At 48.4% G+C, this 57671-nt stretch carries 53 protein-coding genes and 3 pseudogenes (1 of these 56 cut by a window edge); 41 read left to right on the top strand and 15 right to left on the bottom strand.

All coding sequences use genetic code 11. The annotated features are described in order from the left end of the window. Positions 1-158 precede the first annotated feature (158 nt). Positions 159-1682, bottom strand: coding sequence for an amidophosphoribosyltransferase (locus DWY84_RS17670; RefSeq protein ID WP_243024725.1), 1524 nt, complete (start codon positions 1680-1682; stop codon positions 159-161). A gap of 283 nt (positions 1683-1965) precedes the next feature. Here DWY84_RS17670 and hisZ point away from each other — a divergent pair, with 283 nt between their 5' ends. The 17 genes from hisZ to DWY84_RS18025 all read left to right on the top strand — a co-directional run bounded on the left by hisZ (position 1966) and on the right by DWY84_RS18025 (position 23045). After that, positions 1966-3246 carry an ATP phosphoribosyltransferase regulatory subunit gene (hisZ, locus tag DWY84_RS03030; RefSeq protein WP_178716683.1) on the top strand — a complete coding sequence of 427 codons (1281 nt, stop codon included), beginning with the start codon at positions 1966-1968 and terminating at the stop codon, positions 3244-3246. Positions 3247-3260: 14 nt separating this feature from the next. Beyond that, entirely contained in the window at positions 3261-3905 is a 645-nt protein-coding gene (gene hisG, locus DWY84_RS03035) for an ATP phosphoribosyltransferase (protein WP_118530733.1), read from the top strand. Between the two features lie 6 nt (positions 3906-3911). Next, complete coding sequence (gene hisD / locus DWY84_RS03040) at positions 3912-5201, top strand: histidinol dehydrogenase (protein ID WP_118530735.1); 1290 nt, start codon at positions 3912-3914, stop codon at positions 5199-5201. A 60-nt stretch (positions 5202-5261) separates the two neighbouring features. Beyond that, positions 5262-5849: an imidazoleglycerol-phosphate dehydratase HisB gene (gene hisB, locus DWY84_RS03045; RefSeq protein WP_118530737.1), complete on the top strand. Its 588-nt coding sequence runs from the start codon at positions 5262-5264 to the stop codon at positions 5847-5849. A gap of 79 nt (positions 5850-5928) precedes the next feature. Further along, positions 5929-6654, top strand: a complete 726-nt coding sequence (gene hisA / locus DWY84_RS03050) for a 1-(5-phosphoribosyl)-5-[(5-phosphoribosylamino)methylideneamino]imidazole-4-carboxamide isomerase (protein ID WP_118530739.1) — start codon at positions 5929-5931, stop codon at positions 6652-6654. A gap of 2 nt (positions 6655-6656) precedes the next feature. Continuing rightward, entirely contained in the window at positions 6657-7922 is a 1266-nt protein-coding gene (gene hisIE, locus DWY84_RS03055) for a bifunctional phosphoribosyl-AMP cyclohydrolase/phosphoribosyl-ATP diphosphatase HisIE (RefSeq protein ID WP_243024726.1), read from the top strand. A 324-nt stretch (positions 7923-8246) separates the two neighbouring features. Further along, a complete protein-coding gene (locus tag DWY84_RS03060; protein ID WP_118530743.1) occupies positions 8247-9482 on the top strand; it encodes a DUF3798 domain-containing protein in 1236 nt (411 codons plus the stop codon). Positions 9483-9559: 77 nt separating this feature from the next. Continuing rightward, positions 9560-11170, top strand: coding sequence for a sugar ABC transporter ATP-binding protein (locus DWY84_RS03065; protein WP_118530753.1), 1611 nt, complete (start codon positions 9560-9562; stop codon positions 11168-11170). After that, entirely contained in the window at positions 11167-13032 is a 1866-nt protein-coding gene (locus DWY84_RS17675) for an ABC transporter permease (RefSeq protein WP_243024727.1), read from the top strand. The genes DWY84_RS03065 and DWY84_RS17675 overlap by 4 nt, the downstream gene beginning before the upstream one ends. Further along, on the top strand, positions 13025-14257 hold the full coding sequence (locus DWY84_RS03075; protein WP_243024728.1) for an ABC transporter permease: 1233 nt from the start codon (positions 13025-13027) through the stop codon (positions 14255-14257). The genes DWY84_RS17675 and DWY84_RS03075 overlap by 8 nt, the downstream gene beginning before the upstream one ends. Positions 14258-14345: 88 nt before the next feature. Then, positions 14346-15716: an MATE family efflux transporter gene (locus DWY84_RS03080; protein ID WP_118530757.1), complete on the top strand. Its 1371-nt coding sequence runs from the start codon at positions 14346-14348 to the stop codon at positions 15714-15716. Between the two features lie 208 nt (positions 15717-15924). Further along, entirely contained in the window at positions 15925-16587 is a 663-nt protein-coding gene (locus DWY84_RS03085; RefSeq protein ID WP_118530759.1) for an HD domain-containing protein, read from the top strand. A 119-nt stretch (positions 16588-16706) separates the two neighbouring features. Then, positions 16707-18428: a Na/Pi cotransporter family protein gene (locus DWY84_RS03090; RefSeq protein ID WP_118530761.1), complete on the top strand. Its 1722-nt coding sequence runs from the start codon at positions 16707-16709 to the stop codon at positions 18426-18428. An 18-nt stretch (positions 18429-18446) separates the two neighbouring features. Next, a complete protein-coding gene (locus tag DWY84_RS03095; RefSeq protein WP_118530763.1) occupies positions 18447-19520 on the top strand; it encodes an ATP-dependent 6-phosphofructokinase in 1074 nt (357 codons plus the stop codon). 65 nt (positions 19521-19585) lie between these two features. Beyond that, positions 19586-21664: a polyphosphate kinase 1 gene (gene ppk1, locus DWY84_RS03100; RefSeq protein ID WP_118530765.1), complete on the top strand. Its 2079-nt coding sequence runs from the start codon at positions 19586-19588 to the stop codon at positions 21662-21664. Between the two features lie 193 nt (positions 21665-21857). Then, complete coding sequence (locus DWY84_RS03105) at positions 21858-22631, top strand: peptidase dimerization domain-containing protein (protein ID WP_347560749.1); 774 nt, start codon at positions 21858-21860, stop codon at positions 22629-22631. 15 nt (positions 22632-22646) lie between these two features. Beyond that, positions 22647-23045 (top strand): hypothetical protein, encoded by a 399-nt coding sequence (locus DWY84_RS18025; RefSeq protein ID WP_347560750.1) that lies wholly within the window; start codon positions 22647-22649, stop codon positions 23043-23045. 41 nt (positions 23046-23086) lie between these two features. Here the strand turns inward: DWY84_RS18025 and DWY84_RS03110 are convergent, their stop codons facing one another. Then, positions 23087-24085 (bottom strand): SH3 domain-containing protein, encoded by a 999-nt coding sequence (locus DWY84_RS03110; RefSeq protein WP_118530767.1) that lies wholly within the window; start codon positions 24083-24085, stop codon positions 23087-23089. Positions 24086-24606: 521 nt separating this feature from the next. Between DWY84_RS03110 and DWY84_RS03115 the strand changes: the two genes are divergently transcribed. The 3 genes from DWY84_RS03115 to glp all read left to right on the top strand — a co-directional run bounded on the left by DWY84_RS03115 (position 24607) and on the right by glp (position 27591). Beyond that, positions 24607-25428 (top strand): formate/nitrite transporter family protein, encoded by an 822-nt coding sequence (locus tag DWY84_RS03115; protein WP_243024729.1) that lies wholly within the window; start codon positions 24607-24609, stop codon positions 25426-25428. Between the two features lie 288 nt (positions 25429-25716). Continuing rightward, positions 25717-26310 carry a formate dehydrogenase accessory sulfurtransferase FdhD gene (locus tag DWY84_RS03120; RefSeq protein ID WP_243024730.1) on the top strand — a complete coding sequence of 198 codons (594 nt, stop codon included), beginning with the start codon at positions 25717-25719 and terminating at the stop codon, positions 26308-26310. 72 nt (positions 26311-26382) lie between these two features. After that, entirely contained in the window at positions 26383-27591 is a 1209-nt protein-coding gene (glp, locus tag DWY84_RS03125; RefSeq protein WP_243024731.1) for a gephyrin-like molybdotransferase Glp, read from the top strand. A gap of 18 nt (positions 27592-27609) precedes the next feature. On the opposite strand, the gene DWY84_RS03130 is transcribed toward glp, so the two are convergent. Beyond that, the gene (locus tag DWY84_RS03130) at positions 27610-28710 is read right to left on the bottom strand and encodes a tyrosine-type recombinase/integrase (protein ID WP_118530773.1); all 1101 of its coding nucleotides are present in this window, start codon (positions 28708-28710) and stop codon (positions 27610-27612) included. A gap of 6 nt (positions 28711-28716) precedes the next feature. Then, on the bottom strand, positions 28717-29739 hold the full coding sequence (locus tag DWY84_RS03135; protein WP_118530774.1) for a hypothetical protein: 1023 nt from the start codon (positions 29737-29739) through the stop codon (positions 28717-28719). 548 nt (positions 29740-30287) lie between these two features. Between DWY84_RS03135 and DWY84_RS03140 the strand changes: the two genes are divergently transcribed. The 7 genes and pseudogenes from DWY84_RS03140 (at position 30288) to DWY84_RS03170 (ending at position 35605) form a co-directional block, all read left to right on the top strand. Next, positions 30288-30506, top strand: coding sequence for a hypothetical protein (locus DWY84_RS03140; RefSeq protein ID WP_118530775.1), 219 nt, complete (start codon positions 30288-30290; stop codon positions 30504-30506). Between the two features lie 137 nt (positions 30507-30643). Beyond that, positions 30644-30859: a hypothetical protein gene (locus DWY84_RS03145; RefSeq protein WP_182434903.1), complete on the top strand. Its 216-nt coding sequence runs from the start codon at positions 30644-30646 to the stop codon at positions 30857-30859. After that, a pseudogene (locus DWY84_RS03150) lies at positions 30832-31719 on the top strand (TraG/TraD/VirD4 family protein); the annotation flags it as partial. The gene DWY84_RS03145 and the pseudogene DWY84_RS03150, both read left to right, overlap by 28 nt. A 95-nt stretch (positions 31720-31814) precedes the next feature. Beyond that, positions 31815-31948 (top strand): annotated as a pseudogene (locus tag DWY84_RS03155) (Maff2 family protein); the annotation flags it as partial. A 188-nt stretch (positions 31949-32136) separates the two neighbouring features. Next, entirely contained in the window at positions 32137-33063 is a 927-nt protein-coding gene (locus tag DWY84_RS03160; protein WP_118530777.1) for a lysozyme inhibitor LprI family protein, read from the top strand. Positions 33064-33618: 555 nt separating this feature from the next. Then, a complete protein-coding gene (locus DWY84_RS03165) occupies positions 33619-34017 on the top strand; it encodes a plasmid mobilization relaxosome protein MobC (protein WP_118530819.1) in 399 nt (132 codons plus the stop codon). After that, on the top strand, positions 33989-35605 hold the full coding sequence (locus DWY84_RS03170; RefSeq protein ID WP_118530778.1) for a relaxase/mobilization nuclease domain-containing protein: 1617 nt from the start codon (positions 33989-33991) through the stop codon (positions 35603-35605). Before DWY84_RS03165 ends, DWY84_RS03170 begins: the two co-directional genes overlap by 29 nt. 461 nt (positions 35606-36066) lie before the next feature. Here the strand turns inward: DWY84_RS03170 and DWY84_RS03175 are convergent, their stop codons facing one another. Beyond that, the gene (locus DWY84_RS03175) at positions 36067-36990 is read right to left on the bottom strand and encodes a LysR family transcriptional regulator (RefSeq protein ID WP_118530779.1); all 924 of its coding nucleotides are present in this window, start codon (positions 36988-36990) and stop codon (positions 36067-36069) included. 175 nt (positions 36991-37165) lie between these two features. Between DWY84_RS03175 and DWY84_RS03180 the strand changes: the two genes are divergently transcribed. The 7 genes from DWY84_RS03180 to DWY84_RS03210 all read left to right on the top strand — a co-directional run bounded on the left by DWY84_RS03180 (position 37166) and on the right by DWY84_RS03210 (position 45756). Further along, a complete protein-coding gene (locus tag DWY84_RS03180) occupies positions 37166-37999 on the top strand; it encodes an ABC transporter permease (RefSeq protein WP_118530781.1) in 834 nt (277 codons plus the stop codon). After that, on the top strand, positions 37992-38774 hold the full coding sequence (locus DWY84_RS03185) for an ABC transporter permease (RefSeq protein ID WP_118297651.1): 783 nt from the start codon (positions 37992-37994) through the stop codon (positions 38772-38774). The genes DWY84_RS03180 and DWY84_RS03185 overlap by 8 nt, the downstream gene beginning before the upstream one ends. 13 nt (positions 38775-38787) lie before the next feature. After that, positions 38788-39828, top strand: coding sequence for an ABC transporter ATP-binding protein (locus DWY84_RS03190; RefSeq protein WP_118530782.1), 1041 nt, complete (start codon positions 38788-38790; stop codon positions 39826-39828). Positions 39829-40078: 250 nt separating this feature from the next. Beyond that, positions 40079-41191: an ABC transporter substrate-binding protein gene (locus DWY84_RS03195; RefSeq protein WP_118530783.1), complete on the top strand. Its 1113-nt coding sequence runs from the start codon at positions 40079-40081 to the stop codon at positions 41189-41191. A 16-nt stretch (positions 41192-41207) separates the two neighbouring features. Next, positions 41208-42926 carry an adenine deaminase C-terminal domain-containing protein gene (locus tag DWY84_RS03200; protein ID WP_118530785.1) on the top strand — a complete coding sequence of 573 codons (1719 nt, stop codon included), beginning with the start codon at positions 41208-41210 and terminating at the stop codon, positions 42924-42926. A gap of 83 nt (positions 42927-43009) precedes the next feature. After that, positions 43010-44365, top strand: coding sequence for an amidohydrolase (locus tag DWY84_RS03205; RefSeq protein WP_118530786.1), 1356 nt, complete (start codon positions 43010-43012; stop codon positions 44363-44365). Between the two features lie 107 nt (positions 44366-44472). Further along, positions 44473-45756, top strand: coding sequence for an IS1182 family transposase (locus DWY84_RS03210; RefSeq protein WP_347560751.1), 1284 nt, complete (start codon positions 44473-44475; stop codon positions 45754-45756). A 131-nt stretch (positions 45757-45887) separates the two neighbouring features. Here DWY84_RS03210 and DWY84_RS03215 read toward each other — a convergent pair whose 3' ends face one another. The 4 genes and pseudogenes from DWY84_RS03215 to DWY84_RS03225 form a co-directional block, all read right to left on the bottom strand. Beyond that, positions 45888-47210, bottom strand: coding sequence for an IS1380 family transposase (locus DWY84_RS03215; protein WP_118530821.1), 1323 nt, complete (start codon positions 47208-47210; stop codon positions 45888-45890). Between the two features lie 159 nt (positions 47211-47369). Next, positions 47370-47519, bottom strand: a complete 150-nt coding sequence (locus tag DWY84_RS17330; RefSeq protein WP_182434904.1) for a hypothetical protein — start codon at positions 47517-47519, stop codon at positions 47370-47372. A gap of 147 nt (positions 47520-47666) precedes the next feature. Then, positions 47667-48194, bottom strand: a pseudogene (locus DWY84_RS03220) (tyrosine-type recombinase/integrase); the annotation flags it as partial. Then, on the bottom strand, positions 48194-49240 hold the full coding sequence (locus tag DWY84_RS03225; protein WP_147354263.1) for a hypothetical protein: 1047 nt from the start codon (positions 49238-49240) through the stop codon (positions 48194-48196). The pseudogene DWY84_RS03220 and the gene DWY84_RS03225, both read right to left, overlap by 1 nt. A gap of 504 nt (positions 49241-49744) precedes the next feature. On the opposite strand from DWY84_RS03225, the gene DWY84_RS03230 reads away from it, so the two are divergent. Together DWY84_RS03230 and DWY84_RS17335 are read left to right on the top strand one after the other, a co-directional pair. Beyond that, the gene (locus DWY84_RS03230) at positions 49745-49975 is read left to right on the top strand and encodes a DUF6329 domain-containing protein (RefSeq protein WP_118530789.1); all 231 of its coding nucleotides are present in this window, start codon (positions 49745-49747) and stop codon (positions 49973-49975) included. Then, entirely contained in the window at positions 49959-50114 is a 156-nt protein-coding gene (locus DWY84_RS17335; protein ID WP_015552627.1) for a hypothetical protein, read from the top strand. Before DWY84_RS03230 ends, DWY84_RS17335 begins: the two co-directional genes overlap by 17 nt. A 64-nt stretch (positions 50115-50178) precedes the next feature. Here the strand turns inward: DWY84_RS17335 and DWY84_RS03235 are convergent, their stop codons facing one another. The 3 genes from DWY84_RS03235 to DWY84_RS17340 all read right to left on the bottom strand — a co-directional run bounded on the left by DWY84_RS03235 (position 50179) and on the right by DWY84_RS17340 (position 51320). Beyond that, entirely contained in the window at positions 50179-50781 is a 603-nt protein-coding gene (locus tag DWY84_RS03235) for a Type 1 glutamine amidotransferase-like domain-containing protein (protein ID WP_118530790.1), read from the bottom strand. Positions 50782-50857: 76 nt separating this feature from the next. Continuing rightward, positions 50858-50974, bottom strand: a complete 117-nt coding sequence (locus DWY84_RS03240) for a hypothetical protein (protein ID WP_117469316.1) — start codon at positions 50972-50974, stop codon at positions 50858-50860. A gap of 178 nt (positions 50975-51152) precedes the next feature. Next, positions 51153-51320, bottom strand: coding sequence for a hypothetical protein (locus DWY84_RS17340; protein WP_182434905.1), 168 nt, complete (start codon positions 51318-51320; stop codon positions 51153-51155). Between the two features lie 344 nt (positions 51321-51664). Between DWY84_RS17340 and DWY84_RS03245 the strand changes: the two genes are divergently transcribed. Then, positions 51665-52036 (top strand): hypothetical protein, encoded by a 372-nt coding sequence (locus tag DWY84_RS03245; RefSeq protein ID WP_182434906.1) that lies wholly within the window; start codon positions 51665-51667, stop codon positions 52034-52036. Between the two features lie 828 nt (positions 52037-52864). Then, the gene (locus DWY84_RS18030) at positions 52865-53104 is read left to right on the top strand and encodes a hypothetical protein (RefSeq protein ID WP_347560752.1); all 240 of its coding nucleotides are present in this window, start codon (positions 52865-52867) and stop codon (positions 53102-53104) included. A 467-nt stretch (positions 53105-53571) separates the two neighbouring features. Here the strand turns inward: DWY84_RS18030 and DWY84_RS03265 are convergent, their stop codons facing one another. From DWY84_RS03265 to DWY84_RS03275, 3 genes are read right to left on the bottom strand one after another with little or no spacing between them, the layout of a single operon-like run. After that, the gene (locus DWY84_RS03265) at positions 53572-54315 is read right to left on the bottom strand and encodes a DUF6882 domain-containing protein (protein ID WP_118299181.1); all 744 of its coding nucleotides are present in this window, start codon (positions 54313-54315) and stop codon (positions 53572-53574) included. A gap of 27 nt (positions 54316-54342) precedes the next feature. Further along, positions 54343-55143 carry a helix-turn-helix transcriptional regulator gene (locus DWY84_RS03270; RefSeq protein ID WP_118299180.1) on the bottom strand — a complete coding sequence of 267 codons (801 nt, stop codon included), beginning with the start codon at positions 55141-55143 and terminating at the stop codon, positions 54343-54345. A gap of 34 nt (positions 55144-55177) precedes the next feature. Further along, complete coding sequence (locus tag DWY84_RS03275) at positions 55178-55657, bottom strand: imm68 putative immunity domain-containing protein (protein ID WP_020225661.1); 480 nt, start codon at positions 55655-55657, stop codon at positions 55178-55180. Between the two features lie 375 nt (positions 55658-56032). Between DWY84_RS03275 and DWY84_RS03280 the strand changes: the two genes are divergently transcribed. The 3 genes from DWY84_RS03280 to mobV all read left to right on the top strand — a co-directional run. Next, positions 56033-56446, top strand: a complete 414-nt coding sequence (locus DWY84_RS03280) for a cysteine-rich VLP domain-containing protein (RefSeq protein WP_118530793.1) — start codon at positions 56033-56035, stop codon at positions 56444-56446. 111 nt (positions 56447-56557) lie between these two features. Further along, the gene (locus DWY84_RS03285) at positions 56558-56953 is read left to right on the top strand and encodes a replication initiator protein A (protein WP_025494568.1); all 396 of its coding nucleotides are present in this window, start codon (positions 56558-56560) and stop codon (positions 56951-56953) included. Positions 56954-57137: 184 nt separating this feature from the next. After that, on the top strand, positions 57138-57671 hold the 5' portion of the coding sequence (mobV, locus tag DWY84_RS03295) for a MobV family relaxase (RefSeq protein WP_118530823.1). Its footprint extends 408 nt past the window's final position; 534 of the gene's 942 nt are visible here — the first part of the coding sequence; its start codon is at positions 57138-57140; its stop codon lies beyond the right edge, outside the window.

Here is a 57671-nt window from a genome sequence, read left to right on the forward strand (position 1 = left end):
AATTTCCAGCTTTTACCAGTAGCATTCTGGCTGTGTTTTTTATTACCGCAGAATAGCCAGGAAAGCAGAAGCAGGCCGGGGTGGTATCCTGCGTAGCATAAATATAAGTGCAACGTGTCCGGCTTCGGACCTTTCGTGACTATTCTTAAATTGTTATTTTACTCTTGCCCATCCCAACAGTATGTGCACAGGCATTCTTTTGGAAGTCCGATGGATTTTACCAGATCGTCCAGGCGGTGGAACTTGAGGGTGGTGAAGTTTAAGCGTTTGCGGATTTCTTCGACCATTTCCTGGTAATTCTGGCTGTCCGGGTTGGCGTAGTCGGCGAGAATCTCTTCGGATACGTTGTCTCCTTCGCGGTCGCGGATGATGCGGCGGGTGATTAAGTCCAGCTCGGAGTTGGAACGGGAGAAGTTTAAGTAATTGCAGCCGAAGAGCAATGGCGGGCAGGCCGGGCGGATGTGTACTTCTTTGGCTCCGCTCTGGTAGAGAAATTCGGTGGTTTCGCCCAGCTGGGTTCCGCGGACGATGGAATCGTCGATCAGGAGCAGGCTCTTGTCTTTGATGAGGGCCCCCACCGGGATCAGCTTCATCTTCGCGATCAGGTTTCTCTGACTCTGATTCTGTGGCATGAAAGAGCGCGGCCAGGTCGGAGTATATTTAATGAAGGGTCTCGCGAACGGAATGCCGGATTCGTTGGCGTAGCCGATGGCATGGGCAATGCCGGAGTCCGGAACACCGGCTACGATATCTGGATGGATTGTGTCGGTTCCTGTGCTGGCAGCGTTTTGCTCAGCAGAAATGGCAGTCTCAGGAGTCTGGCTGCCGGATACGGCCGCATTTGCATGTCCCGGGCAGTGGCTGCACCCATGACAGCCCAGATCCCGGTCTGCCAGAATCTGTCCGCAGCGGTAGCGCATTTCTTCTACATTGATTCCTTCATAGCTGGAAGTCGGGTAGCCGTAGTATACCCATAAGAAGGAACAAATCTTCATTTCTTTTCTCGGTGCGGAAAGCTGGGTTACGCCGTCGGCGGTCACCCGCACAATTTCACCAGGACCTAATTCGTAGCAGTCGTGATAACCGAGATTGATGTAAGCAAAACTCTCAAAGGAAACACAGCAGGCATCGTCCTTCTGCCCCACAGTCAGCGGAGTGCGGCCATAGCGGTCTCTGGAAGCGTAGATGCCTTCCGGCGTCAGCAGGAGAATGGTCATGGAACCCTGAATCATTTCCTGAGCGTATAAAAGGCCATCTGTCAGAGTCTGTTTCTGGTTGATGATGGCAGCAGTCAGTTCGGTGGCGTTGATGCGGCCACCGCTCATTTCCATGAAATGGATGTGCCCATTATTGAAGGCGTGTTGGATCAGTTCCTCTTCATTGTTAATCTTACCAACGGTGACAATGGCGTAGCTTCCCAGATGTGAGTGAATCAGGAGCGGCTGCGGTTCGTTATCGGAAATGGAGCCGATACCAGCATTTCCTGCAAGTTCTTCCACATCCCGTTCAAATTTTGTCCGGAACGGGGAATTCTCTATATTATGAATACTTCTCTGAAATCCATGTTCTCCATAGACAGCCATGCCGCCGCGGCGGGTTCCAAGATGGGAATGATAGTCTGTACCGAAAAACAGATCCATCACACAGTCGTGTTTTGATACTACTCCGAAAAAGCCTCCCATAATTGCTAAACTCCTTCCAATCTGTATGTAATAGTATAGAAAACGCAAAATCCAGAATCAGTGTATCATATATCACTATATTTATACAACTGGCATTATATATAAAAAATACTAATATATATTGAGGAAATTTATTTGACGGTCCCAGATCAGAGATTTACAATAAAGGAAAAGCACAAAACAAAATCAAGATATTGATTGACAATTCAGATGCTTTCTCCTATAATTAAAACCACGTTAACGAATTAGCACTTTACCACAAGAAAGCATTGGAGACGGAATTATGAACATGAACAACCAGTTACTGCATACCCCGGAGGGTGTGCGTGATATTTATGCGGAGGAATGTGCCAGAAAGCTTGCTGTAGAGCAGAAGATTCAGCATGTGTTCAGCCTTTACGGATATCAGAGCATTGAGACTCCGGTATTTGAGTTTTTTGATATTTTCAAGAAAGAGCGAGGAAGCGTGGGAAGCCAGGGCATGTACAAGTTTTTTGACCGGGATAACAATACGCTGGTTCTGCGGCCGGATATGACGCCGCCCATTGCCCGCTGTGTGGCAAAGTATTATATGGATGAAACCAAACCCTTACGTCTCTGCTATCTTGGACCAACCTTCATTAACGGTACCAGCTATCAGGGGCGCTTAAAGGAGTCCACCCAGACCGGTGCCGAGCTCATTGGAGATGATACCGCGGATGCTGACGCAGAGATGATTGCCATGGTCATTGACGCGTTAAAGGAAACGGGCCTGAAAGAGTTTCAGGTTGAGCTGGGGCAGGTGGAGTTTTACCGTGGCCTTGTGGAAGAGTCCGGTATGAATGAAGAAACCCAGGAGCAGCTGCGAATCCTGATTGAAAATAAGAATTATTTCGGTGTGGAAGAACTTTTGTCAGAGCAGACCATGGGCGAAGATTTGAAAAAACTGTTTTTGAAGCTTCCTGAGCTGTTCGGAGACATTGATCAGATCCGCCTGGCAAAGTCCATGACTACCAATGAGCGGGCTCTGGGCGCAATTCACCGCCTGGAAGAGGTACAGGAGATTTTAGATAGCTATGGACTTGGTGATTATGTTTCTTATGATCTTGGCATGCTGAGCAAATATTCCTATTACACCGGCATTATTTTCAAGGCCTACACCTATGGAACTGGTGAGTACATTGTAGCAGGCGGACGCTATGACAAACTGCTGGAGCAGTTTGGAAAGAAAGCAGCCGCGGTCGGCTTTGCCATTATGGCAGACCAGCTTCTTCTGGCTCTTTCCAGACAGAAGATACGTATTGATGTAAAAATGAACGACACCATCATCCTGTATGATCCGGCAGCGAGAGACAGGGCTATCCGCCTGGTATGCCAGTTCCGCAATGCAGGAATCCCGGCGCAGCTGACGCCGAGGGCCGAATCGGAGAGCATGGATGCTTACCTGGATTACGCGAGACGCTTCCAGCTGCACCGGCTGATCAGTCTTCCGGAAGATGGCAGCATTGCTGTTGTTTATGATACAGAGACGGGCGTTTCTGTCCGTCAGGCATATACCGAAACGGTTCGGGATTATATTCACTAAGGAGGTCGGCCATTATGAGATATCTTACATTTGCGCTGGCCAAGGGACGGCTGGCAAATAAATCCCTGGATCTGTTTGAGAAGATTGGGATTACCTGCGAGGAAATGAAAGACAAAGACACCAGAAAACTCATCTTTACCAATGAGGAGCTTGGTTACCGCTTCTTTCTGGCGAAGGCCAATGATGTGCCAACTTACGTGGAATATGGTGCAGCTGATATTGGCATCGTGGGAAAAGATACGATTCTGGAGGAAGGAAGAAAGCTTTATGAGGTGCTGGATCTGAAACTTGGCAAGTGCCGCATGTGCGTGTGCGGACCGGAATCAGCAAAAGAACTCTTACAGCATCATGAACTGATCCGTGTTGCTACCAAGTATCCGTCCATTGCGAAGGATTACTTCTACAATAAGAAACATCAGACCGTGGAGATCATCAAGCTGAACGGCTCCATCGAGCTGGCTCCCATCGTAGGACTTTCCGAGGTGATTGTAGATATTGTGGAGACCGGTTCCACGCTGCGGGAAAACGGCCTGACAGTTCTGGAAGAGGTCTGTGCGCTTTCCGCCCGTATGGTGGTCAACCAGGTCAGCATGAAGATGGAGCATGAGCGTATTACCAAGATCATACAGCAGTTAAAAAATCTGATTCAGGAGGCATAAAGAACCATGAGAATCATCAAATTAAATGAACAGAGCAGAGCAAATATCCTTGCGGATTTATTAAAACGGGATCCGAATAACTACAGCGCCTATGAAGGCACTGTTCAGGAAATTGTGGACGATGTCCGCGCAAGAGGGGATGAAGCCCTTTTTGAGTATACGAAAAAATTTGACGGTGCAGAACTGTCTGCAGACAATATTCGCGTGACGCAGGCTGAGATTCAGGAAGCACTCTCCCAGGTGGATCCGAATCTTCTGGCAGTCATGAAAAAATCCATGAAAAATATCCGCGAGTACCATGAGAAACAGAAACAATACAGCTGGTTCGACAGCAAGCCAAACGGCACCATCCTGGGCCAGAAGGTGACCGCGCTCTCAAGCGTCGGCGTTTATGTGCCGGGAGGCAAGGCAGCTTACCCGTCCTCCGTGCTGATGAATATTATCCCGGCTGAGGTAGCCGGAGTGGAGAAGATTGTCATGGTGACACCACCTGGAAAGGATGGCAGGGTAAATCCGGTAACCCTGATCGCGGCACATCTGGCAGGCGCTACGGAGGTTTACAAAGTGGGCGGTGCCCAGGCCATTGCGGCACTGGCATTTGGCACAAAATCGATCCCGAGAGTCAACAAGATCGTAGGACCGGGCAATATTTTTGTAGCTCTGGCCAAAAAAGCGGTTTATGGTCATGTCAGCATCGACAGCATTGCCGGACCGAGCGAGATTTTAGTGCTGGCAGATGAGAATGCAAATCCGCGTTATGTGGCAGCCGATCTGCTATCCCAGGCTGAGCATGATGAACTGGCTTCCGCAATTTTAGTTACTACCAGCATGGAATTGGCCGAGAAGGTATCCGCAGAGGCAGACGCATTCGTGCAGAACCTTTCCAGAAAGGCAATCCTGGAGAAATCCCTGGAAAATTATGGTTACATTCTGGTGGCAGATTCCATGGAGGATGCCATTGAGACGGCCAATGCCATTGCTTCCGAACATCTTGAAATCGTGACAAAGAATCCGTTTGAAGTCATGACCAAGATTCAGAATGCCGGAGCCATCTTCATGGGTGAATACAGTTCTGAACCGCTTGGTGACTATTTCGCAGGTCCGAACCATGTGCTTCCGACCAACGGAACCGCAAAGTTCTTCTCTCCGCTGGGTGTAGATGATTTCATCAAGAAATCCAGCATCATCTACTATTCCAGAGAGGCGCTGGAGGCAGTGCACACGGACATTGAGAGCTTCGCGGAGGCAGAGCATCTGACAGCACATGCAAACTCCATCCGTGTCCGCTTTGAATAATCAGGCGGCGAACGGCACATGACAGCATGAAGAAGAACACAATGACAGGAGGAATGCAGGATGGCACGCTGCGCAACGATTGAACGAAATACAAAAGAAACAAAAATCCGCCTGACTCTGGAACTGGACGGAACCGGAAAGGCTGATATCCATACTGGCATTGGCTTTTTTGACCATATGTTAAACGGCTTTGCGCGACATGGTTTGTTTGACTTAAAGCTCTATGTGGATGGAGATCTGGAGGTCGATACCCATCACACCATTGAGGACGTCGGCATTGTACTGGGAAAGGCCATCAAGGAGGCGGTTGGAGATAAGAAGGGCATTGTCCGTTACGGCACCATGATTCTTCCCATGGATGAGGCTCTGCTCTTGTGCTCTCTGGATCTTTGCGGACGTCCGTATCTGGTATATGATTTAAATCTGGACCGGGAAAAAGTCGGGGATCTGGAGACTGAGATGATCCGGGAGTTTTTCTACGCGGTATCCTACGGCGCGGAGATGAACCTTCATGTAAAGCAGTTAAGCGGCATCAACAATCATCATATTATCGAGGGCGCTTTTAAGGCTTTTGCCAAGGCATTGGACAATGCCACCCGCTTCGATGCCCGCATCACCGATGTACTGTCCACCAAGGGCGTACTGTAAAGCAGGAGCCACTGAAACGTGTGCAGTACGTGCCGCATGAAAACCGTTATGAAAACAGGATAAAAGGAGAACAATCGCAATGCAGTTATATCCGGCAATCGACATGAAGGGCGGTAAATGTGTCCGCCTGACACAGGGATTATTTGACAACGTAAAAGTTTATTCCGATACTCCGGCTGACATGGCAAAGCTCTGGGTCAGCCAGGGGGCGTCGTTCCTCCATATCGTGGACCTGGACGGTGCGCTGGCCGGGCATTCCGTGAATGAGGATGCCATCCGTGCCATTGTATCCAGCGTTTCCGTACCCATTGAGCTGGGCGGCGGCATTCGCAGCGCAGAGGCTGTAAAGAATATGCTGGATCTCGGCATTACCCGCTGTATCATCGGCACCCGGGCAGTAGAACGTCCGGAATTTATGAAAGAACTGGTGGAGACGTTCGGACCAGACCGTATTGTAGCTGGTGTGGACGCTAAAAACGGTATGGTGGCCGTGGAGGGCTGGGAGAAGGTCAGCAGTCTTTCCGCACTGGATCTCTGCCAGCAGATGAAGAAATTTGGTGTGAAACATATTGTATATACGGACATTTCCAAGGATGGTACCTTAACCGGGCCGAATGTGGAGTACACAAAGCTTCTGACGGAAAAGACCGGTCTGGATGTGATCGCCTCCGGCGGAGTTTCCTGCATGGATGATCTTACCCGCCTGCATGAGAGCGGCATCAGGGGAGCCATCATCGGAAAAGCATTGTATGAGAAAAAAATCAGCCTGCCGGATGCGGTAGCGCGGTTTGAACAGGGAGAATGATTATGGCAGAATGGAAACGGTTACTGGCGCAGCTTTGCTGCGATGGAAAACAGGAAGAGGAGATTCTTTCCTATGCGTCAGCCTGCGGCAATGACGGAGCGGATGGCCTGGTATTTGTGGACGGCTCCAGGACCGATGAGGAGCATGAATATAATATCGGCCTGATCCGGAAAATGGCAAGAGCCATTGACATTCCGATCTTCGCGGGCGGCCGGGTAAAACGCCTGGAGGACGTGAAAAAATACCTTTACGCGGGTGCAAAGGGTGTCTTTCTGGATGCTTCCGCTGAGGAAAATGTGGACATGATCAAAGAGGCCGCAGACCGGTTTGGAAGCGAGAAAATCTTTATCCTCCTGCATGACGCGGCGCAGACAAAACGGATTCCGGAATACGCCCAGCTTGGGGCTTCTATGGCTTTTCTTGAAGAAGAAGTGCTTCCGGAGGCAGCAGAAATGATCCGGACCATGGATGAGCAGATGCATTACTATATCATGAGTACGTCCTGTGATGCCGGAAAACTTGCCGGAGAACTGAAAGCAGAGCCTGCGGCTGGTGTGGTTTTTGTAAATGAGAAGCCGGATCATGGCATTTATATGGAGTTTAAACAGGAGCTTGGCGCGCTTGGCCTTCCTGTGGATATTTTAAAGAGCAGCATTTCCTGGAGAGATTTTAAGACAAACGCGGACGGACTTGTTCCGGTGATCATTCAGGATTATAAGACCTCTGAAGTTCTGATGCTGGCTTATATGAACGAGCAGGCATTTGCGGATACCTTGCGTACCGGAAAGATGCATTATTACAGCCGCAGCCGCAAGAGCCAGTGGTTAAAGGGAGAAACCTCCGGACATTTCCAGTATGTCAAGTCCCTGCAGCTGGACTGTGACAATGACACCATTCTTGCAAAGGTGCATCAGATCGGGGCAGCCTGCCATACTGGTTCCCGCAGCTGTTTCTTTCAGACTCTGGCTGAAAAAGAGACGAAAGAGACCAATCCGTTAAAGGTATTTGAAGATGTCTTTGCAGTCATTCAGGACCGTAAAATTCACCCGAAGGAAGGTTCCTACACCAACTATCTGTTCGATAAGGGCATTGACAAGATCTTAAAGAAGGTGGGCGAGGAAGCTACTGAGATCGTCATTGCGGCCAAGAACCCAGATCCAGAAGAAATCAAATACGAGATCTCCGATTTTCTGTATCATGTCATGGTCCTGATGGCAGAGCGTGGCGTAACCTGGGAGGATATTACCGAGGAACTGGCGAATCGTTAGTGTATAGACAAATACACAATATTTGCACATAAAAATTGAAACAAAAATGAGAAAAATATGTCAGATTTTCAATGTTATTGAGAGTCTGACATATTTTTTTATCTCAAATATACAAAAACAGGCATATTTTTAACGTAGCGAAATAACATTTTTAATAAAATGTACTTGCGCAAATGAACTTGCTGTGTTACACTAACAGACAAGTGTAAGCCGCAAACGTACAAACAAGAAGCGGTTCTGCACCCGGTGCGCATGGGGGAACAGATATTAGCAGCGCAGCCGGAAACAGGACAGCACAGGCTGTTAAAAAGAAGGAGGAGAAATATGAAAAAGAGAAGAATTATGGCACTGATTACCGCAGCAGCCATGGCAATGGGACTGGCCGGATGCGGCGGCGGAAGCGCAGCAACCGCAACAACTGCAGCACCGGCGGAAACTGAGAAAACCACAGAGGCCGCTGTGACCGAGGCAGCAGAAGCTGCAAAATCCGAGGGCTCTGACAACTGGAAGGTAGCCATCTTAACCGGTACCGTATCCCAGGGTGAGGAGGAGTTCCGTGCGGCAGAGCGTGCGCTGGAGACCTACGGACCGGAGCACATTGTGACCGCAACTTATCCGGACAACTTCATGTCTGAGATGGAGACCACTGTATCCCAGATCGTATCCTTCGCATCTGATCCGGATGTAAAAGCCATCGTGATGTGTCAGGCAGTTCCTGGCGCAAAGGCAGGTTTTGACAAGGTTCGTGAGATGGGCCGTGACGACATTCTTCTGATTGCGGGTACTCCGCAGGAGGATCCGGCAGTTATCTCCGCGGCATCTGATCTCGTACTGTACGCAGATGAGGCTGCACAGGGCGATACCATCATGGAGAAATGCGCAGAGTGGGGCATCGATGTATTCGTACATTATTCTTTCCCGCGTCACATGGCTATGGAGCTGATCGTGGCGCGTCATGAGCTTCTTAAGAAGAACGCAGAAGCACTTGGCATCGAGATGGTAGACGTTACCGCTCCGGACCCGACCGCAGAGGCAGGTCTTTCCGCTTCCCAGCAGTTCATTCTGGAAGATGTTCCGCAGCAGCTGAAGAAATACGAAGGCAAGAAAGTAGCATTCTTTACCACCAACTGTGGTATGCAGCCGTCTCTTCAGACCGCATGCCTGGATGAGCCGAACGCTTACTATCCGCAGCCGTGCTGCCCGAGCCCGTATCACGCATTCCCGGCTACCCTGGGTTTGGAGCTTGCCATCGGCGGCGATGACACTGAGGCACTGGAGCAGATCGCAGCAAAGCTGAAAGAGCATGACGCAGTAGACCGATTCTCCACCTGGGCATCCCCGGTAGCTATGACCATCATTGAGGTTGGCGTAGATTACGCAAAGGGCTACATTACCGGTGAGATCGCAGACCGGAACGATGCAGAAACTCTGAAGGAGATGTTCAACTCCAAGGTTGAAGGTGCCAAAATCAATAACTACAAGAACGCGGATGGCGAGGAATTTGATAACTATTACACAATCCTCCTTGCTCCGGTTGATTTTAACGACTACTTAAAGTAAAAGACTGAAATCTGCAGACAGGCACACCCTATTGATTTCGGGTGTGCCTGTTTCTATCTTAGAGAAAGGGGCTTTTCATGAACACAGACTATGTTCTTGAGATGAAAAACATTAGTAAGCAGTACGGGGAAAACGCGGTACTTCAGGGCGTTTCCCTTTCTGTGAAAAAAGGTGAGATCCATGCGCTCCTTGGAGAGAACGGTGCGGGTAAATCGACGCTGATGAACGTACTGTTCGGCATGCCGGTCATCCACAACACTGGCGGATTTGAGGGAAGCGTATATTTAAATGGAGAGGAGACGCGCATTCTTTCCCCCCATGATGCCATGGAAAAGGGCATCGGCATGGTGCATCAGGAGTTCATGCTGCTCCCGGGCTTTACCATCACGGAGAATATCAAGCTGAACCGTGAGATCTGCCGTCCCAACCCGGTCAGCCGTGTGCTGGGCAAAAATCTGGAAAGTCTGGATATGAAAGCTATGCAGACAGACGCGCGCACTGCGCTGGACCATGTGGGTATGTCCATCGACGAAAATACTCTGGTACAGGGACTTCCGGTTGGCTATATGCAGTTTGTGGAGATTGCAAGAGAAATTGATAAGACCGGCGTAAAGCTTCTGGTATTTGATGAGCCGACCGCCGTTTTAACGGAGAGTGAGGCAGCACAGCTTATTTCCGTTATGAAAAAAATCGCGGAGAGCGGCATTGCCATTATCTTCATTACCCATCGTCTGGATGAGGTTATGGCTGCTTCCAACAACATTACCATTCTGCGTGACGGAAAGCTGGTGGCAACCCGCGAGACAAAGAACACCAGTATCCGTGAGATCGCGGAGCTGATGGTGGGCCGCAAGGGCGAGTCTATGGCTGAGGTAGAGCCGCGTCCGGTACCGCAGGGCAAGGTTGCCATGAGCATCAGGGACCTGTATGTCAATATGCCGGGCGAGCGTGTGAACGGTCTGTCCCTGGATGTCATTGAGGGTGAGATCCTGGGTATCGGTGGACTGGCCGGTCAGGGAAAACTTGGCATTTCTAACGGCATTATGGGCCTTTATGAGGCAGAGGGTGAGGTTACCCTGTTTGGAGAAAAACTGAATATCATGGATACCCGGGAAGTGCTGAAGGCCGGAGTGGCTATGGTATCCGAGGACCGGAAGGGCGTCGGCCTGCTTCTGGACCGCTCCATTGAGGACAACATCGTTTTCAATTCCATGCAGGTCAAGAATGAATACCTGAAGAAGATCGGCCCCTTTACCCTGGTAGACAGCAAGAAGGTCCGTCAGACTGCGGAGGAGTATATTAAGAGCCTGGATATCCGGTGCTTTGGACCAACCCAGCATTCCGGTACCTTATCCGGTGGTAATCAGCAGAAGGTCTGCATCGCGAAAGCGCTTTGCACCTCTCCGAAATTTCTCTTTGTATCCGAGCCGACCCGAGGTATCGATATCGGCGCGAAAAAGCTGGTACTGGAAACCCTGGTGCGCTTAAACAGGGAGCTTGGCATGACGGTTGTTATCATTTCTTCTGAGCTTCAGGAGCTTAAGAGCGTGTCAGACCGTATTGCCATTGTGTCAGAAGGAAAGCTGGTTGATGTTCTGTCACCGCAGGCATCGGATGCTGACTACGGTCTGGCCATGTCCGGCATCCGGCCGTCTGAACATCTGGAAAAGGAGGGAACGAACGCATGACGAAACAGAAGATTCAGAAAATGATTGCGGTTCTCTGCATCGCGGCGGCTGCCGTCTGTCTGGTACTTGGCCTGCTCAACGTACCAAAGCAGAATGGGGCAGCGGGCCAGGAAATTCTGCAGCAGCTCCGCATCCAGACACTTTTAAGCGCCACCGGAGACAGTGTGGTGGAGAGTTACGTGGCCATTGCCAAGCAGGAGGCGCAGAAGCAGGCCAAGGAAGCCGGCGGCGGCATGGCAGCCATCCGTGAGGCGGTAGAGAAAGCTGAGGCTGAAACCCGCGCGAAGTACGAGGGCGGCGCAGCGGCAGATACCCTGTCCGTGGATACGGCAGACCTTTCCGCAGCTGTTGCCGTTTACACCGATGCCGTTAAAGCATACGCAGAAGTTGAGACTGCAGCCCGCAGTGCTTATGAGGAAGCGCACTATGCAGAGGCGGAAGCGGCTCTGGAACAGAAACATGAGGAAATGCTGGCAGCCGGAGAGGAAGTTCCGGAGGATGACGAAGTCATTGTGGATATGTCCGGTTTTGAGCCAACAGAAGAAATGCTGGCAAAGCAGGAAGAAGCAAAGGCAACCTATGCGAAGGTAGGAGCGGAGTTAAAGAAAATTTACCCGGTCCTGACCGATGAGGCACTGGAAACCCTCGAAGAGACAGTAGAGGGAATCCTTTACCAGTCCGGTGACAGCTTCTCCACCCAGTATGACCGTTATGTGGAGCAGTGCAGCGCAAAAGAAACCACTGCGCAGCGTCTGATCCGCCATGCGGATGACATGATCTACCTGGCATGCGCCCTGATAGTCGTAGCGCTTTTGTTATTATTCCATCAGGTTCTGGTGGCAAAGCTTGGTATCCCGAGAGTCATCATTGGCGTGTTCTTTATTCTGCTGTGCTTTATGACTCTGTGGTATGACCTGTCCTTATCCACTCTGTTAAGCAACACCGTAGTCCGTATGGGCATGAACGCCATCATGGTTCTGGCTATGGTGCCGGGCATCCAGTGCGGTATCAGCTTGAACCTGGGCCTTCCGATCGGCCTGGTAGCCGGTCTGATTGGCGGACTGTTAACGATTGAGCTTGGAATCCCAGGCTGGGGCGGATTATTCTTTGCCATTGTGGCAGGCTCTGTGCTTGCGGCAGTCTGCGGATACTTATACGCTCTGATGTTAAACCGGCTGAAGGGTTCCGAAATGTCCGTTACTACATACGTTGGATTTTCCATCGTCTCCCTGATGTGTATCGCATGGCTTGTGCTTCCGTTCCAGTCTCTGAAGCTGCGCTGGCCGCTGGGAACCGGACTTCGTAATACCATTGGTCTGGATTCCACGAATTTCCGTCACATCTTAAATGATTTCCTGGCATTCCAGATCGGTGAGTTCACCATCCCGACCGGCCTGCTGCTCTTCATGGCAGTCTGCTGCGCGCTGGTATGGCTGTTCTCCAGAAGCAAGACCGGACAGGCGATGCAGGCTGTGGGCAACAACCCGCGCTTTGCGGAATCTGTCGGCATCAACGTAGACCGCATGCGTATTGTAGGAACTGTGCTTTCCACCGTGCTGGGCGCTGTGGGAATTCTGGTATACTCCCAGAGCTACGGTTTCATGCAGCTTTACACCGCACCGCGCCAGATGGGATTTATCGCCGCATCCGCAATCCTGATCGGCGGCGCATCCACTACCCGTTGTAAGATCAGTCATGTTCTGATCGGTACGTTCTTATTCCAGGGCGTTCTGACACTGGGTATGCCGGTAGCCAATGTACTGGTTCCGGGCTCCACCATTTCAGAGACCCTTCGTATCCTGATTTCCAACGGAATCATTTTATATGCGCTTACAAAGTCAGGAGGTGAGTCTCGTGCGTAATAAATGGGATTTTCGTGAAATTCTGCAGAAAAATGCAGTTACCGTGATGTTCGTCGTACTGTGTCTCATCGGCCTGGTTTGCTCCGGACAGACGGTTTCTTATGTAATGTATGAGCTCTTTGGCCGTTTGAGCCGAAACTCCTTCATTGTCCTGGCCCTGATCATTCCGATCATTGCCGGAATGGGAATCAACTTTGCCATCACCATTGGTGCTATGGCAGCCCAGATTGCGGCACTGTGGGTCATTGAGTGGGGCATCAGCGGCCTTGCCGGATTCCTCACAGCCATGGTCATCACCATGCCGATCGCGGCTTTCTTCGGTTTCCTGATCGGTAAACTGATGAACAAGATGAAAGGACAGGAGATGATCGGCGGACTGATCCTCGGATATTTCGCGAACGGACTGTATCAGTTGTTATTCCTGTTCATTTTCGGAAATCTGATTCCGTTAAAGACACCGGGCCTGGTCATCAAGGGTTCCACCGGTGTGGCAAACACCATTGATCTTTCCACTGAGCGCGGCTTCAAATACGCGCTGGACGGTCTGTGGCGCGTGCCTTTTGGTACTGCGGCGCTGATCCTCTGCGGACTGATTGCCATATGGAGTCTGGTAAAGCTTGCCACAAAGAAGGAAGACAAAAAGAAAGCCCTGACCCGTACCGGCATCTGTGTAGCAGTGGCTGTCATTGCGCAGCTTCCGTTTGTGACTGCGGCATTCTCCATGGTCAGTGTGCCGATGGTCACATTCCTGATCGTGGCACTGTTATGTGTGTTCAACAACGCAATCATGAAGACCCGCATCGGGCAGCAGTTCCGTGCAGTCGGACAGAACCGTACCGTGGCCAACGCGGCCGGTATCAATGTGGATCGTGTCCGCGTGATCGCCATCATCATTTCCACTGTGCTGGCCGGTTGGGGACAGCTCATCTTCGTACAGAATATGGGTTCCTTCCAGACCTACGGTGCTCATGAGCAGGTTGGCCTGTATGCAGGAGCGGCAATCCTGGTAGGCGGAGCTTCTATCAAGAAAGCAACCAACGGACAGGCGCTTCTCGGCTGTATCCTGTTCCACCTCTTATTCATTGTGGCACCGTCCGCAGGTAAAAATCTGTTTGGTGATGCAGCTATCGGTGAGTATTTCCGTGTATTCATTTCCTACGGCGTTATTGCGCTGGCCCTGGTTATGTACGCGTGGGGAGATAACAAAAAGAAAAAAGCAAAATAAAAGAATTACAAGGATTGGGCATGGCATCATTGTCTAAATGATGATATAATGAATATCTGACACTACGATTCAGACAGGAGATATTATCATGGAACAGACAAAAGAAACACATGACCAGTACTATGAAATGGCCCATGCGCCGGTAGGACGCGTGATCTCGAAGCTGGCCGTTCCGACCATCATCAGTATGCTGGTGACTTCCATCTACAACATGGCGGATACTTTTTTTGTAAGTCAGCTCGGGACCAGCGCCTCCGGTGCCGTGGGCATTATTTTTTCTGCCATGGCCATCATTCAGGCATTGTCCTTTATGATCGGCATTGGCTCCGGCAACTACATTGCCAGACTGATCGGTGCCGGAAACCGAGAACTGGCGGAGAAGCTTGCCTCCATCGGTTTTTTTACCGGCTTCGGCATGGGACTTGTCATTACCGTGCTTGGCACGGCCAATATCCATGCGCTGGTTATGATGCTGGGATCTACCGTGACCATCGCGCCTTACGCAGAAGCCTATGCTTCCTACATTTTACTTGCGTCACCGTTCATGATGACATCCTTTATCATGAACAATATCCTGCGTTTCCAGGGGAAAGCCCTTTTTGCCATGGTCGGCATTACCACCGGCGGTATTTTAAACATTGTCCTGGATCCGGTTTTTATTTTCGGCATGGATATGGGAACGGCAGGAGCGGCGCTGGCTACCGGAATCTCGCAGTTTGTCAGCTTCTGCATTTTGCTTGCCATGTGCAACCTTCGCAAGGACTGCATTTCGATTGATATCCGAAAGTTCCGCCCAACGCTCAGACTCTATGGACAAATTCTATACGGCGGCATAGCATCCTTGGGACGTCAGGGCATTGCCAGCGTAGCAACGATCATCATGAATATCATGGCGCAGCCCTACGGTGACGCAGCGATTGCAGCCATGTCCATTGTCAACCGGTTTATGATGTTTGTCGGCTCTGCCATGATCGGTTTTGGACAGGGGTTCCAGCCGGTCTGCAGCTATTGCTTCGGAGCAGGCATGTACAGACGTGTGAAAGAGGCCTGTGTGTTCTGCATTAAGGTCAGTACAGCCGTTCTTTTTGTATTTGCCGTGATCGGCCTGATATTTTCCGGCAATATTGTGGCAGTATTCCGCAAGGATGATATGGACGTGATCCGGATCGGTACACTGGCCCTCCGCCTGCAGCTTTGCACGCTGCCGCTCATGGGTATCACTGTTATGGGCAATATGACACCGCAGTCCATGGGATATGGCACCTGGGCTACAGTGGTCTCCACCGCAAGACAGGGGTGGTTTCTGATCCCACTGCTTCTGATCCTGACACCGGCCATCGGCATTCTTGGTATCCAGATCGCACAGCCGTTAGCTGACATCGGAACCACGATCCTGGCAATCTGGGCTCTACGTTTGATTTTTAAAGATTTGCTGCTGAAAGAAGAAATGACTGAATAGAAGAGGGTGTGTAAAACATCAGATATCTGGATCATCAGGCCAGCGCACTGAACGCGAAAAAATGAAAAGTCATTGTAAAACAGAATTTATAAAACTGTTTTGCAATGGCTTTTTTGCTGTTTTTACATAAATTTTAACTGGATAGAATTTAAACCTCATATTTTACCGTTATACTTCCTCTATACAAAAAGAGAGGGTGATCCAAAATATGAAACCAGATATTACAGAGATCCGAAAAGACAGAGAAATCAATTTACTGATTGAAAAGGGAAATGAGGTTCTTCGGGAGCTTGGCTATACGGAGCATTCGCGGAAACACGCAGCAAAAGCAGCGGAGACCGCTGGTATGATCTTAAAAGAGCTGGGCTACAAAAAGAGAACCATTGAACTGGCAAAAATTGCCGGATATATGCATGATATTGGAAATAGCGTAAACCGTCATGACCATGCGCATAGCGGAGCAATTCTGGCTTATGGAATCTTAAAAGAACGCAATATGGACCTGGAACAGATCCTTACGGTCACTGCTGCCATCGGACATCATGATGAGGGCACCGGAACGGCCATCGACCCGATCTCAGCCGCTTTGATCCTTGCTGATAAAACAGATGTCAGAAGAAACCGGGTACAGAATCCCAACAAAGCCAAATTCGATATCCACGACCGTGTAAATTATGCGGCACTCTCTTCCAGCCTTAAAATTGACCAGGAAAAGCGTCTGATCCAGATGAACCTGGAGCTGGATGATTCCATCTGCAGCCTGATGGATTATTTTGAGATTTTTCTGGAGCGCATGCTCATGTGCAAAAGGGCCGCGGAGTGTCTGAACTGCCGGTTCCGCCTGGTGGCGAATGGAAGTAAGCTTTGCTGATTTTACATGGATTTAACATTCTCTTAACTGCGGTGAGATAGAGAAATCCTCACTGCTGGTATATGCTGAAAAGGATGAGTAAATGAATTTGTCGAGTATGTACAAAGGAGAAGGAAAACATGAATGAAAACGTTAAGATCTTTTTTGGCCTCATCGGTGGTCTTGCCCTGTTTTTATATGGCATGAACAGCATGAGTGACGCACTTCAGAAGGCCGCGGGAGAGGGAATGAAAAAGATACTCAGCTTTCTTACCAGAAATGCAGTAATGGGAGCTCTGGCAGGAGCACTGGTGACTGCAGTTTTACAGAGCAGCTCCGCCACGACCGTCATGGTGATCGGATTTGTCAGTGCAGGTCTGATGAGTCTTCCTCAGGCCATTTCCGTTATTTTCGGTGCCAATATCGGTACGACCATGACGGCCCAGCTGATGGCATTTAAGATCAGCAATTATATTTATCCGATTATTTTTATCGGTTTTCTTCTGAATTTTATCAGCAAAAAAGAAAAAATTAAAAATATCGGTATGGTTATTTTCTCTTTCGGGCTGCTTTTTGAAGGAATTGAAATTATGGGTAGTGTTATGAAACCACTTGCCAGCAGTCCGTTTTTTGTAGACATGATGGGAAAGGTTTCCCATATTCCGGTTCTTGGTATTTTGCTTGGTGCCGGTATGACGCTTGTGGTACAGAGCAGTTCCGCAACGATCGCGGTTTTGCAGAATTTTGCATCTCAGGCCGGTCCGGATGGTGTAACCAGTGTCATTGGACTCACCGGAGCGATTCCGATTCTTCTGGGCGATAACATCGGTACCACGATCACCGCACTTCTTGCTTCAATCGGCCAGTCCAAAAACGCAAAAAGAACTGCACTGGCTCACAGTGTTTTTAACATTACGGGAAGTATAGTATTTTTATTTCTGATTCCGCTACTGGCAGCTTTTGTACGTTTTATTTCTCCAAAAGGGCCGGAGCTGGATGTGATTTCCAGGCAGATCGCAAATGCACATACGACGTTCAATATTGTCTGCACCCTGATATGGCTTCCGTTAATCCCGGTTATGGTAAAGATCGTTACCTGTCTGGTGCGCGGGCAGGATCAGCAGGAGCGCCAGACCTTTGAACCGCAATTCCTGGAAAACCGGGTTCTGACGCAGCCTGCAGCGGCTCTTTATCTGGTTTCTGAGGAGATCCAGCGTGTCTCTGATTTTACCAGGCAGATGATGGATAGCATGAAGCTTGCATTTGTGGGAAAAGAAGCAGTGGCAGCGTATCAGAATTTTAAAGAGATGCATTTTGCGGTGAAGAAGCTTCAGGAACAGATTGGCAGTTATATTGTAAAAATGTTTGCCAGCGGTACCCTGACCGAACAGCAGTCCGAACAGGCCGCAGGTCTGCTTTACATCAACAACAACATTGACCGTATCGCTGACCGCTGCGAGGAAATCGGTACAGTGGCTAAATTTTCCCAGGAGCATGGCGGCGTTTTTTCCGCAGAGGCCCTGCATGAGCTGGAGACAGGGATCGGAACACTGAAAAATCTGTTTGTGACTGCCATGCAGGCTCTGGAAAATGGAGATAAGGATATTGTAGCAAAGGTATCAAAGGATAAAAACAAAATCCGTAAGCTTCAGAAACAGAATAACAAGGCTCATATGGCACGTATCAAGAAAAATACCTGTTCTTCCGATCTGACCATGCAGTATTCTAATATGCTCTACAATATTGACCGTATTGCAGACAACTGTGTCAGCATTTCTGAAGAAGCCATGGATAACATTTCCTTCCAGAAATTGTATCAGAACAATGCTGAACAGGATCAATCTTTACGAAAAAACCTATAGAAACTGGAGCGAAGTAAGATGAAGAAAATCGGAATCCTGACTAGCGGCGGCGACTGCCAGAGCTTAAATGCGGCTATGCGCGGAGTTGCCAAGGCGCTGTATGAAAAAGAAGCCGAGATTGAGATTTATGGAATTTTAGATGGCTATAAGGGCCTGATCTATGGAAACAGAAAAAAGATGAAGCCTTCCGATTTTTCCGGGATCCTGACGATTGGCGGAACCATTCTCGGTACCTCAAGACAACCCTTTAAGCAGATGCAGGTTCCGGATGAGCAGGGACTGGATAAGGTCAAGGCCATGAAGAATCATTACCGTAAATGGAAGCTGGACTGTCTTGTGATCCTTGGCGGAAACGGAACGCATAAAACTGCCAATCTGTTAAAGCAGGAAGGCCTCAACGTGGTTACCCTTCCCAAAACCATCGATAATGATATCTGGGGAACTGACATGACGTTTGGTTTTCACAGTGCCCTGGATATCGCAACACATGCCATTGACTGCATCCATACGACGGCAGCTTCCCACAGCCGGATCTTTATTGTGGAAGTGATGGGGCATAAAACAGGATGGCTTACCCTTCATGCCGGAATTGCCGGAGGAGCCGATGTCATTCTTTTGCCGGAATTGCCCTATGATATCCACAAGGTAGCCGATGCGCTGAAACAGCGCACCGAGAACGGAAAGCATTTTTCCATTCTGGCTGTGGCGGAAGGCGCAATCTCCAAAGAAGATGCCGCCCTGACCAGGAGCGAATACAAAAAGAAAAAACCCAGAAATACTTATCCCTCCATTGCATATGAAATCGCAGATCAGCTGGCAGCTGAAACCGGGCAGGAGGTGCGCATTACCATACCGGGACATACACAGAGAGGTGGAAGTCCCAATGCCTATGACCGGGTTCTGGCATCACGGCTTGGTTCCTTTGCTGCACAGCTGATCCTGGAAGAGCATTATGGATTTATGGTAGCTTTACGGGAGGGTAAGCTGGTTGCACTCCCGCTGGAGGAAGTAAGCGGAAAACTGAAAACGGTACCGCCGGAGCATGAAATGATCGCGCAGGCAAAGGAGATAGGGATTTGCTTTGGAAACTGATCGGAAAAATTTATTGTTACATAGAAAAACACGGGAGGCATTCCGTAACAACAGGAGGCATTAACATGGCTGCAAAAGCAAACACTGTAGAAGATAAACATACCGGCATTTACGTCAACCGCGAATTATCCTGGCTGAAATTCAACGAACGCGTGCTGGAAGAGGCAGAAAATGAGAAGGTTCCGCTTTGTGAACGCATGTCCTTTCTTTCGATATATCAGTCCAATCTGGATGAGTTTTTTATGGTCCGTGTCGGATCCCTGGAAGATATGAAATTACTGCCTGGCGACAACCGGGAAAATAAGACGAATATGACACCGCAGGAACAGATCGATGCCATTTTAAAGCGGGTCAACGTTTTAAACGACAGAAAGGATACGATATACACGCATGTAATGGAGCTGGTGGCCAAAGAAGGCGTGCACCTGGTCTCATTCAGGGATCTGAGCAAGGCAGATGGAAAATATCTGGAAGATTATTTCCGCAGGGAAGTACTTCCGCTGCTTTCTCTCATGATCGTTGGTCGTAAACAGCCGTTTCCGTTTTTAAAAGGACAGGAAATCTATGCATTTGCAATTCTTGGTACCAAAAGCGGAAAAGAAAAGATTGGAATTATTCCGTGCAGCAGTGAGATGATCCCACGGCTGATCCCGGTTCCCGGACTGGAATCTACCTACATGCTGTTGGAAGAGCTGATCCTGCATTTCCTCCCGACTGCCTTTTCCGGTTATAAAGTACTGGAAAAATCAGTGCTGAGAGTTACCAGAAATGCGGATATTGATGTGAACAAGATTTATGATGAGGATCTGAATTACCGGGATCAGATGGCCCAGGTCGTTAAATTAAGAAAAAAGCTGGCGCCGGTACGTCTGGAACTGACAAGAGATATAGCCCCGAAGATGGTGGATACCGTCTGCAATTATCTGGAACTGACCAAGGATCAGGTTTTTTATTCCAAAGCGCCATTGGATCTGTCTTTCCTGTTTGCGCTGGAAGATGTACTCCGTAAAAATCCGGACCTTGTATTTCCGAAACGGCTTCCGCAGTCTACCTCCCAGCTGGATTCCGCAAGCCCGGTCATTCCGCAGATTCTGGATCATGACGTTCTGCTTTCCTATCCATATGAAAGCATCCGGCCATTTTTAAATATGCTGTCAGAAGCAGCCAATGACCCCAAGGTAGTTTCTATCCGAATGACTTTATATCGTCTGGCAAAGAATTCCAAAGTTGTGGAGGCACTGGTAGAAGCAGCTGAAAACGGCAAACAGGTAGATGTTCTGGTGGAATTAAAGGCGCGCTTTGATGAAGCGAACAACATTGAGTGGAGCCGCCGCCTGGAAGATGCGGGCTACCATGTCGTATATGGTATTGATGGTCTGAAGGTTCATTCTAAACTGTGCCTTATAACCAGAAAAGACGGAAGTAATATCCAGTATATCACGCAGGTTGGTACAGGAAATTACAATGAAAAAACATCCCGCATGTACACAGATCTTTCCCTGATTACCGCAAATACGGAAATCGGAGAGGACGCGCTGCGTGTATTTCAGTCCATCCTGATCGGTGACACGGTAGAAAAATCAGAAAAATTACTGGTTGCCCCGAAATGCCTTCAGGAGCCTGTTCTTTCTATGATCGACAAGGAGATTCAGACCGCTTTGGCCGGAAAACCGGCGTACATCGGTATTAAGATCAATTCTCTTACCGATAAACGCATCATTGACAAGCTGGTAGAAGCCTCAAAAGCAGGTGTAAAGATTGAAATGGTCGTAAGAGGAATCTGCTGCCTGAAATCTGGAGTTCCAGGAAAAACGGAAAACATACAGATACGCAGTATTGTAGGACGTTATCTGGAGCATTCCAGAATCTATATATTCGGAACGCCGGAGCGCGACAGCATCTATATTTCCTCTGCAGATTTTATGACAAGGAATACGCTGCGCCGGGTTGAGGTGGCTGTACCGGTATATGACAACGGTTTAAAATGCAGGATCCGTGAAATGTTTTTAACGATGATGAGCGATAATGTTAAGGCCAGGGTACAGCAGCCGGACGGCAGCTACAAAATAGAGCCGGACGGCGATTCCAGCCTGAACGCACAGGAAACCCTCTTTGAAGAAGCTTATGCGGCCGCCCGCTCCTGAGCCGGCACGCATAAGCGAAAAAGGGACAAAACCCTAAGAAAACTGATGAAACAGTGTGATCAGTCTTTCCATGGGTGCAATGGCCTGCTTGCCTTTTAATGTGACAATGGAGTAGCTTGTTTTCATGGCAGGATTGAAAAAACTGTTAAAACAGCTTGAACAGGAATTTTGATGGAACAGGAGCAGATGACTTATGAAGAAACAATTGATTTCGCAGGCCTTAGAATCACATCTTTCAGAGCTGGTTTCCATGTCTGACCAGATTTATGATTTCGCAGAGCCTGGAATGGAAGAGATTCAGTCCAGCAGGCTTTTAACCGAATATCTGAAAGCAAAAGGATTTGAGGTAGAATGTGGAATTGCAGGACTTCCGACAGCCTTCCGGGCTGTATACGAGCAGGGCAGCGGTGGTCCGTCCTTTGGTTTTCTGGAAGAATATGATGCTATAAAAGATATCGGACATGCCTGCGGACACCACATGCAGGGACCGTCGGTGATCGGAGCCGCTCTGGCACTTTGTGATGTATGCGGTGAAGAGCCGTATAAGATCGTCATTTACGGAACGCCTGCAGAGGAGACGATCGGCGGAAAGATCATCATGAAAGAAAAGGGCTGCTTTCAGGACATTGACATTGCGCTGATGATGCATGCGGCACCGAATACCTGTGTGGATGTCCGTTGTATGGCACTGGAATGCTATTACGTGACTTTCCACGGCGTAGAAAGCCATGCTGCCATGAGCCCGCACAAGGGAAAGAGTGCCTTCGATTCCGCACTTCTGTCTTTCCAGGGCATTGAATTTTTGCGGGAACATTTGCTGGAAGATTCCCGTATGCATTACACGATCCTCGATGCCTGCGGACCGTCCAACATTGTTCCGGGAAGGGCGAAGGCTGAATATACGCTGCGCTCTTACAGTACAGACTATCTGGAAAATGTGATTGTTCCCAGATTTCAGGATATTTAAAAGGGTGCCTGTCTTATGACCGGAACTACTTGTGAGATTGAGCGCAGCTATCCGTTCCAGGCCAAAATCCCATGTATGACATTAAACAATCTGATCATGGAAAATGCTGAGGAATTTAAAGCTCCGCAGCTTGCCGGACCAAGAGAAAAAACGGGCTCTACAGACTTTGGAAATGTAATGTATGATGTTCCGGGCTGCTGTATCCGGACCGCTTTTGTCCCGGAGGGAACCGCAGCACATTCCAAGGAATATCTGGAAGCCGGAAAAACAGAGAAAGCACATGAGGCACTTCGGTACGGAGCAGAAATTCTTGCCGGAACCTGTGTGGATATTCTGGAACGGCCTGAACTTCTTTCAGAAATCCAAACGGAATTCCGGGAACGGAAGCAGAAGGAAAAGGACGTATCCTTTTAAAAATAAATGAAAAAATAGCGGAGGCGCCATTGGCGCGGCCGCTATTTTTTGTAAAAACAGTTTCCGCCGACAATCTTATACGAGGAATAATCTTCCGGTGAAATCCGTTTGGTAGAATTAAAATAAAGGTAATCTCCGATATTATTGGAACCGCACAGTGCGTCCTTTGAGGCCTTCAGCGCAGTTTTGGAAGGCCCCTGAGCCAGAAAGCTGTCCAGCAGACCGGAAGATGCGCCGGGAAACTGACCGTCTGCGTAGATGACACTGGAAATGGACTTTCCCCAGTGTTTTGACTTTACGCGGTTGATGATACAGCTTGCAACGGCAAGCTGGGCATCATAGGAGCCATTTCCGGTTTCCATGGCTGTGCAGGCTGCAAGCAGATAGATCTCATCATCTGTTGCGGAAATCACATAAGCAGGTTTTGCCTGTGCCTCTGCTCCGGAATGAAGAGCAGCCGCTTCTTTTTTTGTATCGACCGCAGCTCCCGGAACTGGTATGATTTTCGCGTATTCCGCTGAGATATAGCCGCTTGCGTCAGCCTGAAGCTGAACCTTGATCCAGCCGTTTGAGGATTCCAGGAGCGGAAACGATTCCTCCTGAGCTGCCTGTTTTACGATTACGGCATCCGTGGAAGGGGTTTTACGCACATTTAATGTAACCGCAGTGACTTTGGCTCTCAAAAGTCCAAGCTCCTTTGCAAGAGGCTCAATGTCCCTGCCGAACAGAAGATAATCATCCTTCAGCCAGCCCTCAAGCCCGCCAGAGCGGATCCTTGTCCAGCCGTTTTTCCGGTCAAGAACCGTTCCTCCGGAGCCACGGTAGCATTTTCCGATGATTTCTGCATCAACAGAAGGGCTGGTCCGCATATTCAGAGGCTCATTTTTGACATTGGCCACTGCCAGATTATCATAGGAAGAGGCAGCAAAGGACGGAGCAGCAAAAGCCGCTGCAAACACGAAGACAGCTGCAGTAAGCGCTGCCACCTGTTTCAGTACACCGGCGGAAGCGGAGAGTATCTCAGAGATTCGTCGTTTCATGTATATTTCTCCATGTATAAATGCAGTTCTTTGTTAAAATATTACAAAAGTATTACATGAAGAATATACCAAAATCCTGAGGATTTGTCAACTTCCGGCAAATCAGGACGTGTTGTGAAGCTGCTACACCACAAGGGGGAGCTACGCAATATCAATGTGCTTCACGCTCTCGCGCCGTTCCTCCGGGAGATTGGAAGCTTCAAAAGCAAGATGAGAGCTCTAACAATCCATGAATTATTTCTATGAATAATAAAATATACATAATTATTATCTATTGATAATTTTCAAAAACCGTGCATATTGTGTACAATCTGCCTAAAAAAGTTAATTTTTTACGTTTCTCATTTGAAATTATTATGATAATGCGAGTTCTATCAAAATACATAATAAATAAAAATTTATCAATTGATAAACAAAAAAATAACAGCACTGTCAAAAAAATAACGCTCGTTGCAACAATCAGACACCTGACTTATAATGGCGGAAATGGCCATGAAAACAAGAATATAGGGGGATAATGTATGAATCTGTTTTCACCGGCTCAAATTGCCGAAAATTATGTTTCGATTGGAAAAAGTAAGGTCAACACTGCCATTCCGAAGATGTTTCTGCTGGCCGTGATGGCTGAGGTATTCATTGCGCTTTGCGGAGTTGGAGCAACCACGGCAGCCGTGGGCGTACAGCCTGCTGCTATCGGAAAGCTTCTGGGTGCCTGCATCTTTCCGGGAGGCCTCACCATGGTACTTCTCGCCGGAAGTGAGTTATTTACCGGAAACTGTCTTTTGACGGTTCCGCTTCTTTCCGGAGAAGTAACGCTTCCCGGGGTTCTCAGAAACTGGATCGTTGTCTATCTTGGAAATTTTGCCGGCGGGCTTCTTGTGGCTGCCGGAGCCGTATATTCGCATCAGCTCTGCCTGTTTGGAAATGGCATGGCGGTATCCGTGATTTCCACAGCGGCCAGAAAATGCACGATGAGCTTTTCAGACGCGCTCATCCGGGGAGTTTTCTGTAATTTTCTGGTCTGCATCGCAGTCTGGATCTCATTCGCGGCGAAAGACGCGGCCGGAAAGGTTATCGGCCTGTTTTTTCCCATCATGATCTTTGTGCTCTGCGGGTTTGAGCACAGTGTGGCAAATATGTATTATATCGGAGCTGGCCTTATGGCAAGGACCGTACCGGAATATCTGGACGCGGCACTTGCAGCCGGGCTGAATCCTGATGTGATAAATCTGGGTAATTTTCTATTCGCAAACCTCCTGCCGGTCACCATTGGCAATGTTCTTGGCGGCGGCGTGTGCGTAGGCGGCGTATACTGGCTTGCCTATCTCAGGAAAGCAGATTAGAAAAAACCAACCAGGAGAATGAAGGTATAGAATAATATGAGTAAGATTTTTCTTGCTGATTCCAAAAGCAACGATGTCAGGATTGGCCGTCTTTTGGAAACATTTCGAGCAAAAATTAAAGCATATCCGCCGGGACAATCCGCTGCCGACTGCCTGCGCCATGATCTGTGAGCATCCATGTGAGGAACGCTGCAGACGGAAGCAATCGGATTGCAGGTGAATCCTTTATCGAAGTGAATACGGAAGACGCGGAGGCACTTGGCATCCATGCCCAGGAGATGATTGCCGTTGTTTTCCTGCATACCCGAGTATCTGACAGAGGTCATTCTTGGTCATCTGAAAACGGAGGGGCTGATTCATTCCCTGGAGGATGTGGAGTCTGTGGAATTGAGGGAGAACGGGCAGAAAGCCATGGTCCGTATATCAGTGCCGCTTCCATCCGGGTTCCCGGACCAGTATACGAAAACACCGCATCCGCTGACACCCATTGACTGGAAGCCGGAATGGATTTTTTCCCTGGCAGACCGGATTGCGGAAGGTATGCCCCTTCACGAAAAAACCTGGGGCGCCCACAGCTGTTTTCTGGCCCTGGGAGAGCAGCTTCTGTTTTCCTGTGAGGACATCGGACGGCACAATGCCATCGACAAAGCCGTGGGCTATGCGCTGAAAAACGGGCTTTCGCTGGAATATTGTATTCTGTACACCAGCGGAAGAACGCCGTTTGATATGACTATGAAAATCATTATGGCGGGGATTCCGGTGGTGGCGGCAAAAGCCATTCCCATGATGGATTCCGTAGAACTGGCAAAGAAATACCGTCTGACCATGATCTGTGCCGCAAGACCAGACCGGATGCGCGTTTATACGGATTTTTATCATTGACCGTAACCAGGTGAAGGGGAAATGACAGCTAAGATACATGCTGAGAAAAGACAAGCAAAGGGGAATGAGGAAATGGAACGAATCTTATTAGAACAGGCTGAAAAACTGCTTCTCTCGGAGACCGGAAAAATTACGGATACGGAAGAAATCCCTCTTTGGGATGCAGCAGGAAGAGTTCTTTCGGAGAATATTTCAGCAACACTGGATCAGCCTCCGTTTCCGCGTTCGCCTCTGGATGGCTATGCAGTCCGCAGCGGGGATATTGCCGGAGTATCCAGCGAGAATCCGGCATTTCTCCGGGTGATTGATGAAGTAACTGCCGGGCACTGGTGTGATAAAGCCGTAACACCAGGGACCGCAGTCCGGATCATGACCGGAGCTCCAATTCCGGATGGGGCAGACTGTGTGGTGATGCAGGAATACACCAATTATGGCGAAGACGTGGTGGAAATTTATAAGCCGGTACAGGCCTGGAAAAATTACTGTTTCCAGGGAGAGGACTACCGTGCCGGAGACCGGATTCTTGCGGAAGGCACCGTCCTAGGTGCCATAGAAACCGGAATTCTTGCAAGTCTGGGACGATGCAGCGTACCGGTATACCGCATCCCGACAGTTCTTGTGATTACCACCGGAGATGAGATCGTGCCGCCGGGTTCCCCGCTTCTTCCGGGAAAAATCTATGACTCCAATCTTTATGCCGTGGTAACAAGACTGCGCCAATGGGGCATGAAGGTACTGTTTTCCGGCGCGCAGGATGATGATGCGGAGCAAGTGGCAGAAAAAATCCGGTCGATGGCCGGACAGGCCGATCTGATCATAACCACGGGCGGTGTCTCGGTTGGAAAAAAGGACATCCTTCACGATGTCCTGAAAATCCTTGGCTGTAAAAGGCTGTTCTGGGGAGTGGAAGTCAAACCCGGCATGCCTACGATTGGTGCCCTGTACCAGGATAAGGTGATGATCTGCCTTTCCGGCAATCCTTATGGCGCGGCGGTAAATCTGGAGCTGATGACTCGACCGGTTCTTGCGAAAATGTCCGGGCGTTATGATCTGCAGATCACAAGATTGAATGCAGTCATCGACCATGACTGTTTCAAAAAATGCCCGGTGGTCCGTTATGTGCGTGCTTTTTACCGGGATAGGCATGTCTGTGCGGCAAATGGCTCCAATGCGTCGGGTATCATCAGCAATTTAAGCGGCTGCAACTGCCTGATCGAGATTCCGGCCGGAACTTCTGAAGTGCGAAGAGGGGATCAGGTTTCTGTGGTGCTGTTTGCGTAATGCGGCGTTGCTTTCAAACTACACGATATCAATGTGCTTTACGCTTTTGCGCCGTTCCTCTTCGATGGCGGCGTAAAACTTTCTGGTAATGTTCACATCATTGTGTCCGAGAATATCGGCAACCAGATAAATATCATTTGTTTTCGCATAAAGGGCGGAGCCGTAGCTGCTCCGCAGCTTATGCGGTGTAATCTTTTTCTTCGGTGTTGCCACAGACGCATATTTCTTCACCAGATATTCCACGCTGCGCACAGTCAGGCGTTTCTTGCGAAGAGAAAGGAAAAGCGCCGGTTCATCCTGTGTGCCTGTCCCTGTCTCAATTGAGCATAGAGTTCTGCGTTCTTCCAGATACCGTTCTAAATACTGCGCAACCTCATCACTAAAATAGACGGTTGCTTCTTTTCCGCCTTTCCGGTGGATATGAATTCCCTGTTCTTTTATATCTACATCCGACAAATTTAAGCCCACGCATTCCGATACACGGATACCGGTTCCCAGCATCAGCGCAAGGAGGGCACAGTCCCGCACCTTTGTTTTCTGATGAAACTGCTTCTGCCTGGGAGATAATCCGGCACCGCTTTCTGCTTCTTTTAGCAGTTCTTTGATTTCCTTCTGGTTAAGCCGGACAATCTCTTTCTCCCGGATCTTTGGCACCTGCATGGATAAGGTAGGATTGACCGTAATCTGACCAGTACGCTGGAAATAGCCAAAGAAACTCTTCAGCGAGAAAAACTTCCGCTTGATTCCCTGCTCTTTGTTGGTGTTTCGATGGTCCGGGTCATCTGGACGGTACTTCAGGTATTCCAGATAACGTTCCAGATCAGTGACGGAGATCTGGCGGAACTGTTCCATGGTGAAGTCTTTGGCAGATAATCCGAAAGAGCGGATTTCTGGTTTAGCTTCTGTGCATATTGAGGGGGAACCGGTGGCGTGTCTGCTAGTTAAAAAATCAAAAAACATGCAGATGTCATAGGCGTAAGAGAGCCTTGTCATAGAAGATGTGGACGGCTCAATTCCGCGGAAAAAATCCGCGCAGAAGGGTGGGAGAGCGGAAAGCAGCTCCTGCAGCTTAGCCTCATTTTTCCGGTCACGCTGTTCATGGTACGGCAATTCTGTCATGACGCATTACTCCCTTCCGGTATTTTTGACAGCAGCATCTGCTGTGATATTTGTGTCTGGCGTTTCCGGAATTTGCTTTGCATGCTGTTCCGGGGTGCTTTCCCGGGTCAGCTGCAGCTGTAGCTGCTCCAGCTCTGCCTGAAGCCGCACGGTTTCACGGTCCGCTTTTCTCAGCTCCTCCTGCATTTCCCGTTCCTTTGCGATCACGGCCCGTTCCTGCTCCAGCTCTGCCTGCATCCGCACCTGCTTTAACATAGCCTGGGTGTCGGAATCCTTATCGGAAAGCTGCCGCTTCAGATCTGCAAGCAGCATCCGGTCCTCCAGTTTCTGGTTTTCCATTTCGCGGACCTGCTGCTGCGCCTGCGTGGCAATCTGCTCCAGATTTTTCTTCTGTCCGGTTTCATGCTCCAGAGTCTGCTGAAGCTCCCGGATTTTCAGCTGAAGCGCAGCAGCTTCTTTCTGTGCCTGTTCCTCTGATTCTTTCAGGGCGTCATACCGGACCAGTTTTTGCTGAAGCTCCTGATTTTGCAGTTGCAGAATGCGGTTCATTTCTTCACGGTCTGAGGCGGCCTTTTTTGCAGCCTCCATCTGTCCGATGGCATACTGAACCTGTTCCTGCAGATGCTTTTGTTCCTCACGCAGGGCAGTCATGGCAGTATCCGAATCCTTCTTTTCCGTCTCCATGAGTTTAATTTTTTCTCTCAGTTCATCAATCGTCTGATCCTTCCGTTTTAAATCAGACCGGAAGTGTTCCTGTACGCGCAGCTCAGCATTGCTGCTCAGCTCAATGCTGTTGATATATGCCGATAAAATTTCTTTCAGAAGCCGTTCAAAATTTTCTATTTCTACGATACGGCCAGGAGTAGCAGCTTTGGCATTGTTCAGCTCCAGGATCTGCATCAGATGATCAAAGCCCTGCGCCTGGTTCATTCCATGAGAGGTGCAGAACTGGCGGAATGCTTCCGCGGAATCCGGATCAATGCGGAAGTTCACCTGTTTGCTTTCTTTTGTAGTCTTTTCTTCTTTCATGTCTTCATCCTCCTGAAAACAGTATAACACAGGGCAAATACTCCGTCAAACGGAAGTGAAATTCCTGATTTTAAATGATATACTATTCTATACATAGATATGCTATACATAGCACTGTATCATGCGATATCAGATCAAAAAGCGTAGAATAGCAGGCGCGAAAGCATAGAAATAATGTCAGATAAATTTACAAATTATAAATACAATTTGCAATTAAGACTGAAAAACGCTCAAAAAGCAGAACATACATTCGAAATATAGTTCCTATTATTGCGCAAAACCTCTGTTTTACGCAATGATGGAGGAATATTCGCGCTTGTTCATATTGACAGTTAATAACATAATTCATCAGAATATTTGTTTTAATATGAATAATTTACCCTATATTGCACAAATAGTTTTTATCAATCCGTTTTAAAGCATCGATATCGCCTTATGTGTCTGATAAAAAGTAAAAGTAGGGCTTATTACGCAGAATATTTACATTTAAGAAAAAAGTGATTATAATCCTATAGGATGAAATATTCTCAGGAGGAGATACTGAAACGATGTCAATTTTATTTGCGATCATTTTTCTGGTACTGATTTTCAAGTGCGTAGGCCTTGTACTTTCGATCTGCGGAAAACTATTGGGAGCAGTTCTTAGTGTACTCGGATTTATCATTTCCCTGGTGATCGGGGCAGTGGTGTTTGGACTTTCTACCGCATTTGCCATGGTGCTGCTGCTGATTGGAATCGTGTGGCTGGTCATCCGCATCATTCTGTAAGGCAAGGCAGAAAAACAAAGCTTGCATAAAAAGCATCTGCTTGTTTTCAAACATTTGATATCATCTGGTATCATTTGCCGGCCTGAAAAGACAGGCAAACAAAACTAATTATTATAGGAAAGAGTGAAATACGTATTATGAATATCATCGATCGATTTGGAACTGCTGTTGGTAACCAGTCCCTGAAAGATTCGGAAAAAGCCCGCCGTCTTCTTCTTACAGGCTACCGCCTGCAGGAGAAACGGCTTCAGTTTTTTTCAGACCGGGAACTTCCACCGTCCGGCCAGTATGTGGCACGGGTGGTTATGGAAAATATCATTCAGTCTCTGGCAAGACGGCAAAAAGCATTTTAATTTCCTGCGGTGCGCGGCTGGCTCCCTTTGACATCACGCAGCTTCGTGAAGTCATGGCCTATGACGAATTGGAGCTTGACCGCATCGGAGATCGGAAAACGGCGGTATTCTTCATTATTTCTGATACCACACAGACCTACAACTTTTTAGTGGCGCTTGCTTTTTCGCAGATGTTCAACCTCCTGTGTGAACGGGCGGACAATGTTCACGGTGGCCGCCTGCCGCACCATGTACGAGTGCTGTGGGACGAGGCCGCCAACACGGGACAGGTGCCCCAGCTCGAAAAGCTGGTCGCAGTTATCCGCTCCCGCGAGGTGAGTCTTTGCCTGCTGTATCAACAGTTGGCACAGTGCAAGGCCATTTACGATAAACACGCTGAGACAATCCTCGGCAACATGGATAGCGTGGTGTTCCTCGGTGGCCGCGAAGCCAGCACCATCAAGGAAATATCCGAGAACTGGCTGGGAAAAGCCACAATCAGTATGCAGACTGACAGCCGCTCCCGTGGTCAGTCGGAAAGCTACAGTCAAAATACCCAGCGGCTGGGCCGGGAACTGATGACCCCAGCCGAACTTGCAACCATGCCGGGAGATAAATGTATTTTGCAGCTTCGGGGCCTGCCCCCGTTCTTCTCTCCCAAGTATGATCTGAAACGGCATCCGAACTACCGTTATACGGCGGAGGCCGATAAACAGAAAAACGCTTTTGACCTCGACAGGCTCATTAACCGCCGCAGGCGGCCCGGTCTGAACGAGGCGTGTACGATGTATGAGGTGACTGTGCCGGACGATGCGCTCACAGAAGAGGACGAGGACATCCTCAACTATGATGACATCGACGATCCAGACGCCTTTGCATAAACGCTTCGAGACAAAGTGTCCCGAAGTTTGTAACCTGCCGCCTGCAAGGGCGGCTTTTTTGTTACCGGGAAAATCCCGGAGAAATGGAGGCTTATATGGCATTTTTCTCATCTGCAATCGACACTTTACAGACCCTCGTTATTGCTCTCGGTGCTGGTCTTGGCGTGTGGGCGTGGTTAATCTGCTGGAGGGCTACGGCTCGGATAACCCGGGCTCCAATGCTCATGGTTAATAAAGAAGCACAACAAAAACAGGACAAGGACAGCAGCCCCGCCGCTATTCCAAAGCAAGGGGAAATAGAAAACCAGATAGAGAGAATCTAAAGAGAATTTTGATAATTTTGTGCTTTATTATCTTTTGTAGATGGAGTACAATGTAGCTGGATAAATTCAGAAATCAGAAAAAGGAGTAACAACAATGAAACACATAAAGAAAAGTGGAATTGTAATGGTATTGATATTAGTAACAGCATTGTGTATTGGCTGCGGTAGCAAAGTAAATGAAGAAAAAAGCAACCCAAGTACGGAAAATCATTCATCTCAAGTTGAAGAAGAAACTCAAGCCACAGAGAATCAGCATACAAAGGATATGCTTGATACAGAAAATAATAAGGCTGAAAGTATTCAAGATGAGATTGCAAAAGTTGAAGATAAATCTCGTGAATATGAAAATGCTGATTGGGGCAGCATGGGACAGCAGGAAATGAATCAGCTCACTGCACAGTGGTATCAGCTTTGGGATGATGAACTTAATTCTTTGTGGAGTAGATTAAGTGATGAATTAGATACCGAAACAAAAGCAGAAGTGCTTGATGAACAACGGGCATGGATTGATAGAAAAGAGAAAAATGTAAAAGGTGCAGGCATGGCTGCTTTTGGAGGAAGCCTTCAACCTCAATTAGAAAATGATACTGCCAAAGACATGACACGAGCAAGGACTTACATACTTGCCGGTTATTTGGCAGATGTCAGAAACGAAAACTTTATTATTTCGTCTGAAATTCAAGAAAGTATTGACATGGCAGATCCAAGCCTAAATGAGATTTTTGAAAAATTTGAAGGACAATGGATATTTGATAAAGAGCGTGGAGCATGTGTTGGTGTTGAAAAAACAGAAACATGTGCCTATGGTGTTGAGGGGAGTAATTGGACAGTTTGGGTAACTGGCGGTGATATTATTTCTGACCTTGATGTATATGGCTATACAGAGAATAACATCATATTCAAAGTTACACATGATGACTACGATGCTTATTATGAACTTTTATTTAACATGGATAATTTGCTTAGTTTTGCATATGGAACATCTTTAGGTGCGATGGATGATATTATAGTGTGTGATTAAAATGAATACTTGTAGAACCGAACAATAACGAAATACCCGCCGCCCATCACAGCGGGCACACAAGCAGTAAGTCTGAAAAGATTTGCTGCTTTTTTTGCGTCCATTTTTGGCAAACCGCCCCATTCGCTTGTAGTAGGGAGTGACCGGGGAAGTTTGCTTTAAAAAGTTTCGCCGGATTTAGCAGAACAGCACTTGCCTACCGTAGTAGTAATGAAAAAATCCAAAGAAGTGTTTGGCATTTTCCGTTTCCGTCCGTAGAGGGGAGCAAAAGCGGGTAGGACACGCCGCCGCAATCGCTATATTGACGGAAACAAGCCAAGCCGCCCCTTGTGGATTGCCGCAAAGTCAGCCGCAGAGGAAAGCGGCAGTTTCTTAGAGCAAGATTCTACCACGGTGCCAAAATCCGCATATCTGCGGTTTTGCCCCTTTTGTAAATCTTGTTGGGGAGTGCCTTCCCCAAACCCTGCTATGCGGCATTCGCCGCTTGAGAATCCCACCGAAAAATACTTAAAAAATCGCCCTCAAAACGGCGGTAAGTGAAAGGAGTTGATACCCATAGGAAAGCGATACAATACGCCCCACCGAAGCCGTGTTGTCAAGACACGCATGACCGAGGAAGAATATGCTGACTTCACAGAACGGCTAAAGAACTATGACATGAGCCAAGCCGAGTTTATCCGGCAAGCCATAACAAGGGCGACCATTCGCCCCATTGTTACCGTGTCCCCGGTCAATGATGAACTGCTGTCTGCTGTTGGCAAGCTGACCGCAGAATACGGAAAAATCGGCGGCAACCTCAATCAGATCGCACATTCTCTCAATGAATGCGGAACGCCCTATAATGCCCTGTCCGTTGAGGTGAGAGCCGCCATTTCCGACCTTGCCGCCTTGAAGTTTGAAGTCTTGCGAAAGGTAGGTGACGCTGTTGGCAACATTCAAGCATATCAGCTCTAAAAATGCGGACTACGGTGCAGCCGAGCAATATCTAACCTTTGAGCATGACGAGTTTACCATGAAACCCGCCCTTGACGAAGCCGGGCGGCTCATACTCCGGGAGGACTACCGAATAGCCACTATGAACTGCGGCGAGGAAGATTTTGCCGTTGCCTGTATGCGGGCAAATCTCCGATACGGCAAAAACCAAAAACGAGAAGATGTGAAAAGCCACCACTATATCATTTCCTTTGACCCACGGGACGCAGCGGACAACGGATTGACCGTAGACAGGGCGCAAGAATTGGGCGAGAAATTTTGTGCCGAACATTTCCCCGGACACCAAGCCATTGTCTGCACCCACCCGGACGGACACAACCACAGCGGCAATATTCATGTTCACATCGTTATCAATTCCCTGCGGATTGAAGAAGTACCCCTATTGCCCTACATGGACAGACCGGCAGACACCCGTGCCGGGTGCAAACACCGATGTACGGACGCCGCTATGGAATACTTCAAAGCCGAAGTCATGGAGATGTGCCACCGGGAAAATCTCTATCAGATCGACCTGCTCCACGGCAGTAAAAACCGTATTACCGAGCGTGAGTATTGGGCACAGAAGAAAGGGCAGCTTGCCCTTGATAAAGAAAATGCCGCTGCTCTTGCCGCCGGACAGCCTGTAAAGCAGACCAAGTTTGAAACCGACAAGGCAAAATTGCGGCAGACCATACGAAACGCCCTTGATAGGGCTACCACCTTTGATGAGTTTTCCGAAATCCTCTTACAGCATGGAATATCCGTCAAAGAGAGCCGAGGGCGATTGTCCTACCTTACCCCAGACAGGACAAAACCCATTACCGCCCGAAAGCTGGGAAATGATTTTGACCGTGCCGCCGTTCTTGCCCTTTTGGAACAGAACGCCCACAGAGCCGCCGAACAGACCGCACCCATACCCGAATACCACAGCACCGAAACAAGCACTACACAGCGAGAAAAAACGCCGAAAATCGCCCCGACAGGCAACATTCAGAGAATGGTTGACCGTGCGGCGAAGCGAGCCGAGGGAAAAGGTATCGGCTATGACCGTTGGGCGGCTGTCCACAACCTCAAACAGATGGCGGCTACCGTTGCCGCTATGGAACAATACGGCTTTACCCCGGAGGAACTGGACGCAGCCCTTGTGTCTGCCAATGCGGACTTGCACAGCAGCACCGCCAAGCTGAAGCCTATCGAAACGGCTATCCGTGAGAAAAAGGATTTGCAGAAACAGGTGCTTGCCTATGTCAAGACAAGAGATGTGCGGGACGGATTGAAAAAGCAGAAATCCGATAAGGCACGCAAAGCCTACCGTGAAAAGCATGAAAGCGACTTTATCATAGCGGACGCAGCCGTAAGGTATTTCAAACAAAAAGGCATTTCCAAGCTGCCTACCTTCAAGGCGTTGCAGACGGAAATCGAGCAGCTTACCGCCGAGAAAAACGCCCTTTACAACGAGTACCGGGAAAACAAAGAGCGTGTCAGAGAGTTGCAGATCATGAAAAGCAATCTTTCCCAAATGCACCACGGCGAGCCGAGCCGACAGAAAAAGCATGAACAAGAGCGTTAAAAACCGCCCCCAAATGATACCGAAACCACACAAAAAGAGGAATATGCCCTTACCCCTATCCGCAATACTACCCAACCTCAAAACAGGGCGTACAGGGCAAAAAATCCCCGAAAATGATACCGAGAAGATACAGTTTTCACGCCCTATCCGTGACACCTACGGAAACGGCAGAAAGGAGCGTACCAATGCCACGCATGAGCAACAAACGGCGGCTTGAATGGAGCTTTTTCCTCAACCACCGAAACCGAATTACCTATAACGACCTTTGCCGGGGCTGCACCTACGATTGCAAGCAGAGTTTTCGAGCCGTGATTATCCTCTGTCCCCGGTATTACTCCAAGCGTTGAAAACCAAAGGAGGACAGCAAGAAGCCGGATACTGAAGGATAGTGTCCGGCTTCTTTTACGAGGTGCGCCTGACGGCGCACCTCGCAGATGGATATAAATTTCTGGGAGAATGTTTTATTTCTCACGGCAATATTCCCGGATCATTTTCAGAAAATCTCTTGCATGCTGCGGCAGATACCGGTTTTTCCGATAGGCGGCGATGGTAGTTGTGAGGGCCGGTCTGTGGCCGACGGAGAAGCAGAGGGCGCGGTTTCCGGTGTGCTGGTTTTCATAATGGAAGTAGCTCTCCGGGGCGAAGGCAGCGCCGACGCCGTCCATGGCCAGATGGATCGACATGGAGGAGTTTCTCGTGTGGAGAGAGACCGGTGGATTGATGTTGTACTCTTGAAAGAGATCCAGGGAGATGCCACCGGTGTTCTGGTCCGGGTAGAGGAGAATGAAGTTTTCCTCTTTTAATAGGGAAAGATCCAGCCACGGGTAGCGGAAGCCGGGGCGGGTAATGGCTTTTGCGGCGAGAGGATGGTTTTCATGCAGGACCAGAACGATCTCCTCAGAGCGCAGGATCTGGTAGTCCATGGTCTCGGGAAATTCATGGATATTGTAAAGGGTCAGGTCGATGGATGAGGTCTCCAGACTGTTCTCCGCAATGAAATTTACTGCTTCCATGATATTTAAGGTCACATAGGGGTATCGTTTATGAAACGGTGCCAACATCGGTTCGATCAGCGTGCTACCCATCATGATCGGCACGGCGATGTTTAAGCGGCCGCGCTGGCGGTGAGCGATATCGTCGTATTCCTGCATCCACTCATCGCCGCAGGCAACGATCTGTTCGGCGTAGTGGAGGTAGCGTTCACCCATGTAAGTCGGGTAGTAGCGGTTTTCGTGGCGGCTGAACAGCGGAGCGCCGAGACGTTCTTCCAGGTTCTTTAAGTACTTGCTCAGGGACGGCTGGGAGATATAAAGGGATTCGGCGGCTTTGCCGATGCTCTGGTGGCGGGCGATCGCCAGGATATAGCGGGCTTCTTTTAATTCCATACAGGGGCCTCCTCATAGCTTTACTGCATAAAAAATATAGATAATATGTATTTGACGTATAGTATATCACTTTTTATAATGAATGTAAAATATAAGTGCAATTGATGAAAAAACAAATATTTATAAGAAACACTAATTAAAACTTATCACGCACAGTTGAGAAAGGGGCAAACCAATGAAAAAGAGCAGTGCATGGTGCATGCTGGTTCCGGGACTGGTGATCTTATTTCTGTTCCTGATGATCCCGCTGCTTCGCGTTCTGGTTCCAAGCGTGTTTACGGGGGATTACCCGTTCAGCGCGTACGTGGACTTTTTTAAGGACGAGTATTACAGAAAGATCTTTTTGAGAACCGTGAAGATTGCGGTCATCACCACCTTTGTCTGTATGGTGAGCGGTATCCCGACGGCGTATTTCATCAGCCGCTGTGATAAGAAATGGAGAGGACTGCTTCTCTCTGCGTCGATCTTCCCGATGATGACAAACTCTGTTATCCGAAGTTTTGCATGGATCAATATTCTCGGCAGCAACGGGATCATCAACAAGGCCATGATCGCTATGGGACTGATCGAGAAGCCGATGAAGCTTTTATACACTGACTTTTCTATCATCATTGGTTCTGTCTACCTGTTCCTTCCGTTAATGATCGTAACGGTTGCCGGTGTTATGGAAAATATTGATGATGATATGATGGAGGCGGCACAGAGCCTCGGAGCCTCAAGAACGGAAGCGTTCATGAAAGTCATCTTCCCGATGAGCCTTCCGGGAATCATCGTCGGCGGTATTCTGGTATTTACCGGAACCCTGACCGCGTACACGACGCCGCAGTTATTAGGAGGCAACAGTAACATGGTCATGGCGACCCTGATCTACCAGAGAGCGATGTCCGTCAGTGACTGGACCGGCGCGTCCGTGATCGCCCTCATCATGATCGTTGTAACCCTGGTTGTGATCAAAGGATTTAACGCTCTGGCCGCACGGCTGGACCGCAGAGGTGAAGATTATGCGTAAAAATAAAGTGTTGACCATATGGGCAGCGATCGTATTTGCATTTTTGATGATCCCGTTACTGATCATCACCGTAACGGCATTCGGCGGCGGAAGCGCCATCACATTCCCGATCGAGTCCTTCTCGACGAAATGGTTCGCGAACGTGTTCGCGTTAAAGTCTTTCCGCAGATCATTCCTGACCAGCCTTGAGGTCGCGCTCCTCGCGACATGCATTTCCCTTCTGGTCGGAATCCCGGCGGCTTACGCACTGGCAAGAGCCGGTTTAAAAGGAAAGCAGTTATTAAAGTCCATCTTCCTTTCCCCGACCATCGTTCCGGGAATTGTAATCGGCTTTATTATGTACCAGTGCCTGATCCTGACACTCAGGATCCCGGTGTTCGCGGGACTTCTCGCAGGCCATTTTATGGTGACACTTCCGTATGTGATCCGCGTAGTCGGTTCTTCGATGGAGCAGTTCGACTTTTCAATCGAGGAGGCGGCGTGGAGCCTCGGATGCCCGAAGGGAGCGGCGTTCTTCAAGGTCGTTCTTCCAAATGTGACCTCCGGAATTTCCTCAGCATTCATGCTGGCGTTCATCAATTCCTTCAACAACATTCCGGTGTCCATGTTCTTATCCGGACCGGGAGTTTCCACATTCCCGTCAACACTGATGAACTATATTGAATACAACTATGATCCGACCGTATCGGCGGTTTCCGTACTTTTAATGGCAGCTACCGTAGTCATCATGGTGATCGTAGACCGCACACTGGGTATCGCAGCCCTGGCGAAATAAGGAGAATATGACCATGGCTTTTATGAGTTTAAATGGAATCGACGTAAGTTACGATAAAAAGAAACAGATCTTAAAGGGGCTGAATCTGGAAGTCGAGGAGGGCGAGCTTGTATCCCTCTTAGGTCCCAGCGGCTGCGGCAAGTCCACGACACTCCGCGTCGTTGCAGGCTTTATCAACCCTCAGGGCGGAACCTTCACATTAGACGGAGAGGACATGACAAAGGTCCCGGTCCACAAGCGCCAGTTCGGCCTGGTATTCCAGAGCTACGCCCTGTTCCCGCACTTAAGTGTTTATGACAATGTAGCGTTCGGGCTCAGAACAAGAAAGATGGACAAGGACCTGATCGACAAGAAGGTCAGGGAGATCCTTGAGGTCTGCGGCCTGACAGAGCTTGCCGACCGTTTCCCGAAGCAGATGTCCGGCGGACAGCGCCAGCGAGTTGCCCTCGCGAGAGCACTTGTCATCGAGCCAAAGCTACTGCTCTTAGATGAGCCGTTATCCAATCTTGATGCGAAATTAAGACTTTCCATGCGTGTGGAGATCAAGAGACTTCAGAAGCGCCTTGGAATCACCACATTATTTGTTACACATGACCAGGAGGAATGCTTCTCCATCTCCGACAAGGTGGCTGTTATGAACGGCGGTGTCATCGAGCAGTTTGACACACCGGAGAACATCTATAAGAGACCGGCGACAGAGTTCGTCGCGAGATTCATCGGTTTCGAGAACTTCCTTGAGCTTGCGAAAAAGCAGGACGGCGTTTATACAGCACCGGATGGAAGCGAGTTCTTAACTTCCGTGGATCTCGATTGCGAGAAATTCGCGGGAACGATCCGCCCGGACGATATCTGTCTGGCAGATGATGTTCAGACGGAGAATGTCTTAAGCGGTAAGATCGGTGTCCGCACATTCCTCGGGAAGAGCTACCAGTACGAGGTTGAGACTTCCGCCGGTGTCCTGAAGGTAAATATGGGAACTGACCATGTTTATAAAGAGGGCGAGGAGATCCGGCTGTATCTGCCGAAGGATAAGCTGATTCTCGTGAGAAGATAGGAGACAGAGATCTTAGGGCACAGGTCATGCGCCGAAGGGAGAACCGGAAAGATCGAATCGTTCTCCGGACGGAAAACAATGAAGGGAACCATCGCAGGATGTGGGGGATATGAACGGATAGTTCCGAAACAGACCCATATTCATGCGGGAAAATATGCAACTGCCCATTTGTACAGCTTGTGCGGAAAGCACAGACCTGCCGGACAGTTACAAAACATTATCTCAAAAAGAGAGAAAGAGGAGAAAAACCATGAAAAAAACAGCAGCAGTTGTACTTTCCGCAGCAATGATGCTTACCGCCTGCGGCAGCGCATCCACAACAGAGACCACAGCAGCAGGAAGCCAGGCAGCAGGCTCTGAGGCAGCTTCTTCCGCAGAAGAGACAAAGGCAGCTTCCGGAGACGCACAGAAGCTCGTATTATCCACATACGGTCTCAGCGAAGATATCTCCGAAGAAGAGGTTTACACACCGTTTGAGAACGAGTTCAGCTGTGAGATCGTTACTGAGACAGGCGGCACAAACGACCGTTATACAAAGTTAGCGGCAGACCCGAACTCCACCATCGATGTGATCGAGCTCTCCCAGGCTATGACAGCGAAGGGCACTGACGAGGGACTTTTCGATACGATCGACTTAAGCAAGATCCCGAATGCTGAGAAGCTGATCCCGGCTGCAAAGGAGATTGCAGAGGCAGGACAGGGTGTTCCGTACACCATCAACAGCATCGGTATCATCTACAACCCGGAGCTTACAGGATTTGAACTCACAAGCTTTGATGACCTTTGGGACGAGCGCCTTGCAGGCATGGTTTCCATCCCGGAGATCACAACAACATTCGGACCGGCTATGGTTTACGTTGCAAGCGACCACGCAGGCGTTGACGTAACAACAGACAACGGCGAGGCTGCTTTCAAGGCACTTGCTGACTTAAAGCCGAACCTTGTTAAGACTTACACAAAGTCTTCCGACCTGATCAACATGTTCACATCCGGTGAGGTTGCAGCAGCAGTTGTCGGTGACTTCGGCGTTCCGACGATCGTAGCCGCTAACCCGACACTTGTTTACGTTACACCGGACGGAGCTTACGCTAACTTCAACACCATCAACGTAACAAAGAACTGTGCGAACAAGGAGCTTGCTTACGAGTACATCAACTACCGTATCAGCGAGGAGCTTCAGACAAAGACAGGCAAGGCATTAAATGAGGCACCGACAAACAAGGACGTTACATTCACTGAGGAAGAGTCTAAGGATATGACCTACGGCGACAAGGCTGCAAAAGTTAAGGTTGTTGACTATGCTTTTGTAAACCCGATCTTAAATAACTGGATCGACCAGTGGAACAGAACGATCAACAACTAATAACGAGGAATTTTATATGAGACCCGATTTCATTCTGAAAAATGTCATGGTCTATCAGACCTTCAGACAGTGTTTTGAAAAGCGGGATGTGGCAGTTGCAGGGGAAAAGTTTTATTGCGTTTCCCCTGCAATTTCATATCCGGGAGTGCGGGAGATCGACGGAAAAGGCAGATACATGCTGCCTGGTCTCGTGGATATCCATATGCACATCGAGAGCTCGATGACATATCCGGGCGAGTTTTCAAGGATCACGCTTCCATATGGAGTAACAACGGTGGTTGCCGATGCCCACGAGATGGCGAACGTGTTCGGCATGGACGGCATCCGGGCTTTTATGGCGCAGAAGACGAAGCAGGATATCTTCTGGGCGATCCCGTCCAGTGTACCGGCGACAAATGAGAAGTTAGAGACAGCCGGGGCGTCACTTGGTGTAAAGGAAATTTCTGAGATGGCATCCTTAGATGGAGTTCTCTGCCTTGGAGAGATCATGAACTATAAGGATCTCTCAGCAGAAGGCGAGAGCCGGACGAGGGATCTCATCAATGTGTGCCGGAACGCGGGAAAGAATCTCCGAATCGAGGGGCACTGCCCGGGACTTACGGGGGCGGATCTTAACCGCTTTATCTATGAAGGTGTTGATGCGGACCACACCCAGCAGACTCCACAGTCAGTGATGGAGAAGACAGAGCTTGGGATGTTTCTGGAGCTGCAGTTCAAATCCCTGACGCCGGAGGTCGTGAAGACTGTCTGCGACAATGAACTCTATGAGAATGTGGCGCTGGTGACGGATGACACGATGGCAGATAAGCTTCTGACCGGACATCTCAATAAGATTATCGAGACGGCTGTGAAGGCGGGAATGCCGATGGAGAAGGCGATCTACTGCGCGACCTGGACACCGTCGAGACGGATGCATCTGGATGACAGAGGGATGATCGCGCCGGGAAAGATCGCAGACTTTATGCTGCTGGACAGTCTGGATGGGATCGATCCGGTTGTGGTTTATAAGAAGGGCGAGTGTGTGTACTGCAAGGACAAGGAGGCTTACGGTGCGGCAGAAGCTGCGGCGTGCAGTTTCCCGGCTTCTTTCTACCACACGATCAACTGCCGTCCGGCGGAAATCTCCGACTTTGTGTTAAAGGCGGAAGATCCGGAGGCGAAATGGGCGGAAGTCAATGTCATGAAGATCGGCACCTTCGGAACGGCAACCACACCGGTGAAATGCAGAGTCGAGGTGAAGGACGGTGTGCTTGACTGGAAGTCGGCAGGACTTTCCCTTGCAGTCGTTTTCGAGCGGTACGGCAAGAATGGAAATATCGGATATAGTCTCGTGGAAGGAGCACTGACGAAACCGGGCGCTGTGGCCACCACGTGGTCCCACGACAGCCATAACCTGTTTGTCCTGGGAACAGATGAGAACGATATGAAACTGGCCCAGAGGCGCGTCCTGGAGCTCCAGGGGGCATATGTGGTGTTCGCTGAAGGAAGATCCCTGGCAGAGGCGGGACTCACCATCGGCGGCATCGTGTCGGATCAGCCCATCGAGGTTCTCGGACAGGAATTAAAGGAAGTGCGGACGGCGATGGAAGGTCTCGGATATGTGAACAACAACGTGGTCATGTCCATGTCCACGCTTTGCCTTCCGGTGTCACCGAAACTGAAGCTCACGGATCACGGGCTTTTGACGGTGCCGGGGCAGGAACATGTGCCGTTGGTTGAGAAGTACGGGAAGTAGTTTTACGGCCCGCCACCGGTTTTTCTCCGCGGATAGTGGAAGAACCGGATCAGATCGAAATTATGAAGGATGAAATTAGAACGATGAAGAAGATTATCAAAAACGGCATTGTTGTGACGATGAACGAGGCAGGTGATGTCTGGGATCATGGTTATGTGATGTTTGAAGATACAAAGATTCTGGCAGCAGGACCGGAGGAAGAGCTTGAGAAGGCGCTTCAGGCGCTTACTGCGCAGGGGATTTTAAAGGCTGGCGAGATCTTCGAGGAGATCGACGCAAAGCGCGCCATCGTGATCCCAGGCCTCGTAAACACCCACTGCCACCTCGGCATGATCCCGTTCCGCGGCCTCGGGGACGATTGTAAGGATCGCCTGCGGGTGTTCCTGCTTCCGATGGAGAATCAGGCCATGGACGCGGAGATGGCCAGGCTTTCCACGCGATACGCCATAGGCGAGCTGCTGCTCTCCGGTGTGACGACAGTGCTTGATATGTACTATTTCGAGGAAGTTGTGGCGAAGGTCATGGACGAGATGGGGATCCGCGGAATCGCCGGTGAGACGGTGATGGAAAAGGATTCCTGCGACAGTAAGAACGCGGATGAGGCCATCGAGCGTGGAATTGCACTGATCGAGGCGTACAAAGATCACCCGCGCGTTTCCGGAGCGATCACGCCCCACGGAACGACGACCTGCAGCCCGGAGACTTTAAAACGGGCATATGAGGAGGACGTGAAGGCGGGAACCGTATTTACGCTCCATGTGGCGGAGATGGACTACGAGATGACCCAGTTGAGGGAACAGTATAATATGACGCCCATCGAGTTTATGGAGCATATCGGAGTCCTCGGACCGAATACGCTGGCGGCCCACAGCATCCGCACGACGGAACATGACGTGGAGATCCTCGCGAAGCACGGAGCGTCCGTGGCCCACTGTATCGCCTCCAACACGAAGGCCGCAAAGGGCGTGGCTCCGGTGTCCCTGATACATAAGCACGGCATGTCCGTCGGCTTCGGTACCGACGGTCCGGCGAGCGGAAATACGCTGGATCTGTTCATCCAGATGCGGATGTGCGAGAACTTCCACAAAAATGAGCTCCACGATCGCAGCGCGTTCCCGGCAAAGGAGGTCGTTTCCATGGCGACGATTGAGGGAGCAAGAGCGTTAGGACTCGGCGATATCACTGGTTCCATCGAGCCCGGAAAACAGGCGGATCTCGTCCTCGTAGAGACCGACTCCCCAAATATGTTCCCGGTATACGACCCGTATTCGGCTCTTGTGTATAGCGCGATTGCATCGAATGTGAGAGATGTTTATGTTGCGGGTGAGTGCCTCGTAAAAGAAAAGGAGCTTGTCCGTGAGGACTTCGCGAAGATCAGGAACGACCTTCGGGAGAAGATGGAGCGGACAGCGTTTAAGGATATGAAGAATCTGGTGTAGAAGATAGAAAAACGGGGCTGTCGCACTAACGTGCGGCAGCTCATTTCATATTCCCAACACAAAACGCTGAGCTTCGAAAAGCCCGGCGTTCGTGGTATAATCAGTTTATGCGACTAAACAAAATAATACAGAGAGATTATACCTCTTTTTCTCTGTATTATCAAATCAAACTTCCGCTGGATTTAAAGATTTCTATTCCATCTGATGATCCGGTTCGTCTGGTAAGTGCCTTTGTGGAGGAAATGGACCTTTCTGAACTGTATAAAACTTACAGCAGGATCAGAAAAAATCAGGCAACGCCGCGTCAGATGCTGAAACTCGTCATCTATGCAGTAATGAATCGAATCTACTCAAGCAGTGATATCCAAAAGGCATGCAAACGGGATATCAACTTTATGTGCCTCCTGGAAGGAATGCCGGCTCCTGACCATGCAACGATCGCGCGTTTTATCTCCCTGCATTTTTCGGCTTGTGCAAAGGTACTGCTTGCCCAAATGTCAGATCTGCTCTATCTTCTTGGTGAGATCTCAGGAAAGACCATTTTTATTGATGCCACCAAGATCGAGTCTGCAGCCAATAAATATACCTTTGTATGGAAACGGGCTATTACGAAAAATCAGGCCCGGTTATACACAAAACTATCTTCTTTTGTGATTGAATGTGAAGAACTCTATGGAATCAGGACCGTATACCAAGACCGGATATCCATCCACACATTAAAACGGTTAAAGAAGCAGTTGTGCCGCATAAAAGTGCAGGAGGGAATTGTGTTTGTACATGGAATCTGGCGTAGAAAAACACAATTACAGAAATATCTGGAACAGCTGGATCAATATCTGGAGAAACTAAAGGAATATACAAAAAATCTGTATACGCTTGGGGATAGAAACAGCTATTCCAAAACAGACCCTGACGCAACCTTCATGAGAATGAAAGAGGACGCGATGCTGAATGGACAGTTAAAGCCTGCTTATAACATTCAGCATGGAGTGAATTCCGAATACAGCACATGGATCGATATCAGCCCGCACCCTACCGATACACGTACCCTGATCCCGTTTTTGAAAGACATGGAGAATCACCTGGGATTTAAGTATTCAGAAGTCGTTGCAGATGCCGGGTACGAAAGTGAAGAAAACTATCTTTTCATTGAGGAAAACGGACAGACCGCCTATATAAAGCCGCAGAACTATGAGATTTCGAAGACCCGAAAATACAAAAAAGACATCAGTAGAAGGGAAAACATGGAGTACCATGCAGACAGGGACAGCTACATCTGCCTCAACGGAAGGGAACTAACTGTCACAAATGAATGCAGAAGTAAAACAACTAGCGAATATGTCAGTGTAAAAACTTATCCTGAATTATTCACGGAGCAATTTCTAACCTAAACCTTGCACCATGAATTGAAAAAATGATCCATGCAGCCATAACTTCTCTCAATTTGTCAGAAAAAAGGGTATAAAATACCTATGACGAGTTTTTGAGCAATTATCATGCTGTCAAGGTTCGTTGACGGTTGCTATTCCAGCTGTACATTCAGCTTACCTATTGCAGAAAGGGTGTCATAAAACTCTTCTTTATATGGACAGCTGCTACACAGCTTGAATGTGATATATCTTGCTGAATGGACTACTTTTGCAGCAATCTTCAGCAGTTTTAAACGAACGGTATCAATGCGTTGTTTCTGCATTTTTGCTGATAATACCAATCGTCTAAACCAATTAAATATGTTGTAGGCAAGAGCATGTACCTGGACTCTGTTTGCATTTACAATTCTATTGTGACTGCTCACCGCAGAAAAATCAAAACCAGATTTGCTTTCTTTGATGAAGTTTTCCATCAGACCTCTTTTGCAGTAAAATTTGATGAGGTATTCCGGTGAGGAATCCATGTTTGTGACGATAAAGGTATACATGTAAACCATTTGGTTTTCTGGCTTCTCAACCTTGCACACAACGCGTCTTTCATAAGGCCATGGACCAGCTTTGTACATGAATTCACCGTAAACCACAGCGTAGTCTACCTTGTTATTTTGAGTCCGACTGGTAAGTGCATCTGCAAGAAACGACGCTTTTTCACGGAGAACCTTGTTTTCCTTCAGCCGGATGACATAGCTTGTTCCGTTTTCCTCACACTGCTTATAGAGATCAGGAGTTGCAAAACCACTATCGCCGCGAAGCAGGAGATGGATAGTTGGATAATCATTCAGGTACTCGTCGAGAATCGGCTGCAGGAAATCGGTTACACCGGTACAGGAATAAGCCGCTCCATCACGGAGTTGAATTTTTATTAGATCACCAGTGATTCCGTCATAACAGACGAGCGGATGGTAGCCATTACTCTGATAATGGAAGTTAAATGCCCTGCCTTCCTGTTTGCCGTATGCTGCGAGGAGCGTAGAATCCAGATCCAGGATCACGGCCTGAGGCATCTGGATGCTGTAGATCCTTTTTCTGAGTATCCGGCTGATCTCCTGGAACTGCTTTAAAGTGTCTTCATCCATGCGGTTAAAGAATCTTGATACGGTTGGCTGAGATGCTAATGCGGATTTTTCAAGTACAGCTTTAAAAACAGGATCATTGATCAGTTCATCCGAAGCATCATCTTCGAAGTAACCGGCCATGATCATATATATCATCTGGAGAAGGTTATCTTTGTCCGTATGATATCGAAACAATGCAGAATCATTGGTCTTAAATGAACGGTTTAAAAGCCGTTCAATGCCAAGTTTGCTTATGAACTCTTTGATGAGGAGTAAGCCTGCATCGGAGGATAAGTCGCCTCCATCAAAATTTATTTTAATTTGCCTATTGCTTTGAAGTGAAAAGCAATTAAAAGCAATAGGCAATTAAAATACAGTAACTATGTGGCTTTCAGCCACGATTACGGCTTTGCCGTGAATAATTCAGGATAAATATACATAATGCCATTATCATTTTTTTCATCATAAGTTCCTCCAAATTCCGATTTTTGTTCTATTTGCTCCCCGATAAATATGAAGTTATTTGTATTTATCTTTCAGAAAACAGCCAGCTACAGCGATTCCAAATCCAAGAACACCAAGAAAATATTCAAAGAAACTGTTTGCTTTCAAAACAATTCCTAAAAGTATTGTTGCAATGCCCAATAACTCAATCTTAATTTCTTTCATATAAATACCTCCACTACAAAACCCGATTTATCTATTCAATCCTCTATAAACCCTGCATTTTCAAGGCTTTTCGCCAGTGTAATTCTCAACCCTTATGTATTTTCCCTTGTTTTTGCCCTTATGAGCGAAAACAAGGGAAACTTTTTGTTATTCACCGCCGACTACCTTGTCCAGCAGCCTTGCGGAGGTATGCTTCACTTCCCTTGTAGCGTGAGCGTAGATATTCATTGTGGTACTGGCATCAGCGTGTCCGAGAAGCTCCTGCATATCTTTCGGTGCTGCCCCATTTGAGAGCAGATTGCTTGTGAATGTGTGACGAAGCTGGTGGAAATGAAAGTCCTCCAACCCCTCAACCTTTTTCCTTGCCGCTCTGCACATAATCCCTACCGTACTCGGCGATTCAAACGCTCCGTCCGGTCTGAGGCAGACAAAGGATATTTCCTTGTATCCCTCAGGGACTTCTTCCGTTCTCGGCAGACTGTAAACCTCGTAATAAGTACGGTCTTTTTCTTTGACCTCACTGTAATAGTTGAGACTGTACAGTTCTCCGTATCGGAAGCAGTTTTTGTGCTGTTCGGCTTTGGCTGTCTTAAGAATTGCCGCCAGTGTGTCGCAGAAGTCCACAGTACGGATTTTCTTTCGCTTGGTCGCTCCGATCTCCGTCTTAACTCTGTTTATTTATCTGTTTGCATGCAGGAAATTCCATATTTTTGAATCATCTTGAAAAGCATGGATAAAAATTCATCTTTTCCATGTGTCAGGAATTTGAAACTGATCTTGTAAGTACCTTCCCGTGTGTACAGCCGCAGCTTCATCCAATCCGCTTTTTCCGTTTTTTTCACTGCAGCCATTTCGATTCTTTGGATGTTTCTCCAGTAAAGTTCACGTTTTCTGTGCAGTGGGTATTTGATGGTCATTTTTTCCTGTGAATACCGGATATTTGTATTGAGCATCACGACCAGGAACACGATACTGATGACTCCGCAGACAGGTGCAAACCAAAGCGCAAACCTCTGGGAGAAATCACCCTGCAGAAACTGCTGTATGATGCTGTTCTCCGCTGCTGCGGGCACCAGACTTGCCATATAAATCAGGAGAATGCCGATGCCCATAGTTGCCAGAAGATAATACTCGGAGCCATAGCGTAGAATACATTTTTGCGGTTCTTCGTACATATGGGAACAATAGTAGCTGGCAATCTTTTCTGGGCATGTTTTCTTGATTATATCGCAAAATACATCATAATTTACCATTCCGAGCCTTGCGGTAAGAACCTTGGTTCCATCCAGAAGATATAAGTTGACTGCATTGTCAAAGTTACCGTCTACTTTTCGGATTTCCTCCCACTGAAAGGTTCTGGACTTGCGAAAGGGCTTTTCAATCCGGACTTCCCTGCTGTTAAAATAAACGCAGTCCCGACCTGCCACATTCCCGCAGAAAATCAGAAGCATGCAGCTCAAGATTGAGGTTATGACGAGCAGGCTCCACATCAGCCGCGCATCTGCAGGTGCGCCGTCTTTTATGTAAAGTACGAGGAAAAAGGCAACAAAAAGAAGTTGGAATACGCCTACTGCATAAGCGACATACCGTTGTCCTGGCGGCTGGCATAAGATTGCCATCCCTTTGGGGATACGCGCTATCTGCCGTCGGTTTCTTCCTGTGATCAGATAAATGATTTTTGTAGTCAATAGCAAAACCAGCGAAAAGATCAATTTCTCCATGCTTTTTATTCCATCCTTTTCAATCTATATTTGGTATCCTTAAGGTTTTCTTCTAGTATAGAATATCGGATATATGTTCGTCAAGCAACCGGCTGTACCGCATCGTCACCACCGATGTCACGAACACAGTTGCTCCCAATGCGCCGATGACGGCACCGCAGATTCTGAGCGAGACCGAAAAACAAGTTGTGTTCAAAAGGATGCTCGGTGCAGTGCCTTTGTTCCTAACGCCCGCAGCTTGCTGACGCCGGATATGGGGATCGAGCGCAGCTATCTTTCGCCTGCAGAGCCTTGGCGGGATGAGAGCAGGGATGAGATGCTCCGCATGACGCTGCGTGTCGATGGAAAGCCCGACTACACCCTCGTCCTCCCCGCTGATGAGAAATACCTCGACGCTGTGAAAAATTACCTTGATATCGATGTTTTCGCGGATGCCATGCTCTGTGATATTCGCTTCAAGGTGCCTTACATCGGGGATCTGATCCGTGATACGGATTGCCCGCCGTGGAGGATTACAACGATTTTGCCGAAGCCTTGGAGGACATCTGGCAACAGGACGGTGCGCTCCTGACCTACGCCGCCGTGCTGGAGGCGGAGCGGTCGGATACGCTGCGTGGAGCCTGTGAGTTCCTGCAAGACCTGGATAACTACCAGCGCATCACGGAGGATGCCTACGGTTACGGTCAGCAGCGATTGCAGGAAACGCTGGGGCTGGACGATGAAGGCCATCTATGAGCTGGACGGCTACATGGATTTTGAGCGATACGGTCAGGACTGCATGGGAAATGACTGCGTGACAAAAACAGAGTTCGGCCTGCTGCGCCGCTTGGAGCCACCCTTCCCGGAGCAGCGGCAGGGACAGAGGATGATGTAAGCAAAAGCGGCTCGATCCATTTGGAACGAGCCGCTTAATAAGCAGACAAACTTGAATTTTCAAATTAGTCTTTGCAAATAACCTTTGAACCTTCACCGTCAATTACAATTCCCTGACGGTTGTTAATTGGGCATAGATTCAAATCCGAAAATTCAGTCATTATTTTCTCAGTAACTTTCTTAAATGGTGCTGTAAGATAATGCGGAAGAACATAGAAATCAATCAAATCAAGCCCTGCATCATCTTCTTGTGAGTAGTCCTCCGGCTTTTCATCCATTTGTTCAATATATTGGATAGTTGGAGCGCATATAATCGCACCCGCCGATTCACCGATCATCAGTTTTCCCTTTGCCAATTCCTTCTTCAATAGCTCATCCGTTCCCGTTTTACGGAGCTGATCCATAAGGAAGAAAGAATTTCCACCAGTAAAATAGATCACATCCGCATCTTCAAAAACGGACTGTATCGTTAAATAAGTCTCCGTTGAAATATCAATTTCCGTTACGGTTGCTCCCAGTTTATTGAATAGCTTTCGAGCCGAGCCGACATAACCGGTATAGCCTTCACGCAGCGAAGCTGTGGGAATAAATGCGACTTTCTTGTTATCAATTTCTTCTTTTATCAAACTTCCTACACTTGAAAAGTGCGAACATAAAAACAGTTTCATCCATATCCTCCTTAATAAATTCCGATTTGTTACTCACATAATATCATGTTTTTTCTTCAATTACATCTACATAATTTTAATAAACTGCCATTCGGTTTGCTTCTGTAACCAGCGTCCGGTTAATCTTCTCCTGCATTGTTTCCCTTGCATCTTCGTTGAAATGATAACGGATGACAGAGACTGTCCAACTCATCGATACGCTCTTTTGGAATACAAGGCTGTTCGGATATATCCTCAATGTATTAGATATCATCCGCAAAATGGGATTCCAGTATTACTTCCCGCATCGTACATCTCATCCCGGCGCATTGCATTTGACGATTAAACTGCCGGACGAACAATCCTGCCGGTTCATATGCTGACCCGGTGGCTCATTTCACATCACGTTCGCGGTGTCGCATGGCGTAGTCCGCAGGGATCCTGGACAGACTGGAGGGCAGGTCCTCATCACCGTGAATACGAAGCCATAGCTTCAAATGATCCGGGAAACCAGCGTCACCGAGGAAACCAAGACACCAACGTCCACTATTAACAACCATAACCATAATATGTCCTCCTGTGTTATCGAATATTTAATACGAAGCGCCGACTTTCGCAACGCATGCCCCGCTGGCTGCCAAAAATTTTACAGCCAAAATGGGGCGATATTGGAAAAATTTCAAGCCAGATTTTTCAAAAATTTCACGGCTATAATTGGGGGATATTGGAAAAATTCATTTTGGAAAATTGGAGAAAATTTGAGGTAAGATTTGACGGCCTATTTTGGATTTTGGAAAAAATTTAGGAAATGTACAAAATAGCGGCAAATCCGCATGGATAAAGGATTTGCGATAATTTTCTATTTTGGAAATAAAAAAGTAGTTTTGTTCCGGAATATGATTACATGACTGTTGCGAATACGATTGATGAGATTGACAGGAAGATCCTTACTATCAAGCACGCATTGAATCTGACCAATGCCACCGCAAAAGTGCGGGTCGGTGATCAGGAAATGAGCGTTGACGGCATCCTGATCCGGATGGCGCAGCTCAACAAGAGAAAGACGGTGCTTGACGATATGCGCAAGAGACTTCCAAAAACGCGAGTCTATGGTAACTCCTTCGGTTCTTCCGGTTCGGCACCGGAGTATAAGTATATCAACTACGATCCAGAACTGATCCGGCAGGAATATGACCGCATCTCCAATATAATCATGGAAATGCAGATTGCACTGGATCGTTATAATCAGACGGTGCTGTTTGAGGTGGATATCTAAGTAGAATTTCCGTACAGGGCGTAATTCTAACAAAAATTACAAGTGGTTACGGTTCATTGTCATCGCTTATCGGTTATTTGTTATCGGGTTATGTGTTCCGGTTCATGGAGACGACTTTGGAAAAGCATGTCATGCAGATTTTCAAATCACCCTGTAAAAAACCTGTGAGGGATCACGGTGCCAAGGTACGGTTTTCAAGCACAACGTCTGCGGAAGCAATTCCGCAGCCATTTTTCAGTTTGCGCGCCATGGGCGCGCTCTAACGGGTGTAAGTCCCGAACACGCCCAGATAGTGGGAAGTGTATAGCCGAACAGCAAGGGTGTCCATCGCAAGGTGGAATCTGAAGGAAGCTGTAAGCAAATCTCTGGTCCGACGGACAGAAATCACATAGAAGGCTAGGCTGCGAGAGATAAGTTGGCTGAAAGCAACAAAGTCTAATAACTATCACCTTTGTAGTAGCAGAGTAAATGTGGCGGATATATGGAGAGAAAGAGCGTGCACCTTAAGCGTGGAGGTCTCACAGAGGTTTCATTAGCCTAGTAACAACGAACTGTGAGAAGTCAGCCGAGCCCATAGTAGTGAGGAAGTCTCTGTAATGGAGATGGAGCAAAGGGGCGAACAATCAATAAGTTTGAGTATGTCTCGTATTGCAGAGATGACAACATCTGCCGTAACCAATCGGGGAAAGGGTGGTCAAATCAAGCGGGGCGGAAAGGAAAGAACGCATGGACACAAGTAGTCTAATAGAGCAGATACTATCGAGTGATAACCTCAATAGAGCATATCTGCAAGTCGTACGAAATAAAGATGCAGAGGGAGTGGACGGAATGAAGTACACAGAACTCAAGGAACATCTTGCAAAGAACGGCGAAATCATCAAGGAACAGTTGAGGACAAGAAAGTATAAACCTCAGCCAGTACGAAGAGTGGAGATACCAAAGCCTGATGGCGGTGTCAGAAACCTAGGAATACCAACAGTAACAGATAGATTTGTACAACAAGCCATTAGGTCAGTTTACAAGGAACTACACGCAGACCACGAAACGGGGGCTGCTGACAACAAATAAAGGCTGAATATCAAGCACCGGGGAAGTGCGAGATATTCAGCCTGTTTTGTTGTCCGGGGTTTCCAAAGGGGCTTTCCCTTTGGTACACGACTTTGCTTGCAAAGTGTAGTGTGTTATACGCTCTGCCGGCGTTGCTGCGAAAATGCCGTTGCCGCCGGGGAGGGCAAGGGCATTTGAAACGGCAGGAAAACAGGGCTGTGATTGCGTGGCGTGGAGCCGCAAGCGCAAGGCTGGTTTCCTCAGCAGACAGGGCGTATATGAAAACTCCCGTCCTTCTTCCCATGCCGGACTTCGGGACAAAATGTTTCGAACTTGTGGACATACTCCCGCAAAAATTGAAATGGGCGGGAAGCCATTTTAGGGCTTTCCCGCCTTGATTGCCCATCAGCAAAGACGGGCGGGACTGTCAACGGCGGCACATAAAATGTGCCGTTCATCTTGACCGTTGACTGGCTCGGCTGGCTTTGCTATTTTCCAGATAAAATGGTATTCATAGCGCAAATACGCCAAAAATCATTTACTTGTTCAAACTCAATTTTCAAATCTTGCTGAAAATGAGCGAGTAATGTTTGATTGTCCCATTCATATTTCGTATTGTTCCACGAGAGAAATCCCTCCACAAAAATTTTGTGATCAATATGAAATTGTTGAATACATTGCGTCGTTATAGATACGAATTTTTGAACATCGACGGAGGCAAACACACTATCAGGAACACCTGAAAATGCAACAAAAATTGCTCCACCAGAATGTGGACCTCTGTAATAACAATACTTATCAACTAAGCCGCAAGTTACGATAGACAGGTTATGCCCGTTGAATGTATCGTCCAATGTAAATTCTGCTGTCGTTAGTGGCTCTAAATTCCAGCGTTCCCCCACTACTTTTGCGTGTGTGGCTACCTGAATAATTTTCTCGGAAAATCCATTGATATTTTCCCACCCCCACAGCCATGTGTTACTTGATGTTGCCTCGCTTCCGATGAATTGAAGCGGATACTTTTGATTTCCAAAAAGTATTACGCCCTCTGAAAAATCAACATTCCAGTCCTGCCCCTTTACCACCTGCTCACTACAAGCAGTCTGTATTGCTATCATTTTACCTAAGCAAGCTGAAAACACTTGAAACCAATTTTCTGTATCAATATTGAGATGCTCAATCCAAATATTTTTTCTGTTATCCTGTTTTCTGTCTTTGCCCCAAAATCTCATCTGTATTTCCCCCGTAATATATTTCTTTTATTTCCTCCCCCGCTGCGGGTTTGGATTTTTCAGCAAGTCCGACTTCTGTGCAATCTTTTTCAGCCACTTCTTTTCTTCCTCGGACAACTTCTTCAAATTCAATTTAAGCCGCTTACAGATAAATGCCAAAGACGCTTGCTCCGGGTCGCTGCCCTCTTTGGCGGTTTCCTCGGCGGTCTGCAAAAAATCTTCCAGTGGGTTATCCTCCGGGACGCTGAAAAAATCGTCCTTATGTGTTTCCCGCAGGTCGAGGGCTATCTTGTTTATGTCCTGCTGTATCACATAGCGACAAAAGCTGTCATCGTCAATATGGGCGGCGATAAGCTGCCTTAACTGCGGGTCGGTCAGGCCGGGATTGTGCTGCTTCATAATCGTTGCGCTCATGGTATCTACTATGGCGTTTGCGGCCTGCACCTGCTTCACCGCCACGCCGTTCACATAGATTTCAAGGTCAGCCATGAGCCGGGGAAAATCCGGGTGTGTCGCCAGTTCACACAAGAGAGAATTGTCCATCAGCCCGCTTTTCAGCAGCTCAATCATATCATCACTCAAACGCAGGTCTGCAAGCTCGGCGTTTGGGTGATTTTTTGTTTTAGAGCGTCCCAGCAGGTAATCAACGGTCACTTCATAAACCTTTGCCAGATGGATAAGGGCATGGTGGCTGATGTCCTTGAGATCGTCCCCCTCGTAACTGCCTAAAGCAGATTTGGAAAGGTGGGTTTCCTCCGCAAGCTGTTCCAGCGTCAGCCCTCGTTCCACACGCAGGTCTTTCAATCGTTCTTGTATGGATAGTTCCATACTCTCCCTCCTTGTCTGCTTGATAATCTGAAAGTTATTCGCACAATTCCTTACGGATATTTTCGCAGTCTTTCGCCATTTCCAGCATATCTTCATCATCTACCATTTCATGAAGATCATATTCGAGTGGAGAAGCACAGAACTCTGCTAAAGCCCGATTCATTGCTTGATCCTCCTCTGGCGTAGTTATGATTTTTACAAACCTATCTCGTTTTTCCCCATCAAACAGATTTTTTATATTGAACCCACCACTTTTCTTACTCTCAAGAATAAGTGCTGCCAAATCAGTTGCCAAATCAATAGCATAATAAAATTCGTGACATTGTCCCTCCGAATCAATGTATTCTAAATTGGGTGAGATATGGAAATTCCAGTTTAGTTTGCTAAGGCCAGTATCATTGAATATCTCACTCAGAGGTATTTCAGTTTTGCCTTTGTCATAGAGGTAGTCCACCAAGGTCAGGCTATCGTCTGTGCCACCGATATAGTTATACCAATATTTTTTAATATACATTTTATCTCCTCCTTATCACTTCCGCTTTGTCGTTCTGTTTCTTTATTATATCACAATTCCGAGAGCGTGGAAATAGCTTGTTTTCCGGGCTGATTTCCTACCTTTCGGACATACGGCACAGGCAATCAAAAAAGTATACACTTGAGATAGTTCATCGATGGACAGCACCTTGAAAACCAAATGACCGTCCGAAAAGGAACACCCCGGCAGGGGAAGCACCGCAAGGAGCCGACTTCTGGACACTTTGTCCAGAGGTCACTTCGGGAGAACTTGTCCCGAAGCTGTGGGGAGCGTGCCAACGCCGGAACACGCCGCAGGAATGGGGCAGGAAGCCTTTTCGGGGAGAACGGCAAAAGCGAAAAATGGAGGGAGCGCATGAGAGATAACCCCTATAAAGACTTGCCACCGCTGGAACGCAGGCCGGACGGTTCCCTTTACCGCATGACACCGGCGCAGAGGAAACAGGCGGCCAGCCTGATACGCCGGAAGTGCTGCTGCTGTGAGGACGGCAACTGCATTGTCCTTGACGATGGGGACACCTGCACCTGCCCGCAGACGGTTTCTTTCTCGGTCTGCTGTAAGTGGTTCCGCTGGGCGGTTTTGCCGCTGGACGGGACGCTGGAGGCGGAGATTTTCCGGGATAAGGACACGAAACGCTGCGCTATATGCGGACAAGCCTTTCTCCCAAAATCCAACCGGGCAAAATACTGTCCCGGCTGTGCCGCCAGAGTTCACAGGCGGCAGAAAACAGAAAGTGAACGGAAAAGGAGGTCTTGTGTGGACAGTTAGGGGCTGAAAAGTCCTTGATTTACAAGGCTTTACAAGCACAGAACAGGGGCAGGCAATAGAAACTACCGTCTGCCCCCAGAAACAGGCTTCTAACCGTCCACAAAACACGATATGACAAACACCATTTATATCCATCAGCCGGAAAAGGCGGTCAGCTTTACCCGGCTTCCGAATTTCCTTTTTGAAGCCCCCACATTCACACCCCTGTCCAACGAAGCAAAGGTACTGTATGCCTTTATCCTGCGCCGGACAGACCTGTCCCGGAAAAACGGCTGGGCAGATGAATATGGGCGGATTTACCTCTACTATCCCATCAACGAAGTAGTGGAGCTGCTCCACTGCGGGCGGCAGAAGGCGGTCAACACCCTGCGGGAACTGCAATATGCCGGACTGGTGGAAATCCAGAAGCAGGGCTGTGGAAAACCCAATCGCATTTACCCAAAATCCTATGAAGCGGTTCCAAACACCGACTTCAAGAAATCCAGTTATGGAACGCCGGAGGGCTGAAAAGCGTACCTGACAAGTACGAAAATCAATCCTCTTGAAGTACGAAAACCGGACGGAAGATAGAAATACAGAGATTAAAACGATTTTATTTATATCAATTCCATTCCAATCCTATCAGAGCTATTTCCGGCGGGATTTTCCTGTGGAAAAGTCCCGGAAAGGAAAGGAACGGGGAAAGGAGTTTATGGCACAACACGCAATTTTGCGGTTTGAGAAACACAAGGGCAACCCGGCAAGGCCGCTGGAAGCCCATCACGAACGGCAGAAAGAGCAATACGCCAGCAACCCCGACATTGATACCAGCCGAAGCAAATACAATTTCCACATCATCAAGCCAGAGGGCAGGTACTATCATTTTATTCAAAACCGTATCGAACAGGCCGGTTGCCGTACAAGGAAAGACAGCACCCGGTTTGTCGATACGCTCATTACCGCCAGCCCAGAGTTTTTCAAGAAGAAGTCGCCAAAGGAGATACAGGAATTTTTCCAGAGGGCGGCTGATTTCTTAATCGGGCGGGTAGGCCGGGAAAATATCGTGTCGGCGGTGGTACACATGGACGAGAAAACGCCCCACCTGCATTTGACCTTTGTTCCGCTGACAAAGGACAACCGCCTGTGTGCAAAGGAGATTATCGGCAACCGGGCAAACCTGACAAAGTGGCAGGACGATTTTCACGCCTATATGGTGGAGAAATATCCTGACTTGGAGCGTGGGGAA

This window comes from Clostridium sp. AF27-2AA (genome assembly GCF_003478505.1).
Taxonomy (GTDB): domain Bacteria; phylum Bacillota; class Clostridia; order Lachnospirales; family Lachnospiraceae; genus Brotaphodocola.

What these genes read in the sequence shown, in the direction of transcription:
- DWY84_RS17670 (WP_243024725.1), bottom strand. Translation starts at nt 1,682, where the DNA reads ATGGGAGGCTTTTTCGGAGTAGTATCAAAACACGACTGTGTGATGGAT.
- hisZ (WP_178716683.1), top strand. Translation starts at nt 1,966, where the DNA reads ATGAACATGAACAACCAGTTACTGCATACCCCGGAGGGTGTGCGTGAT.
- hisG (WP_118530733.1), top strand. Translation starts at nt 3,261, where the DNA reads ATGAGATATCTTACATTTGCGCTGGCCAAGGGACGGCTGGCAAATAAA.
- hisD (WP_118530735.1), top strand. Translation starts at nt 3,912, where the DNA reads ATGAGAATCATCAAATTAAATGAACAGAGCAGAGCAAATATCCTTGCG.
- hisB (WP_118530737.1), top strand. Translation starts at nt 5,262, where the DNA reads ATGGCACGCTGCGCAACGATTGAACGAAATACAAAAGAAACAAAAATC.
- hisA (WP_118530739.1), top strand. Translation starts at nt 5,929, where the DNA reads ATGCAGTTATATCCGGCAATCGACATGAAGGGCGGTAAATGTGTCCGC.
- hisIE (WP_243024726.1), top strand. Translation starts at nt 6,657, where the DNA reads ATGGCAGAATGGAAACGGTTACTGGCGCAGCTTTGCTGCGATGGAAAA.
- DWY84_RS03060 (WP_118530743.1), top strand. Translation starts at nt 8,247, where the DNA reads ATGAAAAAGAGAAGAATTATGGCACTGATTACCGCAGCAGCCATGGCA.
- DWY84_RS03065 (WP_118530753.1), top strand. Translation starts at nt 9,560, where the DNA reads ATGAACACAGACTATGTTCTTGAGATGAAAAACATTAGTAAGCAGTAC.
- DWY84_RS17675 (WP_243024727.1), top strand. Translation starts at nt 11,167, where the DNA reads ATGACGAAACAGAAGATTCAGAAAATGATTGCGGTTCTCTGCATCGCG.
- DWY84_RS03080 (WP_118530757.1), top strand. Translation starts at nt 14,346, where the DNA reads ATGGAACAGACAAAAGAAACACATGACCAGTACTATGAAATGGCCCAT.
- DWY84_RS03085 (WP_118530759.1), top strand. Translation starts at nt 15,925, where the DNA reads ATGAAACCAGATATTACAGAGATCCGAAAAGACAGAGAAATCAATTTA.
- DWY84_RS03090 (WP_118530761.1), top strand. Translation starts at nt 16,707, where the DNA reads ATGAATGAAAACGTTAAGATCTTTTTTGGCCTCATCGGTGGTCTTGCC.
- DWY84_RS03095 (WP_118530763.1), top strand. Translation starts at nt 18,447, where the DNA reads ATGAAGAAAATCGGAATCCTGACTAGCGGCGGCGACTGCCAGAGCTTA.
- ppk1 (WP_118530765.1), top strand. Translation starts at nt 19,586, where the DNA reads ATGGCTGCAAAAGCAAACACTGTAGAAGATAAACATACCGGCATTTAC.
- DWY84_RS03105 (WP_347560749.1), top strand. Translation starts at nt 21,858, where the DNA reads ATGAAGAAACAATTGATTTCGCAGGCCTTAGAATCACATCTTTCAGAG.
- DWY84_RS18025 (WP_347560750.1), top strand. Translation starts at nt 22,647, where the DNA reads ATGACCGGAACTACTTGTGAGATTGAGCGCAGCTATCCGTTCCAGGCC.
- DWY84_RS03110 (WP_118530767.1), bottom strand. Translation starts at nt 24,085, where the DNA reads ATGAAACGACGAATCTCTGAGATACTCTCCGCTTCCGCCGGTGTACTG.
- DWY84_RS03115 (WP_243024729.1), top strand. Translation starts at nt 24,607, where the DNA reads ATGAATCTGTTTTCACCGGCTCAAATTGCCGAAAATTATGTTTCGATT.
- glp (WP_243024731.1), top strand. Translation starts at nt 26,383, where the DNA reads ATGGAACGAATCTTATTAGAACAGGCTGAAAAACTGCTTCTCTCGGAG.
- DWY84_RS03130 (WP_118530773.1), bottom strand. Translation starts at nt 28,710, where the DNA reads ATGACAGAATTGCCGTACCATGAACAGCGTGACCGGAAAAATGAGGCT.
- DWY84_RS03135 (WP_118530774.1), bottom strand. Translation starts at nt 29,739, where the DNA reads ATGAAAGAAGAAAAGACTACAAAAGAAAGCAAACAGGTGAACTTCCGC.
- DWY84_RS03140 (WP_118530775.1), top strand. Translation starts at nt 30,288, where the DNA reads ATGTCAATTTTATTTGCGATCATTTTTCTGGTACTGATTTTCAAGTGC.
- DWY84_RS03145 (WP_182434903.1), top strand. Translation starts at nt 30,644, where the DNA reads ATGAATATCATCGATCGATTTGGAACTGCTGTTGGTAACCAGTCCCTG.
- DWY84_RS03160 (WP_118530777.1), top strand. Translation starts at nt 32,137, where the DNA reads ATGAAACACATAAAGAAAAGTGGAATTGTAATGGTATTGATATTAGTA.
- DWY84_RS03175 (WP_118530779.1), bottom strand. Translation starts at nt 36,990, where the DNA reads ATGGAATTAAAAGAAGCCCGCTATATCCTGGCGATCGCCCGCCACCAG.
- DWY84_RS03180 (WP_118530781.1), top strand. Translation starts at nt 37,166, where the DNA reads ATGAAAAAGAGCAGTGCATGGTGCATGCTGGTTCCGGGACTGGTGATC.
- DWY84_RS03185 (WP_118297651.1), top strand. Translation starts at nt 37,992, where the DNA reads ATGCGTAAAAATAAAGTGTTGACCATATGGGCAGCGATCGTATTTGCA.
- DWY84_RS03190 (WP_118530782.1), top strand. Translation starts at nt 38,788, where the DNA reads ATGGCTTTTATGAGTTTAAATGGAATCGACGTAAGTTACGATAAAAAG.
- DWY84_RS03195 (WP_118530783.1), top strand. Translation starts at nt 40,079, where the DNA reads ATGAAAAAAACAGCAGCAGTTGTACTTTCCGCAGCAATGATGCTTACC.
- DWY84_RS03200 (WP_118530785.1), top strand. Translation starts at nt 41,208, where the DNA reads ATGAGACCCGATTTCATTCTGAAAAATGTCATGGTCTATCAGACCTTC.
- DWY84_RS03205 (WP_118530786.1), top strand. Translation starts at nt 43,010, where the DNA reads ATGAAGAAGATTATCAAAAACGGCATTGTTGTGACGATGAACGAGGCA.
- DWY84_RS03210 (WP_347560751.1), top strand. Translation starts at nt 44,473, where the DNA reads ATGCGACTAAACAAAATAATACAGAGAGATTATACCTCTTTTTCTCTG.
- DWY84_RS17330 (WP_182434904.1), bottom strand. Translation starts at nt 47,519, where the DNA reads ATGAAAGAAATTAAGATTGAGTTATTGGGCATTGCAACAATACTTTTA.
- DWY84_RS03225 (WP_147354263.1), bottom strand. Translation starts at nt 49,240, where the DNA reads ATGGAGAAATTGATCTTTTCGCTGGTTTTGCTATTGACTACAAAAATC.
- DWY84_RS17335 (WP_015552627.1), top strand. Translation starts at nt 49,959, where the DNA reads ATGAAGGCCATCTATGAGCTGGACGGCTACATGGATTTTGAGCGATAC.
- DWY84_RS03235 (WP_118530790.1), bottom strand. Translation starts at nt 50,781, where the DNA reads ATGAAACTGTTTTTATGTTCGCACTTTTCAAGTGTAGGAAGTTTGATA.
- DWY84_RS03240 (WP_117469316.1), bottom strand. Translation starts at nt 50,974, where the DNA reads ATGAGTTGGACAGTCTCTGTCATCCGTTATCATTTCAACGAAGATGCA.
- DWY84_RS17340 (WP_182434905.1), bottom strand. Translation starts at nt 51,320, where the DNA reads ATGGTTGTTAATAGTGGACGTTGGTGTCTTGGTTTCCTCGGTGACGCT.
- DWY84_RS03245 (WP_182434906.1), top strand. Translation starts at nt 51,665, where the DNA reads ATGACTGTTGCGAATACGATTGATGAGATTGACAGGAAGATCCTTACT.
- DWY84_RS18030 (WP_347560752.1), top strand. Translation starts at nt 52,865, where the DNA reads ATGAAGTACACAGAACTCAAGGAACATCTTGCAAAGAACGGCGAAATC.
- DWY84_RS03265 (WP_118299181.1), bottom strand. Translation starts at nt 54,315, where the DNA reads ATGAGATTTTGGGGCAAAGACAGAAAACAGGATAACAGAAAAAATATT.
- DWY84_RS03270 (WP_118299180.1), bottom strand. Translation starts at nt 55,143, where the DNA reads ATGGAACTATCCATACAAGAACGATTGAAAGACCTGCGTGTGGAACGA.
- DWY84_RS03275 (WP_020225661.1), bottom strand. Translation starts at nt 55,657, where the DNA reads ATGTATATTAAAAAATATTGGTATAACTATATCGGTGGCACAGACGAT.
- DWY84_RS03280 (WP_118530793.1), top strand. Translation starts at nt 56,033, where the DNA reads ATGAGAGATAACCCCTATAAAGACTTGCCACCGCTGGAACGCAGGCCG.
- DWY84_RS03285 (WP_025494568.1), top strand. Translation starts at nt 56,558, where the DNA reads ATGACAAACACCATTTATATCCATCAGCCGGAAAAGGCGGTCAGCTTT.